Genomic DNA, 55,807 nt, shown 5'->3' on the forward strand with positions numbered 1-55,807 from the left:
CGCCGTGGACCCACCTGATCCCATGCCGAACTCAGAAGTGAAACGCGGTAGCGCCGATGGTAGTGTGGCATTCGCCATGCGAGAGTAGGACACTGTCAGGCACCTATTTAGAAGAGGCCTCCCATGCGGGAGGCCTTTTTGCTTTCTGCGCATGAATCGCCTCACCTTGTTTCGTCTCTTTCTCATCCCCCTCCATCCGGTTAAGCTGATCCCCCTGTCACCGAGGCTCTGAGCCCCGGTTCTCTGACCTCATTTCGGATGAGGTGACTCTGATGGAGGTTGTCTGTGCGTCTGGATCCCTTTACATGTCTGCTCATCCTGGTGGTGAGTCTGGCCTCTTTCTTCCCCTGTGAAGGTCAGCTGGCCCTCTGGTTTGCCACCCTCACCAAGCTGGCGGTGGCGTTGTTGTTCTTCATGCATGGCGCCAAGTTGTCACGGCAGAACCTCATCGCCGGGCTGGGTCACTGGCGGTTGCATCTGGTGGTGATGGCCAGTACCTTCCTGCTGTTTCCGCTACTGGGGCTGTTGCTTACCCCCCTGGTCCCCCAGTGGCTGAGCCCGGCCATCTACCTCGGTTTTCTTTATCTCTGTGCGCTGCCAGCAACGGTGCAATCGGCGATTGCCTTCACCTCGATGGCGGGGGGCAATGTCTCGGCCGCTGTGTGCAGTGCCTCGGCGTCCAGCATACTTGGCATCTTCCTCTCCCCAATTTTGGTGGGCCTGATGATCGATGTGCAAGGCGCGGAGGTGGACACCTGGCACTCCATCCAGTCCATCATGGTGCAGTTGATGTTACCGTTCGTGGTAGGTCATCTCTCTCGACCACTGATCGCTTCTTGGATCGACTCCCACCGACCACTGATCGGCAATCTGGATCAAAGTTCCATCCTCCTGGTGGTCTATACGGCCTTCAGCGAGGCTGTGGTGCAGGGTATCTGGCATCAGGTAGGTTGGTATGACTTAGGCAGCATAGTGCTGCTGAGCTGCCTCTTGCTGGCCCTGATACTGGCCTGGAACGTCTGGATCAGTCGTCGGCTTGGTTTTTGCCGAGCTGATGAGATCACCATTGTGTTTTGCGGTTCCAAAAAGAGTCTGGCAAACGGCGTGCCCATGGCCAATGTGCTGTTCCCAGCCGTCAGTGTCGGAGTCATGGTGTTGCCACTGATGATCTTCCACCAGATCCAGCTGATGGTGTGCGCCGTGCTGGCGCGTCGCTACCGAGAGGGTAGTGGTGCTCATGCCGCACTGGCCGATGGCCGCGAGTGACTAGAAAGCAAGCCCCGCTCGAGCGGGGCTTTTGTTATCCGGATGTGAGCTAAGGGGGGATCAGCGCTTGCGCCAGATGGTGAGCTGGGCAAGGGTGTGCTGATGTTTACGGGCCGTCTCGCGAATGACGAAGGGAATATCGCGTGGTTCGCATAGCTCTTCAAACTCCGCGGCCAGCAAGCGTTGCAGTGCTTGATGGGTGCTGAGTGCTTCACCATTCTCACGCACACCACCTAGCCAGTTGGCCTTGGGGGTGTACTCCTCGAGCCAGGTGTAAGGGCTGGTGAGCATCAGCAGACCGCCGGAACGCAATCTGGGTGAGATGTCGCGCAGGAAGCGGGCAGGCTCACGCAGCCGATCGATAAGGTTGGAGGCGAGCACCAGATCGTAGTGATCGTATTTTGGTTTGAGGTTGCAGGCATCCCCCTGGCTGAAGTGGATGCGCGCGGCCTGGGCGGGGCCGAGATCATGTTCGGTGAGACGCGCCTCGCAATATTGCACCAGATCTCCCTCCTGGGACAGGGCGTAACGAAAGCTGTCCTGCTTGGCAAGGGAGAGGGCGACATCGATGAAGCGGGCCGAGTAATCCACTCCATCCACATGTTGGAAGTGGCGGGCCAGCTCGAAACTGGCGCGGCCGGTGGCGCAGCCTATGTCGAGCGCCCTCTGGCGGTTGTTGCACAGTTCGCTGGCGATATCGGCCAGGGTCTTGGCGTAGTTGGCCACGCCAAAATGGCTGGGACCGTACTGGAAATCCAGATATTGGGCCACTAGGGCATCGGTTTCGTAAGGGTTCACTATGACGGGTTCCTGATAGCGGGAGACCAGATAGCGGAAACCCGCATGCTGGAAGAAGTGGCGACGAAAGGCATAGCGAGCCGATTTGAGCGCCTCGTTGCCGGTAGAGATCCAGCTTCCCCCCTTGATCAGCGTGTGCTTGCCGTCGAAGGTGGGGGTGGAGAAATCATCGTAGAGAGGGTGAACCTGGAATCCCTCGAAGCCGTCGATGGCGGTACCTGTCCACTGCCAGACGTTGCCGACCAGATCGCAGAACTCACCCTGGGGGAACATATCGACCGGACAGGGGGAGGCGAAACCGGCCAGATTGATATTGCCAGGGGCCCGATGCCAATCGGGTTGATCCCCAGCCAGTTGCTCCCGGAGCCGTGCCCATTGCGCCTCGCTCGGCAGCTGGATGGGCAGCCCGGTCTTGGCCGATTTCCAGCGACAGAAGGCGGCAGCCTCCAGCTGGTTGACCTCTACCGGCCAGTCCCAGGGCATGGCAACCACTTCGGTCATCAGCCGCAGTTGCAGCTGATCGGGGCTTGCCAGTTCGCCGAGCCAGAAGCTGGGCATCTGGGCCCCGGCGTATTGGCGCCAGCCCCAACCCTCCTGATCCCACCAGGTTTGCGTCTGATAACCGCCATCCTGCACGAAGGCAAGGTATTCGCCATTGCTCACCAGCAGGCGGCTGGCCTGGAAGGCCTCGATGTCGAGGCTGCGAGTGCCATATTCGTTGTCCCAGCCATAGGTATCATCGCGCTTGCCTAGCGTTATCTGGCCCCCGGTTATCGGCAACAAGCTGTTGTCTGGCACCTCGCTCAGGCGGTGGCGCGCTCGTTGGCAAGTGGGCCAATAGGGCTGGCTGCGTACCCAGTCCAGTGGCAGCTGGCGGATCAATACGCTCGAGGTTTCGAGGTGGATGCGCTCATGCTCTATGCCCATGAGGATCACCCAGGCCGGGCTCTGCCAGTCGATGGGCAGAGTGATGGGCATCTGATTGATGACGTCGATGACCCGGGCGCGCACCTTGCCACGATAGCTGCGCAGCGCCTCCACCCTGGGCCAGTCATAGTGAGTCTCGTCAAGATCGTCCCAGCTCATTTCGTCGACGCCGATGGCGACCATGGCCTCTATGTCGGCGTCGATACGCCTCTCGATGAGGCGGGCGGCCAGCAGCTTGTTGATGAAGAAGGCGGCCGTGTGGCCGTAATAGAAGATCAGCGGATGGCGCAGGGAGATGGCCTTGCTGAACCAGGCTCGGGGGTCGGCCAGGCAATCGAACAGGCTGTCATAGAGATCGAAGGTCTGACAAAAATAAGTGAGAATTTCACGGCGTTTGACCTCCGGATCCTGACCGGTCAGCAACAGGGTGCGGGTCGGCTCGGGCAGCTCCGTGGTGGTCACGCTAAGAGTGGCTGGGATCACGCTCTGACTCCTTGTCTGAATTCTGGTTATCGAAAGAGAGCTATATACGCATCAGATGTCAGTTATGGGTCAATAGACCCGACTCACGGCGAAAAACGTGCATTTGGCCCTTGAGCATAGCCAATGACGAGGCGGGCTTGCTGCTTGGCAATATGGGATTGGGGCTGGTCCCAGCGGCCCTTAACCCCTTAACCCCTTAACCCCTTAACCCCTTGGGCCCGCTTAACTTAGCTCAATTGAGTTCGGTGGGATCTATGTCCAGGCTCCAGCGCACCTTCTTGGTTTCGGTCCAGCCATCCAGCTCCTTCACCGCCCAATCCAGCAGCTGGGCCAGCGGGGCCCGGTTCGGCCCCTGCACCAGCAGCTGCATGCGGAACTTGCCCGCCTTGCGCTCCATGAAGCCGCTGATGGGGCCCAGCACCTGCACATGGGGATAGCGGGCACTGCGCAGGGTATCGGCGAGGCGAGCGAGGAACAGCTGCACCTCGTCCCGGCCGGTGGCCTCGGCCCGGAACAGCCCCTGATAGCTGAACGGCGGCAACCCCAGCAGGCGGCGCTCCTTGAGCGCCGTGTCGGCGAAGTGGCCGTAACCGTTCTGGGTCAAGTCCTGCAGCAGGGCGTGCTCGGGATGGTGGCTCTGCAACACCACCAGCCCGGGCTTGCTGGCGCGACCGGCCCGGCCCGCCACCTGGGTGTAGAGCTGGGCCAGCTTCTCGGCGGCGCGAAAATCGGCGGAAAACAGGGCGCCATCCACATCCAGCAGACCCACCAGGGTTACGTCCGGGAAGTGGTGGCCCTTGGCCAGCATCTGGGTGCCGATCAGGATCTTGTACTTGCCCGCCTTGATGTCGCCGAGATGGGTCTCCAGCTCGCCTTTGCGGCGGGTGTTGTCTCTGTCGATGCGCACCACAGGGTATTGAGGGAAAACGGTGGTGAGCAACTGCTCAAGCTGTTCTGTGCCGACCCCTGAACCGATCAGCTCGTTGCTGCCACACTCCGGGCAGCTATGAGGCAGCGGGCGCACGCTGTCGCAGTGGTGGCAGTGCAGCCGCCGTCCGGCCTGATGCCAGGTGTACCAGGCATCGCAACGCTCGCAGGCGGCGCTCCAGCCGCACTGGTGGCAGATCAGCGACGGGGCATAGCCGCGGCGGTTGAGAAACAGCATCACCTGGTTGCCAGCCACCAGATGCGACCCCATCAGCTGCTCCAGCTGGGGGGAGAGCCCGGCCTGCAACCGCACGCTCTTGATGTCGAGGATCACCTGGCGGGCGGTCTGGGCGTTGCCAGCGCGCCGGGTCAGGCTGAGGTGGTGGTATTTGCCGGTGCGGGCATTGTGCAGCGTCTCGAGCGACGGCGTGGCCGAGCCGAGCAGTATGGGAATGCCGGCGCGATGGGCCCGCATCACCGCCAAATCCCGGGCGTGGTAGCGAAAACCGTCCTGCTGCTTGAAGGAGCCGTCGTGCTCCTCGTCGATGATGATGATGCCGAGGTTCTTGAACGGGGTGAACACCGCGGAGCGGGTGCCGATCAAGATGGCGGCGCCACCGTCGCGGCAGGCGAGCCAGGCGTCGAGCCGCTCCCTGTCGTTCATGGCGGAGTTCATCGCCACCACCGGCACCTGGAAGCGGCGCCGGAAGCGATTGATGGTCTGGGGGGTGAGGCCGATTTCGGGCACCATCACCAGCGCCTGTTTGCCCGCCTTGAGCAGGGGCTCGAGGATGCTCAAGTAGACCTCGGTCTTGCCGGATCCCGTGATGCCATCGAGCAGGAAGGCGCCGAACTGATCGCTCTGACTGGTGATGGCGGAGACCGCCAGCGCCTGCTCGCCGTTGAGGCGCAGCCCCTCCCCCGCCTCGAAGCGACTCGCCCAGTCGCCCTCATGGCTCGGCTCCAGGCTGCGTCTCTCCAGCAAGCCCTTCTTCTCCAGGGCGGTGAGCGCCGCACTCTGGATCTCTTCGAGTTTGAGGGCGGAAGGGGTCTGGGGACCCTTGCGCAACAGGGCCAGGGCTTGCTGCTGCTTAGGCGCGCGCTTGAGCTCGTTGAGATCGACTGCCATCCCGGCTTCGGTGGCAAACCAGAACTCCAGCTCGCGGTAGGCGGCAGGCTCTCCCTTGCGCACCAGCACCGGCAAGGCGTGGGGCAGCACCTCGCCCAGGGGATGCTGGTAGTAGTTGGCACTCCAGGCCATCAGCGCCAGTATGTCCGGGCCCAGCACCGGCTCGCTGTCCAGCACCCGTTTTATCGGTTTGAGCTTGGCGCGGGGCACCTGACTCTCGGTCGGGTGATCCACCACCAGACCGACCAGGGTCTGGGGGCCGAAGGGGATCTCGACCCGGCAACCGGGCGCAGGCAGGGGCAGGGGGGAGAGATAGTCGAAATGACGGCGAAGAGGAACCGGCACTGCGACACGAACCAGATCAAGCGTTTGCGATGAATCCACCAAGGGTTGCCTATTTTTTCTGCGAAGCCACTTGCCTGCTATCAGGCATTTCCTATATTATTCGCAGCCTTTGAAACTGTGTTCAACAATCGTGTGGTGTCCGACAAGAGATCGGATGGCGACACGGCCTGATAATTGAGGTTGTCCATGAAAGCTAATATCCATCCTGAGTACGTCGCCATCACCTGCAAATGTTCTTGCGGTAACGTCATCAACACCTTCTCTACTCTGGGCAAAGATCTGAGCCTGGACGTATGTTCCGCCTGCCACCCGTTCTATACCGGCAAGCAGAAAGAAGTTTCTAGCGGCGGCCGCGTAGACAAGTTCAACAAGCGTTTCGGTGGTCTGACTGCCAAGAAGTAATCTTACTTCTGAAGAATCCTGAAAAGGGCGCCCATCGGGCGCCTTTTTTGTTGCCCGGCGTTCTGTATTGGCCCGGATTGCCCTATGGTGAGGGGCGGATCATGGCAAGGGCCATGACGGGGCGGGTTGAGATCTAAGGAGCGTCGGGATGAGAAGTTGTCTGGTGATGGGGGCGGCCGGTTATATCGGATCTCATTTAGTGCCCTATTTGCAGGAGGCGGGGCACAGGGTGATCGCCGGGGCCCGTCGCCCCTGTCGCCTGCCTGCCGGGGTTGAGTTCCGCCTGGCCGATGTGCTCAAGCCCGATAGCCTGCCTGAGGCCCTGGCCGGGGTGGATACCGTCTTCTATCTGGTGCATGCCATGGGGGCCGGTGCCAACTTCCATCGCCTCGAGCAGCAGGGGGTGAAGAATTTTGCCGCCGCCGCCCATGCCGCCGGGGTGCGCCGCATCATCTATCTGGGCGCCATCCAGCCCGAACAGTGCAACAGTCGCCACCTCAACTCCCGCCGCCACTGCGGCGAGCTGTTTCGTGCCTCCGGGGTACCGACGGTGGAGCTGCGTTCCGGCATCATCATAGGGCCCGGTTCGGCGGCGTTCGAGGTGATGCGGGATCTGGTGTTCAACCTGCCGCTCATGGTCACGCCGAAGTGGGTGCGCTCCCGCACCCCGCCCATCGCCCTCTCCAACCTGCTCCACTACCTCGGTGGTCTGGTGGAGGCCGAAGGGGTCGATGGCGAGGTGCTCAACGCCGTGGGCCCGGAGCTGCTCAGCTACCAGCAGCAGTTGCAGCGCTTCGCCGCCCATATCGGCAAACGCTGCCCCATCATTCCCATTCCCTTGCTGACCCCGCGGCTCTCCGCCTGGTGGCTGCAGTTTGCCACCTCGGTGCCCCAACCGGTGGCCAAGGCCCTGGTCGGTGGCCTCAAGCACGACATCCCGGCCGATGATGGCCCCCTGCGAGCCCTGTTGCCCCAGACCTTGCTCAGCTTCGATGAGGCGCTGGCCGAGAGTCTGGCGCTGGAGCAGAGGCTGGGTGCCGAGCAGCAAGGGGAGGAGACGCCCCTGGGACTGCGCTGGCGCCATCCCGAGTACGGCTTCTATGACAGGGTGGCCAGCGGCACCGCTCTCTCTCTGGCACCTCCTGAGGCGCTCTGGCAGGTGCTGCAAGGGCTGGGTGGGGAGCAGCGTTACTTCTACATGAATAGCCTTTGGGCCATTCGGGAGTGGATGGATGCGGCCATCGGCGGCCCGGCCCTGACCCGTGGGCGCACCAACCCGGACCGTTTCGTGAAGGGAGACATGCTCGACTCCTGGCAGATCATCGGCGTGGAAGAGGGGCGCAGGCTGGCGTTGCTGTTCAACATGAAAGCGCCCGGGGTGGGGCGGCTCGAATTTTCTATCACCCCCGAACCCTCCGGCTTGACCCGGCTGACGGTTGCGGCCCACTGGCACCCTCAGGGGGCATGGGGGCTGGCTTACTGGCTCGCCATGCTGCCCTTCCATTTGTTTATTTTCCAGGGGATGACGGAGGCGCTGGCGCGCCAGGCAGAAGAGTTGGTCGGCATTCCCGTGATGGACTGAAACCACATCTACGACTAAATGGGTAGTTATGGCCAGCATGGATTGCTGTTGAGTATGGGCTTAACAGCAATTTGGCGATATTTTCTGCTGGGAAAGCCCCGCTCTTTTCTTTATGATCCCAGCCCCTCGCCCAGGGCGAGTCACGCTTTCTCCCTTAATTCATCCATTGCCTCGGGGTTCCCATGTCCGATCTGCGTCAGCAAGCGCTCGATTATCACGCTCAACCAGTTCCCGGCAAGATTGCCATCGCCCTCACCAAACCGGCCGAGACGGCGCGGGATCTGGCGCTGGCCTACAGCCCTGGCGTGGCCGAGCCGGTGCGCGAGATAGCCGCGAATCCGGATGATGCCTATCGTTACACCGGCAAGGGCAACCTGGTTGCCGTCATCTCCAACGGCACCGCCATCCTGGGGTTGGGCAATCTGGGGCCGCTGGCTTCCAAGCCGGTGATGGAGGGCAAGGCCTTGCTGTTCAAGCGCTTCGCCGGCATCGACGCCATCGACATCGAGGTCAAGCACGAGACCAGCGCGCAGTTCATCGACACTGTGGCGGCCATCGCCGACACCTTCGGTGGCATCAATCTGGAAGACATCAAGGCTCCCGAGTGCTTCGAGATAGAGCAGGCGCTGATCGCCCGTTGCGACATCCCCGTGTTCCACGATGACCAGCATGGCACCGCCATCGTCACTGCTGCCGGCCTGCTCAACGCCCTGGACATTCAGGGCAAGCGCCTGCCTGAGAGCCGCATCGTCTGCATGGGTGCGGGCGCGGCAGCCACCGCCTGCATGGACTTGCTGATCACCTGCGGCGCCCAGCCACAGAACATCTTCATGCTCGACCGCCAGGGGGTGATCCACGCAGGTCGCACCGATCTCAACCAGTACAAGCAGCGCTTCGCCAACGACACGCCGCTGCGCACCCTGATGGAGGCGATCGAGGGGGCAGATGTGTTCGTCGGCGTCTCCGGCCCGGATGTGCTGCCGGCCGAGGCGGTTGCCCTGATGGCACCGCGCCCGGTGATCTTCGCCTGCTCCAACCCGGATCCCGAGATCAAGCCAGCCCTGGCCCACGGGGTGCGCGATGACCTCATCATGGGCACGGGCCGTTCCGACTATCCGAACCAGATCAACAATGTGCTCTGTTTCCCCTTCATCTTCCGCGGTGCCCTGGACGTGCGTGCCAGCCGCATCAACGATGCCATGAAGGTGGCTGCGGTAGAGGCGCTCCGCGCCCTGGCCAAGGAGCCGGTACCGGCCGAGGTGCTGACCGCCGCCGGGGTGAGTGCGCTCAGCTTTGGCAAGGATTACGTCATTCCCAAGCCGATGGATGCCCGCCTGCTGCCCAAGGTGGCCCGTGCCGTGGCCCTGGCCGCGGTAGCCTCCGGGGTAGCCCGCATTGCGCTGCCGGTTGACTACATGCTGGATTGAGCCCAGGTTGTCAGGTTGGAAATAACAGGAGGGGCCCCGTGATGGGGCCCCTTCTCGTTTAAGGTAACGCCGAACCGTGGCGATCAGGCCTTGGGTGCCGCCGCAGCGGGTTTGACCTTGGCAGGGGCGACGGCGGTGTGAGCCGCCTTGTGATGCTTTTTCACCACCTTGGTCTGGGTCGCGTGAGGGGCGGCGGCCTTGGTCGGGGTGGCAGCCATGGTGAAGCCGGAGGTCAGGGCGAAGAGAGCAGCCAGGCTCAGGGGGATCAGCTTTTTCATATTCCAGTTCCTCGTTCGGGTTGATGACATGGAGCGTTTCTCCATGACGTCATCCTAAGGCTGTTGCCGATCCGCTTCAGTGAGTGGCTGGTGACGGTTTGTATCCAAATGTACCGGCAGCCTGAGGCAGAAGCGGGCCCCCGTCTCGGCGGGCAGCAACTGCACCTCGCCGCCATGGTGGCGGGCGATGCTGCGCACTATGGCGAGCCCTAAGCCCGCGCCGCCGGTGCGCCTGTCCCGGCTGCGATCCAGCCGCACGAACGGCTCGAAGATCTGGGGCGCCAGGGCAGAGTCTATGCCGGGGCCGTCGTCGCTCACCTCCAGCAGATAGTGATCCTGCTGCCGTTCCATGCCCAGGGTCACCCGGCTGGTGGCGTGGCGCAGGGCGTTGCCGATGAGGTTCTCCAGCGCTCTGTCCAACAGGCGGATGTCGCCGCGCCAGGGCAGGGGATGGGCGGGAAGCTGGAGGGTGAGTCGTCTGTCCGGCCGCAGTGCCTGCCAGTCAACGAGGCGGCTCTGTGCCCAGTCGCCCAGCTCGACCTCGCTGCATTGCAGGGGCAGCTCGGGCCTATCGAGCCGCGCATAGGTGAGCATCTCCTCGATGAGGGCATCCAGCGCGCCGAGGTCGCGCTCCAGCCCCTGCTGCTCTGCGTCATCCGGTTGTGGATCCAGCATGGCGAGCCGGTAACGGAGCCTGACCAGCGGGGTGCGCAGCTCATGGGCGATGGCATCGGTCAGCTGTTTGCGACTGGCCAGCATGGCTTGCAGCTGTTCGGCCATGTTATCGAAGGTCCGACCGACCTGGCCCAGGCTGCTGCCTGGGGCCAAGCCGGTGCGGCTGGAGAGATCCCCGGCGCCCACCCGGCGTGCGCTCTCTTCCAGGCGTTGCAGGCCGCGCCAGTGGGGACGCAGCCAGAGCAGGATCGGCAGGCCGAGGGAGAGGCCGATGAGCAGCAACAGGCCGATATCGACCCAGTGCAGTTCGTGCAGGTAGGAGAGGTAGGGCACCGGGCCGACGATCAGGGCCTGGTCGGTACCGGGGATGCGTTGCAAGAAGGTGTCATCCTCCTCGACGATGACAATGTTGCCTGCTGCCAGGAAGGCTTGATCCTCGTTGGCGAGCGGCTGCCTGGTGAGGGCGCCTGTCTGCAACGGCAGGGCGAGCTGACGGCTCTGCTCCGTCATGCGGGCGGGCCAGTGCTCTGGAGGCAAGCGAGCCAGTTCACCGGTGAGCAGACCGAGGCTGCCTTGCATCATCCGCTCCAGATAGCGGTTACCGGCCCGCTCGGCACTGACCTGGTAGACCAGGCCGATCAGCAGGATGGCCAGGGTGAAACAGCCGATCAGCAGCAGGTAGAACTGGATAAACAGGCGGCGCATGGGGGCTCTCCTCTTGCCTGGATTGCGTCTGGGCGCCCCCCTCATCCCCAACCCTTCTCCCGCAAGGGGAGAAGGGAGCAGAGAGCATCAAGGTCATTCGGTAACTGCTTATTCCCAGGCCTGGGGGACTAGCAGATAGCCCTTCTGGCGTACCGTCTTGATCCGGGTCGGATTGTGAGGGTCATCCCCCAGCTTGCGACGCAGGCGCGAGATGGCGACATCCATGCTGCGGTCCTGGCCGTCATAGTCGCGACTGCGCAGGTTGCGAAACAGCGCCTCCCGCCCCAGGATTTGGCCCGCATGGCAGGCCAGCTCCCACAAGAGATCGAAGTCGCTGGTGGAGAGCGGGATGCTGTTGCCATCGAGGCGCACGTCCCGCCCCGGGCCGTCGATGCGCAGGCGACCGAATTGCAGGCGCTGGGGCGGCGTGATGAAGGCGGCCGATTGCGGCACCTGCCCCTGCTGGCGGAACTGGACTCGCAGCCGGGCCAGCAGCACGGGGGGCGGCGTGGTCTTGAGGATGTAGTCGTTGGCCCCGAGCTCCAGACTGAGGATCTGGTTCATGTCGCTGTCCAGCGAAGTGAGCATGACGATGGGGCCAGGGAAGCGTGGCCGCAGATCCCGGCACAGGGAGAGACCATCCAACCCTGGCAGCATGATGTCGAGCAGCACCAGATCCGGCTGCTCGGCCAGGGCTCTGGCCAGCGCCAGGTCGCCCCGGGTTTCCAGCAGGACGTCGATATCGTGGCGGCCGAGCCAGCTGCTGATGAGCTGGCCTATCTCGGGATCATCTTCGACAAACAGAACGCGTGGCATGGCGGCGTGCTCCCCGGCTATGGCGCGAATGCGCTTGTCGCCAGCATAACGGCTGCGCCAGCGCTCTGCACCGGGATAACTAATCAAAACAGGGCCCGCGGGCCCTGTTGTCATTCTGCCTGTCGAGGGGGATCGATGTGTCCCCTGTGGCATCAGCCCGCCTTGCGACGCAGGTAGATGCCCGCTTCCATATGATGGGTCCAGGGGAACTGATCAAACAGGGCGAGCCGGGCCACCTCGTGGGTCTCTCCCAGGGCCTGCATATTGTCGATCAGGGTATCCGGATTGCACGAGATGTAGAGGATGTTGTCGTACTCCTGCACCAGCTTGACCGTGGCCTCATCCAGCCCGGCGCGGGGGGGATCGACGAAGATGGTGTTGCACTGGTAGGCGGCGAGATCTATGCCCTCCAGGCGATTGAACGTCCGTTCGCCACGCATCGCCATGGTGAACTCCTCGGCGGACATGCGCAGTATGATGAGGTTGTCCACGCCGTTGGCGGCGATGTTGAACTGGGCAGAGGCCACGCTCGGTTTGGCGATCTCGGTGGCCAGCACCTTGCGGAAATTCTGGGCCAGGGCGATGGAGAAGTTGCCGTTGCCGCAATAGAGCTCCAGCAAGTCCCCCTCGCTGCCCCGGGTCACGTCCTGGGCCCAGCCCAGCATCAGCTGGTTAATCTCGGCGTTGGGCTGGGTGAAGCTGTTCTCCACCTGCTGGTAGATGAGCTCCCGGCCCTGCACCTTCAGGGTCTCGACCACGAACTCTTCCCCCAGGCAGATCTTCTGCTTGTGGGCCCGACCTATGATGCGCACGTCAAAACCCTGCTCCTGCAAGCTGGCACGCAGCACCTCGGCGGCAACCTGCCACTGGTCGTCGAGGCGACGATGATAGAGCAGGCTGATGCAGAGCTGGCCGGAGAGGGTGGAGAGGTAGTCTATCTGGAACAGCTTGAAGCGCAGCGCCTTGACCGGGCGCAGGCCCTCGAGCAGGGGCTGCATCACCTGGTTGATCAGGGCGCTGGCGGCCGGGAACTGATCGACCCGGATGCGCTCGCGACTCTCCTGATCGAACATCACATGGTAGAGGTCATCCTCTTCATGCCAGAGGCGAAACTCGGCTCGCATCCGATAGTGCTCGGCCGGGGAGGCGTAGACCTCGAGGGCAGGAGGATTGAAGCCGGCAAACAGGGCCTGCAGGCGCTGGGCCTTGGCCGCTAACTGGGCCTGATAAGCAGCCGGGGTTCGCTCGGATTGGGTCATGACATACCTCGAGATGCGGCCGATGGGGCCGGGCAGAAAGCGGTGGGCGGCACAGGGCCACCCAAAGGGGCATGATTTTAAAAGTCAGCCGCAGATTGTCCAGTTTTTTATGGTCAATAAGTAGCCGGTCAGTTTATTCCGCAGGATGAAGATGGGGAGCGCTGCGGGGAGTGCGACCTTATGGTCGCTAAATCCCCCCTCTTTGCCTGCTCGATGGCAGGAGGGATCCGCAGAGGAGGGCGAGATCATTTTTGTGGTCAAGAAGCGCTCATCCTGGCCGATAAGCTGCTAACGGGGATTGTATGAGGAAGTCATGATGCAGATGGATGGCATGGGGGCGGGTCAGCCCAGACGGATGAGTGGCGAGGTGCGCACCGATGAGGCGCGCCATGGCAAGGCCGGGGAGACACCGGGCAAGGCGTTGGTCAATGCTCCTGCGAGCGACGCCAGCAACAGGCTCAGTGATGACGAGGTGATCCTGAACCGGGCACCGCGCTGGGCGCAGGGACTGGTGCAGCAGGCGTTGCAGTTCCATCTTCAGGTCAACGGCAAGGGCTATCAGGCACCCAGGGTCGAGCCAGCCGCCGAGATCACCCCGGAGACCCTGTTCGACTTCCAGGCGGTGGCCGACAACGTGCTGCACTTCGTGACCGGCCGACTCGGCGCGGCGCGGGCCGATGGCAAGTCCGACGAGGCCCTTGCGGACATGATGGCCCAGGCCCGCAAGGGGGTGAACATGGGCTTTGCCGATGCTCGCCAGCAGCTGGGTGACAAGGCGACCGACAACGAAGATATCAAGACCGGCATCGATCAGAGCTACAAGCTGATCCAGGACGGGCTGGATCAGTTCGAGCAAGCGTTCTTCGGGGAAGTGTCAAATGTCGATCTGAAGGCGGCCGAGATGGCCGATCGCCAGCAGGGCACCCTGGAGATAGAGACCCGGGGTGGGGACAGGGTGATGCTGCGCTTCAACGACAGCTGGCAGCTCAAGTCCCAGGAGCAGGGCAATGCCAGCCAGTTCAGCCTCAAGTTGAGTCAGAACTTCAGCTTCTCCCTCGAAGGGGATCTGGGGGATGCCGAGCTCGCTGCCATCGGCGATCTGGTCAAGGGACTCGACTCCCTGGCGGACCATTTCTTCAACGGCAAGCTGGGTCAGAGTCTGGATCCGGCCCAGCTGCCCGGGCTGGATGACGGCCAGCTGGTGGCCTACTCCCTGCGTCTCAAGCAGTCGAGCCGCCTCAGCCAGAGTTATCAGGGCAGCAGTGCCCTGCAGCAGAGTCTGGCTCCCCTGGCGGACTATCTGCCCAGGCTGGCGGGCTGGCAGCAACAGGCCGATGCCCTGTTGCCGGAGAGTCAGCAGCAGGCGCTGACGCCGACCGTGCTGGCGGCGCGCGGGGACGATGCCAGCCAGGAGGCCAGCTTCATCGACACCAACCAGCGTCTGCTCAACGCCTATCGACTATTGGGCACCGCCTGAGGTTTTGATGAGAGAGCAGGGCGCGCCGGTTTGCCTGGGGCGCGCCGGGCTGGCACACTGCGACTTTTCCCGTGAGTGAGAATGCCATGGACCAGCAGTCAGAATCCAACCCGGCCCAGGATGAGCCGGGTGCGGCCCCTTCAGAGCGGCAACCTGTGCAGCAATCCGCGCGCCAACGCAGCCACAAGCGCCCGAAAGACATCCGCGAGCTCTGCTACCCCTTCATCTACGAGACCCAGTTCCAGTGCGACTACGAGATAGCGACCGATGAACTCTGCTGTCAGGTCGGTGGGGTCATGGCCATGCTGCCCGGGGAGCGCAACGAGGGAGAGGCCGCCGTGTTTGCGGATCTCGACCAGCTGCAGCGGCTTATCTACAACCTCAACGGCTCGGTACGCGGTCGGCTCGGCATCTTCGAGGAGGACATGGCCTGGCTCAAGGCGCGTTACGATTTCTACAACGAGGCCAGCCGTGGCCGGGTGATCGGCTTCGTGCTGCCCCGCGGCCCCCAGCCGATCCCGGCCCTGCATCTGTGCCGCTGTGCCAGCAAGAAGGTGGTGCGCCTGCTGGTGCGCCTCGAAGAGAGCGGTGTCTCGTACGATCCCATCTTGCCGCGCTTCGCCAACCTGCTCGCCAACTTCTTCTTCGTGCTGACCGTCTTCCTCAAGCAGGAGTGGCAGGTCCCCGAGGTGAGCTACGTCAGCATCAACTACTGAGCCCCATGTCACCCCACAAAAAAAACCGGAGCCCAGGCTCCGGTTTTTGTATGGTCCATGTCCGGGCCTGGCCCCGTCGAACTGACTAGCTGGAGAGCAGCACCCGGGCAGAATTGGCCGGTATGGTCAGGTGCAGCTGGCCCTGTATCACCTCGAACTTGTCGCCGTTGAAGGCGTCGGTGAAGCGGCTGGCGGGGCTGGCTGTCTGCCACAGGGGCAGGCGGATGGTACGCGGCTCGCTCGGGTGGCGGTTGCAGGCCACCACCACCTGATCGCTTTGCAGGGTGCGGGCGAACACATAGCTGTGGGCGCCCGCATACAGGGTCTGGATGTCGCCCCGACGCAGGGAGGGACGCTGACGGCGGATCTGGGTCAGGCGGCGGTAGTGCTCATGCAGCACATGATCCCAGGTCGTGCTGTCCCAGGGGAAGCAGCGGCGGCAGTCGGGGTCATTGCCGCCGGAGAGGCCCACTTCGTCGCCGTAGTAGATGCTGGGCGTGCCAATGTAGGTGAGCAATAAGGTGGCGGCCAGCATCATCCGTGCTCTGTCTTCACCGAGCAGGTAGAGGAAGCGGGCGGTGTCATGGCTGTCCAGCAGGTTGAACTGGGCGAGCTGGTTCTTGAAGGGGACATGGGCCCGGGCCAGTTTGAGCCAGGTGTCCAGCTCGGCGGCGCTGATCTTGATGGGGTGATAGGCGATATCCTGCCCGGCCAGGAAGGCGCGGATCGGGTGGGCGAAGCCGTAGTAGTTCATGGCGCCGTCCTCCTGATCCCCCTGCAGCCACTGGCTCGCCTCGAAGAAGTGCTCGCCAAGCACATAGGCGTCGGGATTCTCCTGCTTGAGGGTATGGCGGATGGCGCGGACATGGCCGGGGTTGCCCTCGGCGGTGCCGCGCTCCCCCAGCATGTGGATGACGTCGAAGCGCCAGCCATCTATCTGGTAGGGCGGCCGCATCCAATGGCGCAAGATGGCGTCTTCGGCGCGATAGACGGCGTCCTGCACCTGCTCGCTGGCAAAATCCAGCTTGGGCAGGCTGCGGATCCCCTTCCAGCTCACATAGTCCCCCTCCTGATCGAAGGTATAGAACTTGCGAAACGCCGAGTCCGGATTACCCATGGCCCCCTGGGGCGGGCAGAACCAGGGGTGCTGGGTCGAGGTGTGGTTGACCACGGCGTCCAGGATGATGCGCATGCCCCGCTGGCGCAGGTTGCGGGTCAGTTCGGCCAGCCGTTCGTTGCTGCCCAGATGGGGGTCGACCCTGTAGTAGTCCTGGGTGTCGTACTTGTGATTGCTCGGCGAGGCGAAGATGGGGTTGAGATAGAGCGCCGTCACCCCGAGGGAGTGCAGGTAGTGCAGCTTGGCGTCTATTCCCGCCAGGTCGCCGCCATAGAACTCGCAGCTGGCGGTGCCTTCACCCTGCTGGCTGACCGGCTCGCCCCAGGCCTTGCTGATCACCGCCTTGCCGCCGTACTCATACTCGTGATGACGCACGCTCAAGGCGGGATCGCCGTTGCAGAACCGGTCGGGAAAAATCTGGTAGAACACCTGATCCTGCACCCAGGTTGGCGGCTGGTGGCGGCTGTTGTAGCGAAAATGCTGCTCGCGGGGCGGCACTGAAGGGCTTGTCCCGGCGCCGTGCAGCCACCACTGGCCCTCGTCGGTCAGGCACTTGAAGCAGTAGAGCTGCAGATCCTGTCCCTGCGCCAGAGGCAGTCTGACCTGCCATATTTTCAACCTGTCCCGGCTCGCAACCTGAGCCATGGGCAGCAGGTACTCCTCGTTATCCGGCTCGTGGCGCAGCCAGACCTCGCGAATGGGGGCGGTTTGCTCGCAGAACAGGGTCAGCAGCAGGGAATCGGGCCCTTCCTGAAACCAGGGGGCCGCCTGAGGGTGAAACAGAAACGGGATATCTTGGGTCATAGGCTCACTGGGTCAGGAGTTCGGCGAGGGCGTTGCCCTGCTCATGGAGCGTCTCAAGCTGCGCCGCCAACTGGCTGATATCCAGCCCCAGGGGCTTGGCCAGCGGGGTCGGGAAGCGGGCAATGATGGTCTGGGCCGGGACGCCGGCATGCCAGGCGAAGGAGACAAATACCGCCAGCCGGATCAGCAGGGCATCGCGGCTGACCGGTTGATGGGCAAGGGGGTCGAGTTGCTGGTCGATGGCGACCACGAAGGCGGGCGCCAGCTGCCAGCGCCGGGCCAGCTCGGCGCCGAGCTGGGCATAGTCGTAGCCGAGCATCTCGCGCTGGGCATCGACCCGGCTGCTGCCCTGTTGCACCGCCAGATGGATAAGCTCCGCCTCTTCGGGCAGGGCACTCTGGATCAGCAGCTCCCCAATGTTGTGGATGAGGGCGCAGGTGAAGGCGGTTTCGGGATCCATCTCCTTGGCTTGCTGGGCCAGGATGCGGGCTATGGTGGCGACCTGAAAGGTCTCGGTCCAGAAGCGGTGCTTGTCGAAGCTGGGGGGGGCCTTGAAGCTGCCAATGATGCTGGACGCCACGACCAGGGAGCGCAAGCGGTTGAAGCCGAGCCGGATCACGGCCTGCTCGATGGAGGTGACCTCTTTGCCCCGGCACAGGGCGGCGGAGTTGGCGAGGCGAAGTACCTTGACGCTGATCACCTGGTCCATGGCGATCTTGGCGGCTATCTTGTCGATCTGGGCATTTTCATCCCCGAAGCTCTGCATCAGTTCGTGAAGCAGCTGGGGTATGGTGGGCAGTTGTTTAATCTTGTCAAACAGGTGATCCATCGACATGGGGGCCGCCTCCGTTGCGTGCACTGCCCATATTGTGCCACATACAGCGGCCTTGTTCCTGATGCGCTGTCCATTATTGCGTGACAGAGCGGCCGTGGCCGTGCTCCTGTTTGTGGTGGCCTTGGGTGGCGGAGCCCGGGTTTAGTAGACCCAGTCGCGCAACGTGTATTCCAGACGATGCTGTTTTCCCTGCAGGATCAGCCGCTGGGTGTCACCCTCCAGGGTCGCGCCCTGTTGCAGGGTGTCGAGCACGGCCTGCTCTATGGTGTCGAGGGGGGCCAGGCAGGCCATGCTGGTGCTGCCGAGGTTGGTGACCTTCAGCCGATCGCCCTTGAGGCGACCCTGACCGAAGTAGCGGTTGCAACCGGCGATGCCGTTGACGGTGAAGTGTTCGCCTATCTCGAGATCCGGCCTGTTGCGGGCAGGTACTGTGATGGGTTGGTCATCCAGCTTGTCCAGCACCCAGTGGTGGTGCATGAGATCCTGGCGGCTCAGTTGGGGGGCCGAGCTGCAACCGCCGAGCAGGAGCAGGGCGAGCACCAGCAGCAAAAATCTGTACATGGGAGGGCTCCGGTAATAAGTGCCCTAAGGATAGCGTCAGGGAGAGGGTGGGGGCAGGGGCGCAGGGCGCTCCCCCGACCGCTTCTGTCGCCCCGAGATGACCTGGGAGCCTCCCATGACTGAATGGGTGCCGATAGCGGCCAAGCCAGACGCCACTGCCCGGAAATAGATGCGGCGACCCTGAGGTCGCCGCTTTTTTGCCGCTATGGGCCTGAACTCCAGCTGGGTCAAGAGCCAAACAGCCGCTCGGCGTAACGGGCCAGGCCGGAGGCGACCGAGCCGAAGTCATCGCCGCCATCTACCGGGATAGCGGGCAGCTTGGCGTTGATGTAGGTCTTGATGAGGGGAGAGCGGGCGCTGCCGCCAGTGACGAAGACGCGATCCGGCATGACCCCGGCGGCGGCAATGGCTTCGTCCATCAACTCCCCTATCTTCTCCAGCAGAGGGGCGGCCGCCGCGGCCAGCTGATCCCGGGTCAGTTCGGCGTGCAAATCCCGCTCCAGCTCGGTGAGTGGCTGCTGGCAGTGTGTCTGATCCGAGAGGCTGATCTTGCCCTGCTCGGCGCGCCAGACCAGCTGGTGGCTGAGTTTGTGGGCCCGCAGTCGCGTGAGGCGTCCCAGCTTGCTATCCGGCTGGCTGTCGAGCTGCAGCTCTTGCAGGGAGCGCGCCGTCTCCAGGCTGTAGAAGCGGCTCTGGGCGCTGACGTCATTGATGGCGGCGGCATCCCAGAACAGCGGATGGGGCAGCGGCTTGCCGGTCTTGAGGGTCTCATGCATGCCGAGCAGGGGCATCATGCCCTCGACGGTGAGGCGGATATCGAAGTCGTTGCCGCCGATGCGCTGACCGCTGTGGCCGAGCAGATCGCTGCTGCGATCCAGCCGGTCTCGATAGCCGGGGCCCATGCGCAGCATGGAACAGTCGGTGGTACCACCGCCGATATCCACCACCAGCACCACGGCATCCTCGCTGAGGCGAGCCTCGAATTCGAAGCCGGCGGCCACGGGTTCATAGAGAAACTCCACCTGCTCGAAGCCCGCCAGTCTGGCGGCCTCGCTGAGGATGGCGATGGCCTGGCGGTTGCTCTCCTCCCCTGCCAGCCCCTGGAAGTTGACCGGGCGACCGATCACGGCGCTGCGCACCGGCTGGCCGAGCTGCTGCTCCGCCTCTTGGCGCACGTGCAGCATCATGGCGCAGACGATGTCTTCAAACAGCGCTATCTGTGGCGGTTTGAGGCCGTAGGCGCCGAGGAAGGACTTGGGCGACTTGATGTAGTAACCCTCATCCGGGGCTTCCAGATAGCGCTCCAGGGCTGCGCCACCGAAGCTGAGTTCGTCGATCAGCCCCTCGTCCCGCATCTGGCGGCGTACCGACTGGGCACGCTGCACCACAGGGCCACGCAGCTTGAGGTAGCTTTGTTGCTGCGTCGGAGATAGCCCTTCGGCGAGCAGACCGGCGATGGCATCCCGGTGCGGAGCGTGCAGGGTAGAGGGCAGGTAGTGGGAGGCGCCGAGGGACAATAGTCTGGGGCTGCCTTGCTCCATCACGGCGACGGCGCAGTTGGATGTGCCGTAATCGAATCCGATAATCATGGGCGGCGGGCTCCTGTCTAAAAAGGGGCCGGACAGCCTAACGAATTGCGCCGACTCTCACAAGTCGGCGCTGGATATTAGAAAGAGTGGTGCTCGCCTGCCAGAGGCGATCCGGGCTGAGGCATCGACCTCGTTGTCGCTGCGGCCCTGGCTCTCGATGGCCTGGATGTTGCCGAGGGTGGTGTCGGCCCTGAGGGACGTGCCGGGGCGGCTTGCCTCAGGCATCAACCTCGTTGGGGCAGCTCCCGCTCTGTGCTATGGCCTGGATGTGGCTGAGGGTGGTGTCGGCCCTGAGGGACGTGCCGGGGCTGCTTGCCTCAGGCATCGACCTCGTTGGGGCAGCTCCCGCTCTGTGCTATGGCCTGGATGTTGCCGAGAGTGGTGTCGGCGATGGCGTGCAGGGCTTCGCGGGTCAGGAAGGCCTGGTGGCCGGTAAACAGCACGTTGTGGCAGGCGGAGAGGCGGCGGAACACGTCATCGGTGATCACCTCGTTGGACTTGTCTTCGAAGAAGAGATCCTCTTCCTCCTCATAGACGTCCAGCCCCAGGGCGCCGATGCGGGAGGTCTTGAGGGCCTCGATGGCGGCATTGGAGTCGAGCAGGCCGCCCCGGCTGGTGTTGATGATCATCACCCCGTCCTTCATCTTGGCGAAGGCCTCCTTGTTCAGCAGGTGGTAGTTCTCCTTGAACAGCGGGCAGTGCAGGCTGATGACGTCGGACTGGCGCAGCAGGGTATCGACATCCACGTACTCGGCGCCCAGATCGATGGCGGCCTGATTGGGATAGGGATCGCTGACCAGCAGACGCATGCCGAAGCCCTTGAGGATGCGCAGGGTGGCGATGCCGATCTTGCCGGTGCCTATGATGCCGGCGGTGCGGCCGTGCATGTTGAAGCCGACCAGGCCTTCCAGGGAGAAGTTGGCGTCGCGGGTGCGCTGGTAGGCCTTATGGATGCGGCGGTTGAGGGTCATCATCAGGCCGACGGCGTGCTCGGCGACCGCCTCGGGGGAGTAGGCTGGCACCCGCACCACTTTCAGTCCCAGCTCCTTGGCGGCGACCAGATCCACGTTGTTGTAACCGGCGCAGCGCAGGGCGATCACCTGGGTGCCGTTGGCGGCCAACTCGGTCAGCACCTCCCGGTCGGCGTCATCGTTGACGAACAGGCAGACCACGGGGAAACCATGGGCAAGGCGCGCCGTCTTGGTTTCCAGCCGCACATCGAAGAACTCCAGCTCGAAGCCATACTGGCTGTTGGCCTGGTGGAAGTGTTCCTTGTCGTAACTCTTGGTACTGAACAGGGCGACGCGCATTGTTGAATCTCCAACTTGGGTTATGTGGTTAATTTACAACAAGGAGGCGAGCGCGGCACCTGAAACCGCTGCCGACTCACCAGGTGACGAGAGCTTGGGGTTGTCTTGATGAAAACCAACCAGACTGCTGGGGTCGCGCCGCCTCGGAAATCGGCCACGCTGATTTACTCCAGCTCCACCTGTGGGCGGAAGGTCATCTCGTGCATCACCACATCGTCTGGCAGTGAGAGCAGTTGCACCAGGGTGCGTGCCACACTGGCGGGCTGCATGTATTGCGGCCTGGCCTGGGCACGAAAGCCGGTATCTGTGCCCCCCGGGTAGAGGGTGGTGACCTTGATGCCATGGGGTTGGGCCTCCTTCATCATCACCTGACTCAAGCCAGCGAAACCCTGCTTCATGGCGGTGTAGACCCCCATGGTTTCACTGCTGCGCTTGGCGACCGTGCTCACCACGTTGATGAGATAACCCTGGCCGCGGGGCTGCATCGACTTGAGCGCCTCCCGTGCCAGCAGATACGGGGCGCGCAGGTTGATGGCGTATTGCTGGTCAAACTCCTCCAGGGTGGTGTCCACCAGGGGGGCCTTGCGGCTATTCATGCCGGCGTTGTTGATCAGCACGTCTATGGGGCCAAGGGCCTGCTCGGCGCTGGCGTAGAGGGCGAGCAGGGCGACCGGATCGGCGAGATCCGCCGTCTCCCCCAGGCAGCCGGTCTCCCGCTTGAGGCGGGTCAGGGCCTCCTGGTTGCGTCCGGTGGCAAAGACCCGGTAACCCTGCCGGGTCAACTCTTCCACCAGGGCATAGCCTATGCCGCTGGTGGCGCCTGTTACCAATACGGTCTGGTACATCTGCAACTCCACATTCTGTGCAACGATCGGGTTTGGCGCCCGGGGATCACCCGGGCAGCGGCACGCTATCCCCAGGGCATGATGGGCACGGCGCTGACCGCGCTCTTGTAGGAGCCGTCAATCAGCTTGGTGCTGTAGGTGAGATAGACCAGGCTGCCCCGCTTCTTGTCGAAGAAGCGCACCACTTTTTGCTCCTTGAACACCAGCGAGGTGTTGACGTCGAACACCTCCTCCCCCTGTTTCAGCTGGTCCGGTACGGCAATGGGGCCGGTCTGATGGCAAGAGAGGGAGGCGTGGGAGGGATCCTCGGCCAGACCCAGTCCGCCCTTGACGCCCCCCGTCTTGGGACGAGCCAGATAGCAGGTGACGCCGGCAATGTCAGGGTCATCGAAGGCCTCGATCACTATCTTGTGATTGGGTCCGAGCAGCTTGAAGGCGGTGCTCACCTCGCCGACCGTATCGGCCTTGCCATGGGCCAGGGCGGGGAGCAGCAGGACGGCGGTGAGCAGAGTGTTCAGGAAACGCATGGGTCTCTCCATATCGGCATCAATAACGGATGGGCAGCGGTCGTTACTGACCCTGGCTGGGGGGATAGTCCCAATACTGGGCCGGAATGCTGCGCAGCAAGGGGGTCATGTCCGGGTTGGCCAGCTTGATGGTGGTGCGACCGGCCAGATTGGCGCTGGCCAGGGCGGTGCGAATGGCCGGGTTCTCCCGGAAAAAGCGCATGAAGCTGCCATCGGCGTAGGCGGATTCCAGCCCCCGGGTGAGGGCCTTGGCCAGTTTGGGGTATTGAGGACTGACGAAGAAGAACTCGGCGAAGGGGTAGCGGATCAGCAGGTGCTGCTCTACTACCAGATTTGGATATTGGCTCGCCAATTCCCGCTGTTCGGCGAAGATCTCCACAATATTGCGCGGGAAGAAGTCGAGTCGACCGCCGTCATTCATCAGGCGGAATAGATTGGTGAAGCGGGTCATGTAGGTGGGGATGCCTGCCGCCTGATAGATCTTGTTGTCGGACCAGCCGATGCCTTGGGCGGCTCTCATCTTCTTGAGCTGCTCCAACGTCTCTATCTGGCTGAACTTCTCCTGATCCTTCTCATGGATGAAGGAGAGTCTCAACCCCTCCAGGCCGCGAAACAGCGGCACAGGCACCGCCAACAGGGCAGACTCCAGGGCGCTGGAGGTGCCCATCCAGAACAGATTGATGGTTTTGCCGGTTTTGAGCTGCTGTTGCAGGGTGAACTGGTTCAAGTCGACATCGACCTGCTCTATCTTGAATGCTTGCCCCGAGTGGCGCAGGGCCAGATCCAGCAGCTTGAGCTGATAGTCACTGTCCAGGTGGTTGACGGGACGCTTGGGGATCTTGACCACGAGATCTTGCGCCTGAGCCAGCAAGGGCAGGCACAGACACAGGGTGATGAGCCATTTCACTGTCTGCTCTCCTGAAGAGTCTGGGAAACTGTCCGGAGTCTAACAGAATAAAGTGCTATCGCCTCGTGTGGAGCGCTCGCTCGCAGGTTGGTGACGGGTGACGGGTGACGGATGGCAAGGAGAGGAAACAACCCGGCCCCGGTGCATGACCTGGGCCGGGCATATATCAAGCGACGCGGCGGAATACGTGAGTGTCGTTGAATTCCTTGGTGCTCTGGCATTCGACGCAGTAACGGGATTCCGGGCGGGCCTGCAGGCGCTTGAGAGAGATCTCGTCGCCGCAGGACTCGCAGTAGCCGAAGTCGCCCTCGTTGATGCGACGGATGGCTGCCCTCAGCTTGCGCAGGTGCAACTTGTCGTGCTCGATACGGTTGAGCTCCAGGCGGCGGGCCTCTTCGATGCTGGCCCGGTCAATTTCATCAGCCATCTCGTTGGTATCGGTGGCGATGGCCTGGCTGGCCTGGGAGTTGAGGCGCTCTTCGAGTTCTGCAATTTGCGCCTCCATCTGTCCCTTGTAGTAGGCCAGTTGGTCTTTTGTCATGAAATCACACATAAGGTTTACCAGTCAGTTACTAACCCAATTTTCCGTAGTTATGGGGGCGGTCTGCGCGCAGTCCAAGCCCTGTGTCCTCGATTTACCACTGATCCTGATGAAAAGCGTGCAAATCAGGGCGGGCCTTGTACCAAAAAAACGGCAGCAAGCAAAGCTCGGTGAGCGAAGAGTGTGCGCCTTTGCAAATAATCGGTGGGGAGAAGACGGGTTCTGACTGAGCACGAGTCGCTACGACGATCCTTGTCGGCACGGGGTGGCGCCTGAGGTTTTCTTCCTGTGAGTGTTTAGTATTTCGCATCGAACTGGTCATTATCCAGACGGTTATTTATTGTTTTTTAAACAGACCTGCTTGACAGACGCCATAACGGCGGGCTTTTATGGAGTCGGAGATTACATATCTGCAACAGGGGTGTTCCATATATTAGACACCCCTGCCAATGACAACCGTCAAGTCGGGGTTTAACATGGACAGTATCAAGGGTTGGATGGATGCCAACCGAATCACGGAAGTGGAATGCCTGATACCGGATTTCACCGGCAACGCCCGGGGAAAGATCATTCCGGCCAGCAAGTTTCTGCGTGAGGGTGGCATGCGCCTGCCCGAAGTTATTTTCATCCAGACAGTGACCGGGGATTACCCGGATGACGACAGCATGATAGACCCGCTGGAGCGGGACATGCATCTCTTCCCCGATCCCAACACCATACGTTTCGTGCCCTGGGCGCTGGAACCCACCGCCCAGGTGATCCACGACTGTTTCGACACCAGCGGCAACCTGATCGACATAGCGCCACGCTCCGTATTGCGCCGGGTGCTCTCCTGCTTCGACAAGCAGGGCTGGAAACCCGTGGTCGCGCCCGAACTGGAGTTCTATCTGGTCAAGCGCAACGAAGATCCTGACTACCCCCTGGTGCCGCCCATCGGCCGCAATGGCCGCCCGGAGACGGCTCGCCAGTCATTCAGTATCGATGCGGTCAACGAGTTCGATCCCATCTTCGAGGACATGTACGACTACTGCGAGGCCCAGAATCTGGAGGTCGATACCCTGGTCCACGAGTCCGGTGCCGCCCAGATGGAGATCAACTTCCTCCATGGGGATGCCATCGAGCTGGCCGATCAGGTGTTCCTGTTCAAGCGCACCATGCGTGAGGCCGCGCACCGTCACGGCATCTACGCCACCTTCATGGCCAAGCCGATGAGCGACGAGCCGGGGTCGGCCATGCACATCCACCAGAGCCTGGTCGATAGCGAAGGGCGCAACCTGTTTGGCACTGAGAATGGCGGCAACACCGAATTGTTCCTGCACTTCATCGCCGGCTTGCAGAAATACACGCCGGCAGTAACAGCGCTGCTGGCACCGAACGTCAACTCCTACCGCCGTCTGACGTTCGGTGAGAGTGCGCCACGCAACGTGCAGTGGGGGGTGGAGAACCGCACCTGCGGCCTGCGCGTGCCTTATTCCGAGACCAGTGGCCGTCGGGTTGAGAACCGTTTCGCCGGCGCTGACGCCAACCCTTATCTGGCGCTGGCCGCGACCCTGGCCTGTGGCTATCTCGGCATGCAGGAGAAGCTCATGCCCCTGCCCGAGATGAAGAGCAGCGCCTACGACCTGCCCTATAGCCTGCCACGTACTCTGGAGGAGGCTCTGAGCCACCTGGAACAGTGTGAACCCATCAAGGAGATGCTGGGTGAGCGCTTTGTTGAGGCCTTCGTGGCGGTCAAGCGCAAGGAGTACGAGACCTACTTCGGGGTGATCAGTCGTTGGGAGCGTGAGTTCCTGCTGCTGAACGTCTAGCCCCACATCAGGGGAGGCCGACAGGGTCTCCCCCGCTCATATCGAAGGAACCGAGGAGCAATTCATGTCGAATACCAAAGCGTGGCAGCAACAAGACGCCAGCCACCATCTGCACCCCTTTACCCATTTCCAGGCCCTGAACCAGAAGGGCAGCCGCATCATCACCGGGGCGCAAGGGGTCTATCTCGAAGACTCTGAGGGGCACAAGATCCTCGATGGCATGGCGGGTCTCTGGTGCGTCAACATGGGCTATGGCCGTCAGGAGCTGGTGGACGCGGCCACCCGGCAGATGCAGCAGTTGCCCTATTACAACCTCTTCTTCCAGACCAGCCACCCGCCAGCGGTGCAGCTTGCCACCCTGTTGGCCGAGGTGACGCCGGCCCACCTCAATCGTGTCTTCTTCACCGGCTCAGGTTCTGAGTGCAACGACACCGTGCTGCGCATGGTGCGCCACTATTGGGCGAGCCTGGGGCAACCGGACAAGCAGGTGATCATCAGCCGTCATAACGCCTATCACGGCTCCACCGTGGCCGGTGCCAGCCTGGGCGGCATGTCGGGCATGCATGCCCAGGGCGGTTTGCCGATCCCGGGCATAGTGCATATCGATCAGCCCTATCACTTCGGTGAGGGTCAGGGCATGACGCCCCATGAATTCGGCCTGGCCCGGGCCCGTCAGCTGGAAGAGAAGATCCTGGCGCTGGGGGTGGAGAAGGTGGCGGCCTTCATCGGCGAACCCATTCAGGGCGCTGGTGGCGTCATCATTCCCCCTGACAGCTACTGGCCCGAGATCCAGCGCATCTGCGACAAGTACGGCATCTTGCTCATCGCCGACGAGGTGATCTGCGGCTTCGGTCGGACCGGACACTGGTTTGCCAGTGAGGACTTTGGCATCAAACCCGATCTCATGTGTCTGGCCAAGGGCATCACCTCCGGCTATCTGCCCATGGGGGCCGTCATGGTCGGCGACAGGGTCGCCAAGGTATTGATCGAGCAGGGCGGTGAGTTCAATCATGGCTTCACCTACTCGGGCCATCCGGTCGCCTGCGCCGTGGCCATTGCCAACATCCAGCTTATGCAAAGTGAAAGCATAGTTAAGCGGGTACATGATAATATCGGCCCCTATTTGCAGCGTCGCTGGCGCGAACTGGCCGATCATCCCATCGTCGGGGAAACCCGGGGCAAGGGCTTGGTGGCTGCGCTGGAAATAGTGCAGGACAAGGGGACAAATGCCCGCTTCCCGGCCTCGGCCAATGCGGGCATGACGTGCCGGGAGTTCTGCTTTAACAATGGCTTGGTGATGAGGGCTGTCGGCGATACCATGATCATATCGCCCCCCTTGGTGATCACCGAGGAACAGGTTGATGAATTGGTCAATTTGGCCAGGCGCAGTTTAGATCTGACGGCAGAGAGGCTGGCAGGTTAATCGAGCCCTGGCCCGATTGCCGTGCGCATACATTTGCTTAGGAGACAAGGATGATGTCTTTCAAAACAGGAATGCTGGCCGCCTCCATGGCGCTGGGTCTGTTCAGTGCCGGTGCCATGGCCGATGACAAGGTGCTGCATGTCTATAACTGGAGCGACTACATAGGGCCCACCACCCTGGAAGACTTCCAGAAAGAGACGGGCATCAAGGTCGTCTATGACGTGTTTGACAGTAATGAAGTGCTGGAAGCCAAGCTGCTGGCAGGGAGCTCCGGCTACGACGTGGTCGTGCCGTCCAACCCTTTCCTGGCCAAGCAGATCAAGGCGGGCGTATTCCAGAAGCTGGATAAGACCAAGTTGCCGAACTGGCAGAATCTGGACACCTCCTTGCTCAAGGCGCTGGAGCCGAGCGACCCGGGTAATCTGTACTCGATCCCCTATCTGTGGGGCACCATCGGCTACGCCTACAACATCGACAAGGTGAAGGCGGCCCTGGGGACGGATGCGCCAGTCGATTCCTGGGATCTGGTGTTCAAGCCAGAGAACATGGCCAAGCTGAAAGAGTGTGGCGTCTCCTTCCTGGATTCACCGACCGAGATGCTGCCGGCTGCCCTGAAATACCTGGGCTTCAAGCCAGACAGCCAGGATCCGAAAGAGCTGAAGAAGGCCGAGGAGCTGTTCCTCTCCATTCGCCCTTATACCGCCTATTTCCACTCCTCCAAGTACATCTCGGATCTGGCCAACGGCAATATCTGTGTGGCCGTCGGCTACTCGGGTGACCTGCAGCAATCCAAGTCCCGGGCGATCGAAGCCAAGAATGGCGTCAATCTGACCTATGTCATCCCGAAAGAGGGGGCAGGCAGCTTCTTTGACATGCTGGCCATCCCGGCCGATGCCAAGAACGTCGAGTCCGCCCATGTGTTCCTCAACTACCTGATGAAGCCCGAGGTGATCGCCAAGATCTCCGACGCGGTCAGCTATCCGAGCGGCAACAAGGCCTCAGTGCCGCTGGTGTCCGCCGAGATCCGCAACGATCCGGGTATCTATCCGAGCGACGAGACCCTGGCGAAGATCTACACCTTCCCGGATCTTCCCGCCAAGGTGCAGCGTGTCATGACCCGCAGCTGGACCAAGATAAAGTCCGGCAAATAACCGCAATACCCCTCCCGGTCTGCCGTTTGGCCGGGAGGGTTCCCACGCAAGGTGGGCAGACGACCGTATGGATGCGGAACCTCTCTTCCAAGGACATAAAGGAGTTAAGACGTGCACATTTCCAAGATAATGACGATGACCCTGACACTGGGGTTGGCAAACGCAGCACTGGCGCAGCCGGTGGTGCATTTTTACAACTGGTCTGACTATATCGGTGAGACCACCCTCAGTGATTTCCAGAAGGCGACAGGCATCGAGACCGTCTATGACGTGTTTGATTCCAACGAAACCCTGGAAGGCAAACTGCTGACAGGGCGCACCGGTTACGATCTGGTGGTGCCGTCCAACAATTTCCTCGCCAAACAGATAAAGGCCGGTGCTTTCCAGAAACTGGACAAGTCCCTGCTGCCCAATATGGTCAATCTGGAACCGACTCTGATGCATCAGCTTGAGAAGGCGGATCCGGGTCACCTCTATGCGATCCCTTATCTGTGGGGCACCAATGGCATTGGTTATAACGTTGACAAGGTGAAGCAGGCGCTGGGGGTCGACAAGATAGACTCCTGGGGGATGCTCTTCGAGCCGGAAAACATCAAGAAGCTGACCCATTGCGGGGTGGCTTTCCTCGATTCTGCCGATGAGATGATCCCGGCCGTGCTCAATTACCTTGGCAAGGATCCCAACAGTCACGATCCCGCCGACATCAAGCTGGCGGAACAGAAGCTGCTGGCGGTACGCCCCTACGTCACCTACTTCCACTCTTCCAAGTACATCTCCGATCTCGCCAACGGCAACATCTGTGTCGCCGCCGGTTTCTCGGGGGATGTGTTGCAGGCGGCCGCGCGGGCCGAGGAAGCAGGCAAGGGCATCAATATCGCCTACAGCATTCCCAAGGAGGGCGGCAACCTCTGGTTCGACATGCTGGCGATCCCCACCGATGCCAGCAATGTGAAAGAGGCCCATGCCCTGATCAATTATCTGCTTACCCCGGAGGCGATAGCCAAGGTGAGCGATTATGTGGGCTACGCCAACCCCAATGCCAAGGCGGGACCCTTCATGGATGAGAGCGTCCGTGACAACCCGTCTGTGTACCCCCCCCAGGATGTGCTGAAGCGGCTCTATGTGCAGGAGGCACATCCCCGCACAGTACAGCGCCTGATGACCCGGAGTTGGACCAAAATCAAGTCCGGGACCTAACCTTGGCGCCCGCTTGGGCGCCAGTTGTTTTTATGGATTGACCCTCCGGTCACTATTTCAAGTCGGGAGTGAGTGGTAATGGCAATAGCCTCCAGCGCCTATAAGAAAGCCCTCGAGGGCAGCCAGCAACCCAAAGAGGTGCTGGTAAAAATAGACAGGATCAGCAAGCAGTTCGATGAGACCCTGGCGGTCGACAACGTCTCGCTGACCATCAACAAGGGCGAGATATTTGCCCTGCTTGGCGGCTCCGGCTCGGGGAAATCCACCCTGTTGCGGATGCTGGCAGGCTTCGAGCGTCCGAGTGAGGGACGGCTCTTCCTCGATGGGGTCGACATCACCGACATGCCGCCCTATGAGCGTCCGATCAACATGATGTTCCAGTCCTATGCCCTGTTCCCGCACATGTCGGTGGCCCAGAACATCGCCTTCGGCCTCAAACAGGACGGTCTGGCCAAGGCCGAGATCGACGCCCGGGTGGAGGAGATGCTCAAGCTGGTGCAGATGAGTCAGTATGCCAAGCGCAAACCCCATCAGCTCTCAGGTGGTCAGCGCCAGCGGGTTGCCCTGGCCCGTTCCCTGGCCAAGCGCCCCAAGCTGTTGCTGCTCGATGAGCCCATGGGGGCACTGGACAAGAAGTTGCGTTCGCAGATGCAGCTCGAGCTGGTGGAGATCATCGAGCGGGTCGGGGTGACCTGCGTCATGGTGACCCATGATCAGGAAGAGGCCATGACCATGGCCGAGCGTATCGCCATCATGCACCTGGGCTGCATCGAGCAGATTGGCAGCCCGAAAGACATCTACGAGACCCCGGTCAGTCGGCAGGTGTGTGAGTTCATCGGCAACGTCAATCTGTTCGATGGCTTGCTGGTGGCGGATGAGCAGGACCACGCCATCATCGCCTGTGCGGATCTGGAGCAGCCCATCTATGTGGGGCACGGCATCAGTTCCCGCGCCGAGAACAAGAAGGTCTCCTACGCCTTGCGTCCGGAGAAGCTGCTGATGAGCACTCAGAAACCGAGTGAGCTGGAGCATCCCGACTTCAACTGGACCACAGGACAGGTGTACGACATCGCCTATCTGGGCGGCCACTCCGTTTATCACATCCAGCTGCCCTCGGGCAAAATTGTGCAGGCCTTCATCGCCAATGCCGAACGTCACGGCAAGCGGCCGACCTGGGATGACCAGGTGTTCCTCTACTGGGAAGATGACAGCGGCGTGGTATTGCAATCATGACCCCACTGAGACGACTCAAGCGGTTGGGGGGCCGCCAGCTGGTGATCGGCATCCCCTTCTTCTGGCTGTTCCTCTTCTTCCTGCTGCCCTTCATCATTGTGGTGAAGATAAGCTTCGCCGAAGCGGACGTGGCCATTCCTCCCTACACAGACGTGGTGAGCTGGGCCGATGATCAGCTGACCATATTGCTGAATCTGGGCAACTATGTGCTGCTCGGCGATGATGATCTCTATCTGGCGGCCTATCTGGGCTCCCTCAAGATGGCGTTCTTCAGCACCCTGATCTGCCTGCTGATCGGCTACCCCATGGCCTATGCCATCGCCCGGGCCAGCAAGGAGAATCAGACGGTACTGCTGCTGCTGATCATGATGCCGACCTGGACGGCCATCCTGATCCGGGTGTATGCCTGGATGGGCATTCTCAGCAACAATGGCCTGCTCAATGGCTTCTTGCTGAACATGGGGCTCATCAGTGAGCCTATCCAGATCCTCAATACCAACCTGGCGGTCTATATAGGCGTGGTTTACTCCTATCTGCCGTTCATGATTTTGCCGCTCTATGCCAACCTGGTGAAGCATGACATGAGCCTGCTGGAAGCCGCGGCCGATCTGGGGTCGAGCGACACCAACAGCTTCTGGAAGATCACGGTACCGCTCTCCAAGAACGGCATCATCGCTGGCTGCATGCTGGTGTTCATTCCGGTGGTGGGTGAGTTCGTCATCCCCGAACTGCTCGGCGGTCCCGAGACCCTGATGATAGGCAAGGTGATGTGGCAGGAGTTCTTCAACAACCGCGACTGGCCCGTCGCCTCGGCCCTGGCTGTGGTCATGCTGGTGGTGTTGATCATCCCCATCATTTTGTTCAACCGTAACCAGGCCAAAGAGCTGGAGGGCAAGGCATGAAGCGCATCAATTTTCCCAGCCTGATGCTGGTACTCGGCTTGCTGTTTATCTACCTGCCCATGGTCATCATGGTGATCTACTCCTTCAACGCCTCCAAGTTGGTGACGGTCTGGGGGGGCTGGTCCCTGAAGTGGTATTTTGGGCTGCTCGAAAATACCCAGCTGATGACGGCCGTGATGCGTTCTCTCGAGATCGCCTTCTACACTGCCATCGCCGCGGTAGCATTGGGCACCCTGGCAGCCTTCGTGCTGACCCGGATCGCCAATTTCAAGGGACGCACCCTGTTTGGCGGCATGGTCACGGCACCCCTGGTCATGCCTGAAGTGATCACGGGCCTGTCATTGCTGTTGCTGTTCGTGGCCATGGCGCAGCTGGTGGGCTGGCCCGCCGAGCGGGGCATGGTGACTATCTGGATCGCCCACACCACCTTCTGTACCGCCTATGTGGCCGTGGTGGTGTCGGCACGGTTGAGAGAGCTGGATCTCTCCATCGAGGAGGCGGCCATGGATCTGGGGGCCAAGCCCTGGAAGGTGTTCTTCCTGATCACCATCCCCATGATCGCCCCCTCGCTGGCCGCCGGTGGCATGATGTCATTCGCCCTGTCGCTGGATGACCTGGTGCTCGCCAGCTTCGTCTCCGGGCCTGGCTCAACTACCCTGCCGATGGAGGTATTCTCCGCGGTGCGTCTGGGGGTCAAGCCGGAGATCAACGCGGTGGCGAGCCTGATATTGCTCTCCGTTTCCATCTTCACCTTCGCCAGCTGGTTCCTGATGGCCCGTGCCGAGAAGCGGCGCCGGGCGGAAATCTCCCAGATGCTGCAGATGCAGTCGGTAACCTGAGTCTGATAACATCCGCATTCTCTCGTCAATCAGGAGGATGAGAATGCGGATTTCCCTCTTCACTGGATCTGGTGCCGAACTGGCCCCCGGTCTGGTCAGCGCCATTCACAAGTCAGTCGTCACTGATGCCATCTTCTGCTCCTTTCAGGGGCTGAGCGGAGACGAGCAGACCGAGACTCGCCATCATGGCGGCATAGAGCGCGCCCTGCACTACTACCCCGCGGAACATTATGCCTGGTGGCAGACCTGGCAACAGGCCATGGCACTGCCCGAGCCCGGGACTCCCTGGCAGCCGGCGGCCTTTGGTGAAAACCTCTCCGGGCTCGGCCTGACCGAAACCGCTGCTTGCATCGGTGATGTTTATCGGCTCGGTGAGGCACTCATCCAGATCAGCCAGCCGCGCTCCCCCTGCTTCAAGCTCAATCTGCGCTTTGGTTATGCCCAGGTCTCCCAGGTAATGCAGCTCAGTGGCCGCTGTGGCTGGCTGCTGCGGGTGTTGGAGGAGGGGGTGATAGCGCCGGATGCCGAGCTGATCCTGGTGGATAGCCCCTATCCTGCCTTAAGCGTGAAACGTTGTGCCGACATCCTCTTCAATCAGGTGCGCAATGAAGATGATCTGCTGCTGCTCACCGAGACCCCGGCCCTGTCGCCGGGTTGGCGGCAGCATGCGGCGCACTGGTTGGAACACGGCACTGTCGCGGACTGGAGCCGTCGTCTGATGGGGCCGGCAGCTTTTCGCCCGGTGGTATGAAGATGGGCAAAGGCGATGGCTCAGGTGACTGGGCTGTCCCGACTGGGCGGGATTTTCGACGCTTGGCGCCGATCGCCCAAGAGTTGAACTAACCACGGCTTTTTTAGGCGTTAACTGAAAAAAGACTTGTGCCTTGTGCGGGCATTAGGTAAATTCTCGCCCCGCAGACATCGGTGTGTAGCGCAGCTTGGTAGCGCACTTCGTTCGGGACGAAGGGGTCGGAGGTTCGAATCCTCTCACACCGACCATTTTTAGAAAAGGCCGCTCAATAGAGCGGCCTTTTCGCATTCTGACATCCAGCAGTTTTCCGTTCGGGTCATGGCATTGCGCCAGTTGCCCCACTGAGAGTGGTGCTGCATTCAGCCGTGGGTGGCGCGCACAAAAAGTCGGGCCACCGCTTGGTGGCCCTGGGTGAGACCTGTGGTAGATCCCGTGATCTTTCAGATTTTCACTAGTTTGCTATGGGTCTTGTCTATGGTGCCCTCCTTGCGCGCCAGGCGCTCACTCAGATATGCCAGTGGCTGTGCTGCAACGCCTTGAAGCTGTGTTGTGGTTGCAGAGCCGCGTGTTTGGGATACTCGCTGATGAAGTGTTCAATGCCTTCCATCAGCCTCATCCGCAACGAAGAAACGGGCTCGTGCCAGGCTTGCAGACAGAGGTGACCAGGGATCAGCAAGGCTTGGTATTGCTCCTTGAGATCGACGGGCCAAGGCTTTATACCGGAACTGGGATGCAGTAAATAGTGAGCGGCAGGGGCGCGGGCATAAATGAACTGAACGTTGGCCAAATCGCGTTGGCAAAGCGTTTGACTGCCGATATGGCAAGTCAGATAGCGTCCTGTGTTCAGATCCAGAAAGTGACCACGTTGCCGACAGGGGACTATGCGGTACCAGGGCAGTTGAGCATCCGGGGCATAGCCCTGAAGCTCCTGTTCCAGCCAGTGGCGACACTCGGGTGTCTGCACCTCATTGCACATGGATTCAAGTTGCTGCAACAAGACACTGGGTGATGCAACTGCCAGACTCGCACTCATCTCCTTCTCCCTTCTGCATGACAATCCCGACTTCCAGTATGGACCCGATGACGATGAGGGGGAGGGGAATCTAATGATTAAAAATGGATTAGCATCGCTGTTTTTATGCAATCGAGGCGTTTAACCAACCAGATAGGTACCGGTGCCGAAGGCGATATGAGTCCCCTCTTCGTTGTGCAGCTCCATGCGGGCAACCGCCACCTTGCTGCCGGATCGAATGATGTGGGCGGTGGCAATGAACTCGGTGCCCCGACCGGGGCGCAGGTAGTCGACTCGCAGGTCTATGGTGCCGAGACGGGAGAAGCGCTCCTTGAGGTAGTTAGGGGAAAAATCCTCCAGCTCGTCGAGGCAGGAGGCGGCCACTATCATGCCCCCCGCCACATCGAGCAGGCTGGCGGTGACACCCCCGTGCAATATGTTGTGGAAGGGGTTGCCGACCAGTTTCCCCTCCATGCCGATCCGCAGCTCGACCCGCTCGAAGTCATAGTGGGTCACCCGGATGCCCAGCAGCTGGTTGAATGGCATCTGCTCGGCGAACAGTGTGGCAATGCCACTTAGCGCCATCTTTTTCATCATCTCTTTCATCTATCCATCCCTGCACAAGCCGAGTAAAAACTCCAGTCAGTCTGCAACAAGACATTAACATCCGCAATGGCAGGTTTATTGTGGGGGCCCGCTGCTTTAGAATGGCGCCCCCAGAGGAGAGACCATGACCGCCATCGCCGATACCCTGCCCGATTCTCCGCCAGAGACTCCCCTCAGCCTGTTGCAGGCGGTATTCGGCTACCAGCAATTCAGGCCTGGCCAACAGGAGATCATCGACCAGATCATCGCGGGGCGTGACGGTCTGGTGCTCAAGCCCACCGGCGGTGGAAAATCCCTCTGTTACCAGATCCCGGCGCTGCTGCGACCCGGGCTGGGGGTGGTCGTCTCTCCCCTCATCTCCCTGATGAAGGATCAGGTCGATAGCCTGAGAGCGAACGGGGTGGCGGCTGCCTACATCAACTCGGCGCTGAGCCGGGAAGAGCTGATCCAGCACTTTGCCGCCATGCGCCGGGGCGAGATCAAGATTGTCTATGTCTCCCCCGAGCGGTTGCTGCAGCACGAATTCATGGACCGTCTGGCCGAGCAACCCCTGGGCCTGTTCGCCATCGACGAGGCTCACTGCGTCTCCCAGTGGGGGCATGATTTTCGCCCGGAGTATGCAGCCCTTGGCCGACTCAAGCAGTGGTTTCCCCATGTCCCCGTCGTGGCGCTCACCGCCACCGCCGATGAGGCGACCCGGCGCGACATACTGCATCGCCTCGAGTTGCAGGATCCCTTCGTTCATACCGCCAGCTTTGATAGACCCAACATCCGCTACAGCCTGGTGGAGAAGTTCAAGGCGGCGGAGCAGCTACTGCGTTACGTCCAGGGCCAGAAGGGCAACTGCGGCATTGTGTACTGCTCCAGTCGCAACCGGGTGGAGGAGGTGGCCGAGCGCCTGGTGCGTCACGGCAGCAAGGCGGCCCCCTATCATGCCGGCCTGCCCCTGGAACAGCGCCAGCGCACCCAGGAAGACTTCCTCAAGGATGACGTCGAGATAGTGGTGGCGACGGTGGCATTCGGCATGGGTATCGACAAGCCCAATGTGCGTTTCGTGGTGCACTACGACGTGCCCAAGAACATCGAATCTTATTATCAGGAGACGGGCCGGGCCGGGCGCGATGGCACGCCAGCCGAGGCGCTGCTGCTCTATGATCCCGCCGACATTGGCCGGGTACGGCGCCTGCTCGACAACATCGAGAATCCCCAGCAGTTGCAGGTGGAGCAGTACAAGCTCAACGTGATGGCCGCCTTTGCCGAGGCCCAGACTTGCCGCCGTCAGGTGCTGCTCAACTATTTCAGCGAGTACAACGACAAGCCGTGTGGCAACTGCGACATCTGCCTGGATCCTCCCCAGAGCTACGATGGCAGCGAGGATGCCCAGAAGGCGCTCTCCTGCGTCTGGCGAGTGGGTCAGGCCTTCGGGGTAGGCTATGTGGTGGAGGTGCTCAGAGGGTCGCTCAACCAGCGCATCAAGGATCATGGTCATGACAAGCTGTCGACCTATGGCATCGGCAAGGATCAGAGCCACGAATACTGGATGAGCGTCATTCGCCAGCTGATCCACAAGGGGCTGCTGACTCAGAACATCACCCGCAACCTGGTGTTGCAGCTGACCGAGGCGGCTCGCCCCGTACTGCGCGGCGAGGTCAAGCTGGCGCTGGCTGTGCCACGGTTGCAGCCCATCTCCAGCCGCAAGGAGAAGCGCAATGGTCTGCTCGACAGCGCCAACTACGACAAGCGGCTCTTCAAGGAGCTGCGTGGCCTGCGCAAGCAGATCGCCGAACAGGAGGAGGTGCCGCCCTACGTGGTGTTCAACGATGCCACCTTGGTAGAGATGGCCCAGCTCATGCCGATGACCGAGATGGAGCTGCTGGCGGTCAATGGGGTCGGTCAGCGCAAGCTGGAACGCTTCGGCGAGGCCTTTATGGATCTGATCATCGACTACTGCCGGCGCTAGGAACGACCTTGGTGGAGATTGGGTCAGCGGCGATGCCGATGACCGAGATGGAGCTGCTGGCGGTCAATGGGGTCGGTCAGCGCAAGCTGGAACGCTTCGGTGAGGCCTTTATGGATCTGATCATCGACTACTGCCGGCGCTAGGGTCGATTAGCGCAGCGTAATCGACCGCAAAAGTGCCGGGTCTGATTGATGTAGCGGCAGGGATGAGGCGCCCGTCTACCGGGCGCACAAGGTCACTTCAAGCTGGCGTAGTAGGCGGCGAGGTTGTCGATATCCGCATCGCTGAGCATGGCCATGAAGGGTGCCATCAAGGGTTCCTTGCGATCGCCATAGCGAAACGCCTCCATCTGTTTGGCGAGATAAGCTGCGTTCTGACCCGCCAGATGCGGGTAGCTGGCGACACTGGCCTTGCCATCGATGCCATGGCAGGCGGCGCACACCACCGCCTTCGCCTTGCCCGCCTCGACATCGGCCGCCTTGGCCTGATGTCCCCATACCAGTGCCAGCAGGGGCAGGGCATATAGCCATTTGTGCATCTTCTTCTCCTTGAGCTGAAATTGGATCATCGCCCGTTGGCCGGATTGGGCCGACGGCGGTATAACAGAGTGACACGAGCATACGCAGGGACGAATCGCACCACCATGAAGCTTATCAATACTTTTGCCACCGAATTGCCCTGGGCCTGCGAGCCGGTAACACCCCAGCCCCTGGCCAATCCTCGTCTGCTGCACCTCAATCGCCCCCTGCTCGCCGAACTGGGGTTGGCGGGGGTGACGGATGCCGACTGGCTCGCCTGCTGCGGTCAGGCCAAGCCCTTGCCGGGCATGGAGCCGGTGGCCCAGGTCTATGCTGGCCATCAATTCGGCGGCTACAGTGCGCGCCTCGGTGATGGCCGCGCCCTGTTGCTCGGCCAGCAGCAGACCCCGGACGGTGAGCTTTGGGACCTGCATCTTAAGGGCGCTGGCAAGACCCCCTTCTCCCGCTTCGGAGACGGGCGCGCCGTATTGCGTTCCAGCATCCGCGAGTACCTGGCCTCCGAGGCGCTGCATGCCCTCGGCATCCCCACTACCCGCGCCCTGGTACTGGTCGGCAGTGACGAGCCCGTCTATCGCGAGACGGTGGAGACGGGGGCGACGGTACTGCGCACCGCTCCCTGCCATATCCGCTTCGGCCAGTTTGAATACTTCGCCTGGAGCGGCCAGGGGGAGAAGATCCCGGCTCTCATCGATTACCTGCTGCGCCACCATTTCCCTGAGCTTGAGAACGGCGCCGAGTTGTTTGCGGAGGTGGTGCGTCGTACCGCGCGGCTCATCGCCAAGTGGCAAGCCGTTGGCTTCACCCACGGGGTGATGAACACGGACAACATGTCCATCCTGGGGCTGACTCTGGATTACGGTCCATACGGCTTCATCGATGGCTACGAGCCCGACTTTGTCTGCAATCACACCGACAGTGGCGGCCGTTATGCCCTGAGCCAGCAGCCTGCCGTGGGTTACTGGAACCTGCAGAAACTGGCCCAGGCCCTGGCGGATCATGTGGACGGCGAGGCCATGGCCGCGGCACTGGGTCAGTATGAACATCATCTGATGCTGCACTACTCCGAGCTGATGCGCGGCAAGCTGGGGCTGACGCAGTGGGAGGAGGAGGATCCCGCCCTGTTCCGCCAGATGTTCCAGCAGCTGGCGGCGGACGGGGTTGATTACCACCTCTTCCTGCGCCGTCTGGCGCTCGTCGAGCCGAGCGGCCCCTGGCCTGCGTCCCTGCTTGCCCTGCTGCCCGATGCCGCACTCTGGCAAGGTTGGCTGACAAGCTATCGTGAGCGTCTCGCCCGGGAGGGGGAGGAGAGCGGGTCGCGTCGCGCGCGCATGAATCAGCTCAATCCCAAATATGTGCTGCGCAATGCCCTGGCCCAGCAGGTGATAGAGGCGGCAGAGCGGGGGGATATGACCCCCTTCGAGCGCCTTTATGCTGCGTTGCAGCATCCCTATGCCGAGCAGAGCGAATTCGAAGATCTCGCCACGCCGCACCCCAGTTGGTATCAGGGGGAGGCGCTCTCATGCAGCAGCTGAATCAGTGCCCAAGCCGACAACTCAACCGGGTAGGAGACCATGGATGGGGACGTCTATGTCATTGAGCTGGCAGTTGGTGGGCATGGATGAGGCGAGCGGCGCCCTGCTGCTGACCCATCCTGATCTCGATTGGGACAACTTTCCGGCGCTGGCAATCAGTCTGCTGGATGAGTGGGAGCTGGCGCTGCTACAGCAAGATAGCGGCGCCGATCGCCACAGTTGGCAACTGACGTTTGAAGAGAGCCGCATTTGGCTGCACTTCGAGCATCATAGCGGCTGCTGGCTCAGCGCCGATGACGAGGAGGGGCGTGCAACCCTGCGCTGGCTGAGCCGACGGTACAAGGATTGAACTATGGCGCGGGGGGCGTATAATGCCGCCCCTCGATCACTGCCGTATTAGTGCCATGGTGGCGCTATGGGTTCCCTAACCCCATTAACCAAAAAGGTCACAATATGAATCTGACCCCTGCTCAGCACCAGACGGCGCTGACGCGACTCGCGTTGTTCCACATCCTGATCATCGCCAGCAGCAACTACCTGGTGCAATTGCCGATCACCATTTTCGGCTTTCACACCACCTGGGGAGCCTTCAGCTTTCCATTCATCTTCCTTGCCACTGATCTGACTGTCCGAGTCTTCGGCGCCGGTCTGGCGCGCAAGATAATCCAGCGAGTCATGCTGCCAGCCTTGCTGGTCTCTTATGTGCTGTCCGTGCTCTTCTTCGAGGGCAGTTATCAGGGCATCGCCAATCTGGCGACCTTCAATCTGTTCGTGGCCCGGATTGCCCTGGCCAGCTTCATGGCGTATCTGATCGGTCAGTTCATGGACGTGATAGTGTTCAACCGCCTGCGGCTGCTCAAGGCCTGGTGGGTGGCACCGGCGGCATCGACTCTGATCGGCAATCTGGTCGATACCCTTGCCTTCTTCAGCATCGCCTTCTGGCGCAGTGATGATCCCTTCATGGCGGAGCACTGGGTCGAGATAGCGACCGTGGACTATGTATTCAAGCTGCTGATAAGCCTGGGTTTGTTCGTACCACTCTATGGCGTCTTGCTGCGCTACCTCAGCCGCAAGCTGGTGGGGGATCCCAATCCTGCTGCCCTGCAGGGCGAGGCGCGCAATGCCTGAGTTCCCGGCTTGTCAGCAGAGATGATCCAGTTGGCCACCCCAGGGTGGTCAATTTTTTTGCACATTTTTTGAAATATCGGCAAATAACAGTTGCCAAGTTAAATGAGAATGATTATTGTTAACTTGCGTTCCGGGATAGGCCCCATCAGTTCCAACATGGTGACTTCTTGTGAAAGCACGACATTGCTCACATTGCTTCCAGTTATAGGGCCAGTTCTTCTGGCCCTCTTTTTTTGTCTGTTTTCCCCGATTTTCTAGCCATTTCCCCCGAATTTTCCCATAAAAAATGGGAGCCAAGGCCCCCATTCTGCAAACATGGATCAGCTTATTCGATATCCAGCGGATCCGGGGAGAGAATGACCCCGGTGGTATCGGCATAGAGGTGATCGTCCGGCAGGAAGGTGACCCCCCCGAAGTTGACCGGCAGATCCGTTTCTCCCACATCCTTGCTGTCGGCGCCGACTGGAATGGCGGCCAGGGCCTGAATACCGAGATCCAGATCCTCCAGCACATCGACCTCGCGCACGCAGCCGTAGCAGACGATCCCTTCCCACTCATTCTGGGCCGCCGTAGTGGCGATCTCGCCGTCGATCAACGCCCTGCGCATGGAGCCGCCGCCATCGACCAGCAATACCCGGCCTATGCCGTTCTCTTTGACGATTTCACGGATCAGACCGTTGGATTCGAAGCATTTGACAGTGGTAATGACACCACCGAAGGAGGCGCGTCCGCCGAAGGAGCAGAGCATGGGTTCGAGCACATCGACCATGTCCTGATAGATGTCGCACAGTTCTGAAGTATTGTATTCCATTGAGTCAGTCCACCGCTGGAAACAGGTGGATCCAGTATAGGGACTGGGCCCGGCATTTCAATGAATATTCCTTGAACAACAAGTGACTGGCGGCTTCCATCGCGCCATCTGCGTCGCGATGTTCAGCATAGAACGCGGCCACGGGAGCCGCGTTTTTTATGACGCGAATCGAGGTGGCTAATCCTCAGGCCGAGGCCTTTTCCTCAGACGCCGACTGTCCGAACCAGGCGAGCTTGTCCGCCAGGGTGACGACCGAGCCGACCATGATGAGGGCCGGGCTCTCGACGCCGATGGCCAGCTCCGGCAGCTGGTCGAGGGTGCCGCGGATGACCCGCTGGCTCGGCTGGGTGCCGCGCTCGATCAGCGCCACCGGGGTGTCGCCCCCCTTGCCGTGAGCCAGCAACTGCTCGCGGATCACGGCGCAGGATGAAAGCCCCATATAGAACACCAGGGTCTGCCTATCCCGGGCCAGCAGAGGCCAGTCGAGATCCTGGGCGCCGCCCTTGCCGTGGGCGGTGACGAAGCGCACGCTCTGGGCGTGGTCGCGGTGGGTCAGCGGAATGCCCGCGTAGGCGGCGCAGCCGCTCGCCGCCGTGATCCCCGGCACCACCTGGAAGCCCACGCCGCTGCCGACTAGCGTCTCCAGCTCCTCGCCGCCGCGGCCGAAGATGAAGGGATCGCCACCCTTCAGCCGCACCACCCGCTGCCCCTTCCTGGCCTCATCCAGCAGCAGCTGGTTGATACCCTCCTGGGGCACACAGTGGTTGCCCGCCTGCTTGCCGACGAAGATGCGTTTGGCATCGCGGCGCACCAGCGCCATCACTTCATCCGATACCAGTCGGTCATAGACCACCACGTCCGCCTGCTGCATCTGACGCAGGGCGTGCAGGGTGAGCAGACCGGGATCGCCGGGACCGGCGCCGACCAGTATCACTTCACCCTTGGTGGCGGCATCCTCGGCAAACAGGCCATCAGCGAGCTGATTGGCTGCCGCCTTGTCGCCGCGGGCCAGCGCCTGGCCAAGCCGGTCGGCACCGAGCAGCCGCTCCCAGAACTGGCGTCGCTCCCCCATGCTAGGGAAGCGGGCCTTGACCCTGTCTCTCAGGCCGCCGGCAAAGGTCGCCACCGCGCCGAGGTGCTGAGGTAATAGCGCCTCGAGCTTCTCGCGCAGCAAACGGGCCAGCACCGGGGCCTTGCCACCGGAGGAGATGGCCACCATCAGCGGTGATCTGTCGATGATCGACGGCATGATGAAGCTGGAGCGCTTGGGATCGTCCACCACGTTGGCAAAGATTCCCGCCTGGTTCGCACTCTGATAGACCAGGGCGTTGACCTCGCGCCGTTCGGTTGCGGCCACCACCAACCACTTGCCCGCCAGCTGCGCCGGCTCGAACTCGGTGGCCAGCCAGTCGATGGTCCCGCCGGCGGTCAGCCCCGCCAGCTCGGGGTCGAGCGCGGGGGAGACCACCGTCAGTCGGGCGCCGGCGTCCAGCAGCAGGCGCGCCTTGCGCTCCGCCACCTCACCGCCGCCAACCAGCAGCACGGGTTTGTTGTCGAGTCGGCAAAAGATGGGCAAGTAGTCCATGGGGCCTCCGGATCAGGCGGTTTGGGTCTGGCTGGCGGTGGCGGCGTCGGTCACGGGGACGGGACGCTCCGCCTTGGGGGTGGCATACCAGTAACCGAGGCCCATGAAGAGCGCGCCGGAGACTGTGTTGCCGAGGGTGACCCACAACAGGTTGTGGCCTATGCCACCCAGGGTGTAGGCCTCGGAGTGGGCGCCGAACCAGGAGAGGGCGAACAGGGTCATGTTGGCGATCGAGTGCTCATAACCGGAGGCGATGAAGGCCAGCAGGCACCACCAGATGGCGATGAACTTGGCCGCGCCCTCGGTGCGCAGCGCCATCCAGATGGCGAGGCAGACCAGCCAGTTGCAGAGCACCCCCTTCATGAACAGGGTCAGGGCCGGCGCCTGGGTCTTGGCCAGCGCCACCTTGTGGGCCAGGCTGCCCGCGTCCGGCAACAGGCTGCCGCCGTAGGAGTAGATCAGCGCCACTGCTATGGAGCCGAGCAGGTTGCCGGCCCAGGTCTGGGGCAGGATGCGCAGCAGATCGCCCATGGAGATCTTGCCAGTCTTCACCCCGAAGGTGAGGAACATGGTGTGGCCGGTGAACAGCTCGGAGCCGGCGATGATCACCAGGGTCAGGGCGATGCCGAAGGTGGCCCCCATCACCAGCGGACGGATGCTGGGATCCACCAGATTGCCCAGGGTGAAGATGAGGATGATGCCAAGGCCCACATAGGCCCCGGCCATGGCGGAGCTGAGCCAGAAGCCGAGCTTGTCACTGCGCTCGAAGCGGTTGATGCGGGCCGCGTTGGCGGCGCACTTGTTGATGGTGTCGGTATACATCTTTGTTTCCTTCAAGAGGACCGCCCGCGGGCAGCCCTGATATTCATAGTGTTAGACGGCGACCCAGACCTGCTGGTCACGCACTCTGACGGGGACGTCGCACTGCACCGACATGGATTTGGGGGGTTGTCGACATCAGACGACGACCCAGACTTGCTGATCGCGCACTTCAACGGCATAGGCCGCAATCGACATGGCGGCATTTTCGAGACAGTGGCCGTCGCTCAGGCGAAAGTGCTGCTTCTTGAGCGGGCTGGCGACCCAGAGCTCACCCTCGTGTTCACCTACGATGCCGCGCGACAGCACGTTGGCGGCGAAGAAGGGATCCCGGTTGTCGATGGCGAACACCTCGGCCGCCTCGCTCGGGCGGAACAGCGCGATCTGGCGACCTTCAATGAGTGCGCAGACACCGGTTCCCGGCAGGATGTCGTTGAGTGGGCAGGCGAATTTCATGATTGAACCTCCACATCGAGCGAAACAGGCATATTCTGGCGCCCTTCCAGCAGGGCGCAGACGCCGGTGCCAGGGAGTATGTCGTTGAGTTGGCAGGCTAATTTCATCATTTGGTCTCCACCTCGATCTGGTAGACGGGGATGCGCTCGGCCGGAGTGGCGGGTCTGTGCTGGTCGCGCTCGCTGACGAACTGCACGTCCGGATCGCGCTTGTCGCTGTTGATGAAGTGGCTGAAGCGTTTGAGGGCTTCCTCTTCATTGAGGGTGCGGGACCATTCGCATTCGTAGCTGTCGATCAGCACCTGGATGTCGTGCTCCAGGGTGGCATTCAGTCCCAGCTTGTCGTCGACTATCACCTCGCGCAGGTAGTCGACGCCCCCTTCCAGGTTGCCGAGCCAGACAGAGGTGCGCTGCAGTTTGTCGGCGCTGGTGACGTAGAACATCATAAAGCGGTCGATCAGCTTGATCAGGGTCTCGCGGTCGAGGTCAGACGCAAGCAGGTCGGCGTGGCGCGGTTTCATGCCGCCGTTGCCGCCCACATAGAGGTTCCAGCCCGCGTCCGTGGCTATGATGCCGACGTCCTTGCCCTGGGCTTCCGCACATTCGCGGGTACAGCCGGAGACCCCGAACTTCATCTTGTGCGGGGTGCGGATGCCCTTGTAGCGGTTCTCGAGGAAGACCCCGAGGCCGACGCTGTCCTGCACGCCGAAGCGGCACCAGGTGCTGCCGACGCAGGTCTTGGCCATGCGCAGCGCCTTGGCGTAGGCCTGACCGGTTTCGAAGCCCGCGGCCAGCAATTTGCGCCAGATGGCGGGCAGGTCATCCTTCTGGGCACCGAACAGGCCGATGCGCTGGGCGCCAGTGATCTTGGTGTAGAGCTGGTAGTCGCGGGCCACTTCGGCCACCGCCAGCAAGCCTTCCGGGGTCACTTCACCACCGGCCATGCGTGGGATGACGGAGTAGCTGCCGTCTTTTTGCATGTTGCCGAGGAAGATGTCGTTGGTGTCCTGCAGCTGGGTATTGCGCGGGCTCAGCACATAGCCGTTCCAGCAGGAGGCGAGGATGGAGCCGACCGTCGGTTTGCACACCTCGCAGCCATAGCCCTGACCATGCTTGGCCAGCAGCTCGTCGAAGCTCTTGATCCCTTCCACCTTGACTAGGTGGAACAGCTCCTGGCGTGAGTGGGGGAAGTGGGCGCAGAGGTGGTTGTTGACCTCTATGCCCTGCTTCACCAGCTCGGCGTTGAGCACCTGGCTGATGAGCGGCACGCAGCCGCCACAGCCGGTACCGGCCTTGGTGTGCTGCTTGATGGCGGCGAGCGTGGTGTGACCCTCGGCCACCGCCTGGGCGATGTCGCCCTTGGAGACGTCGAAGCAGGAGCAGATCTGGGCGGTCGAAGGCAGGGCATCCACCCCCAGGGTCGGCTTGGCACCGGCGTAGGCGGGCAGGATCAGGGTATCCGGGTGGCTCGGCAGCGGCATGGCGTTGAGCATCAGCTGCAGCAGGTTGCCGTAATCTTCCACATCACCCACCAGCACGGCGCCGAGCAGGCGGCTGTTGTCTTCGCTCACCACTATCTTCTTGTAGACGCCGGCCTGGTCATCCTGGAACACATAGCTGTGGCTGCCCGGGGTGCGGCCGTGAGCATCACCGATGGAGCCGACGGAGACGCCGAGCAGCTTGAGCTTGGCGCTCATGTCCGCCCCTTCGAAGCGGCTGTCGCCGCCGAGCAGATGGTCGACGGTGACCTGGGCCATCTTGTAGCCCGGTGCCACCAGCCCGAAGAAGCGGCCCTGCCAGGCGGCGCATTCGCCGATGGCGTAGATGTCGGGATCTGAGGTGAGGCAGTGATCGTCGATGAGCACGCCGCCGCGCTCCGCTATGGCCAGTTCGCTATAACGGCCCAGGGTGTCCTGTGGGCGTATGCCGGTGGAGAAGACCACCACATCCACGTCAAGGGCGCTACCGTCGGTGAAGGCGAGGCGGTGCTTGGCCTCCTTGCCGCCATGCATCAGGATCTCGCTGGTGCTCTTGCTGGTGTGTACCTGCACCCCCATGGATTCGATCTTGCGGCGCAGCAGCTGGCCGCCCTGGCCGTCGAGCTGCTCCGCCATCAATACCGGGGCAAACTCCACCACATGGGTCTCGAGGCCCAGCGCCTTGAGGGCACCGGCCGCCTCCAGGCCAAGCAGGCCGCCCCCGATCACAACACCACTCTTGCCGCTCTTGGCGGCGCTGCGGATGGCTTTCAGATCTTCGATGGTGCGATAGACGAAGCACTCGTGGTGCTGACTGCCCTGGATGGGCGGCACCCAGGGGTAGGAGCCGGTGGCCAGCACCAGCTTGTCGTAGCCGACCACAGTGCCCTTGTTGGAGTGCACTTCGCGGGCCGCCCTGTCGATTTTTTTCACCGCCTCGCCGAGCAGCAGACGGATGCCGTGCTTCTGGTAGAAACCGGGTTTGACGAGGGAGAGATCTTCGCTGGTGTGGTGGGAGAAGTAGGAGGAGAGATGGACACGATCGTAGGCGGGACGCGGTTCTGCACCGAAGACGGTGATCTCGAACCGGTCCGGATCGGCCTGCTCGATCAACTCTTCGATGAAGCGGTGCCCCACCATGCCGTTGCCGATGACGGCCAGCCTGACTTTGCTCATGAGTGCCTCTGATTTGGAGTTATAAAACGTCATATCTGAGCCAAGGCTAACCAGTGAGCAGTGGTGGGCTATTGATGCAAATCAAGTGTCTATTTATATATCTCCTAAGGGGTAAGTTGGTGAAATAGAAAGCTATGCATAAATAGGTATACCAGTAGTGCATTCTGGACTTCGGCTGTCATGAGGCCAGGAGGTGCAAGAGGAGCTGGCCCGCCTGGTCAGGCATCATGAAAAAAACACCTCGGCAGAGGTGCTTTCACTGTGTGGCATCTGGTTGGTGCGCCTGGCTATGACGGCGCAGATCACTGCTCTTTCGGATTGGCCTGATAGGGGGCGCGGGCGCAGGTTTCGCGGATGAGGGTGCGCAGCCAGCGGTGGGCCGGATCGGCGTCCAGCCGAGGATGCCAGAGCAGGGCCAGGGTGATTTTGGGCAAGGGGAAGGGCAGGGGCAGGGTCACCAGATCGGCGTGCAGGGCGGCGCAGTGCAGGGCGGGCACCGTGGCCACCAGATCGCTGCCCCGCACCAGCGCCAGCGCAGTGGCAAATCCCGGCACCAGGGTGGTGATGGTGCGCTCCAGCTTGAAGACGGCGAGCGCCTCATCGACGGGGCCGTGCTCCTGAGCGCGCCGTGACACCATGATGTGGCGGGCGTCGGCATAGCGGGCGGCGGTCAGTGGGCCTTCGCACAGGGGGTGACCGGGACGCACCACGGCGACGAAGCGATCCTGAAACAGCGCCTGGGTGTGCAGCTCGGGCGCCGTGTTGGCCCCGATCACACCGGTCTCGAAATCCAGCTCACCGCCGCGCAGGGCGTGGCTCTCCTTGTCGGGCTTGGTCATGAAATGCAGCCGCACCCCGGGCGCCTCGGTGGCGAGCCGTGCCAGCAGGGCCGCCCCGACACTCTCCACGAAACCGTCGCTGGCCCTCAGCCGGAAGGTGCGCACCAGGCTGGCCGGATCCACCTCCTGCTGGGGGCGCAGCACGGCTTCGGCCTCCTGCACCAGCTGGCTGACCCGTTCGCGCAGGGCCAGGGCGCGGGGGGTGGGCACCAGCCCCCGGCCCGCGCGTACCAGCAGGGGATCCCCGGTGGTCGCGCGCAGCCGGGCCAGGGCCCGGCTCATGGCGGAGGGGCTGAGTTTCAGCCGTCTGGCTGCGCCGGCCACGCTGCCCTCATCGAGCAGCGCTTCCAGGGTTAGCAGCAGATTGAAATCGGGTGTGCTCATGATCTTGCCTCGCCGAGCCGTCAGGGTGACCGCCTCATGGCGGTGCCTCTCGCCTCATCATACGCGAGGATCCGGCTCTTCATATGACGTGTCGTGCAGCTATAAGTTGCAAGCCGTGCGTCTTCCGCTGCTTTATCCCTCCGGCTAGCCTTGTCGATATCCTCAGCTGCCGAGACTCTGCCCATGCCCCATTCCATCGCTCCTCCCTCATCCGCTACTCGCCGTGCAGGCTTGCTGGCACTCGGCCTCGCCACCCTGCTGCCCATGCTGGCGGGGAGCATGGCCAACATGGTACTGCCCGCCCTGGGGCAGGTGTTTGCCGTCCCCTTTGCCAGCGTGCAGTGGGTGCTGGTGGCCTACCTGCTGGGGATCACCTGCCTGACAGTGGTGGCCGGGCGGCTTGGGGACAGGTTTGGCCGGCGGCGTTTGCTGCTCTGGGGCATGGTCCTGTTCTCATTGGCGTCCCTGCTGTGCGCCCTGGCACCCACCATAGGTTGGCTGATTGCGGCGCGCGTCCTGCAAGGAGCCGGTGCTGCCTGCATGCTCTCTCTGGCGCTGGCCATGGTGGGCCAGCTGGTGCCACCAGCGCGCCGTGGCTGGAGCATGGGACTGCTCGGTACCCTGTCGGCATGCGGTACAGCCCTTGGCCCCTCGTTCGGCGGCCTGTTGATCGACGGGTTGGGCTGGCAGGCTCCCTTTCTGCTGCTGGTACCCCTCAGCCTGCTGGCGCTGGGCTGTGCCCGGCTCGGTCTGCCCCGGGACGGCTCCTCGCCACAGAAGGAGAGGATGAACCTCGCTAGCCTGTCGCTGCTGGTGGCGGCCCTGCTCTGCTACGGGCTGGCGCTGACCTCGGGAGGGACTTTGGCGCTGGGGTTGTGGGCGGGGGCCTTGCTTGTCACTACGCTGTTCATTCGCCGCGAGCGCCTCGACTCCTCCCCCCTGTTGCCACTGGTGCTGCTGGCCACTCCCCGGCTCAGGGGGGGCTTGCTCGCCAGTGCGCTGGTGGCCAGCGTCATGGTGCTGACCCTGCTCATAGGCCCCTTTTACCTGCGCGGTGTGTTTGACCTCGATATGGCGACGGTCGGGCTCATGATCTCGGGGGGGCCCCTGCTGGCCGCCTTGACGGGCATGCCTGCCGGCTGGCTGGTAGACAGGCTGGGTGCGCGGCAGGTGGTCCGGCTGGGGCTGGCAGTCATGGGGACAGCGGCCCTCGGCTTGGCCGGGGCGGCGGGGCAGTTCGGCACGCTCGGCTATCTGCTGCCCATACTGCTGCTGACCGTCGGTTATGCATTGTTCCAGACCGCCAACAACAGTGCCGTGGTGGGGGAGGCGAGTGAGCAGACCCGGGGCGCCGTGGCCGGTCTGCTGACCCTGTCGCGCAATCTGGGCCAGTTGACCGGGGTGGCCGGGCTCGGCGGCCTGTTCGCCGCCCTGGTGGGAGAGCAGGGCCTGAATATGGCCAGCGAGCTGGTGTTCGGCACCCAGGCCCTCTTTGCCCTGAGCGCCCTGCTGATTGGCCTGGCGCTATGGCTGGTGGGGCGCCGCCGGGAGGAGACGCTGGCGGTGGTGTGAGGATCATGGGACACAAAAAAACGCCTCCGCGAAGGGAGGCGTTTGTCTAACGGGAGGGGGCGAGCTTACAGAATGTAGCGGCTCAGATCCTCATCTTCGATCAGGGCCCCGAGGTGAGCATTGACGTAGTCGGCATTGATGACGAAGGTCTCGCCGGACTTCTCGGAGGCATCATAGGAGATGTCTTCCATCAGACGCTCCATCACGGTGTGCAGACGGCGGGCACCTATGTTCTCGGTGCGTTCGTTGACCTGCCATGCCGCTTCGGCCAGACGGCGAATACCATCCTGAGTGAACTCGATCTTGACCCCTTCGGTGGCCATCAGGGCTTGATATTGATCGGTCAGGGAGGCGTTCGGTTCGGTCAGGATGCGCTCGAAGTCACCCGTGGTCAGCGCGGTCAGCTCAACCCGGATCGGCAGACGGCCCTGCAGCTCGGGGATGAGATCGGAGGGGCGCGCCACCTGGAAGGCGCCGGAGGCGACAAACAGGATATGGTCAGTCTTCACCATGCCGTGCTTGGTGTTGACGGTGCAACCCTCGACCAGGGGCAGCAGATCCCGCTGTACCCCCTCGCGGGAGACGTCGGGACCTGAGGATTCACCACGCTTGCAGATCTTGTCTATCTCGTCGAGGAAGACGATGCCGTTGTTCTCGACCGCATGGATCGCTTTTTGCTTCAGCTCTTCCGGGTTGACCAGACGAGCGGCCTCCTCTTCGATCAGGGCCTTCATGGCCTCCTTGACCTTGAGTTTGCGCTTCTTCTTCTGACCCTGGCCCAGGTTCTGGAACAGCCCCTGCAGCTGGTTGGTCATCTCCTCCATGCCGGGAGGAGCCATGATCTCGACGCCCATCTGCTGGGCGGCCAAGTCCAGCTCTATCTCCTTGTCATCCAGCTGACCTTCCCGCAGTTTCTTGCGGAAGATCTGGCGGCTGTTGGAGTTGTCGGCCTTCTCCTCTTCACCCCAGCTGTTGCGGGGGTTGGGCAGCAGGGCGTCGAGGATGCGCTCTTCGGCGGCTTCCTCGGCGCGGTATTTGTTCTTCTCCATCTCGGATTCACGGATGAGCTTGATGGCCACATCGGTGAGATCGCGGATGATGCTGTCCACTTCCTTGCCGACATAGCCGACTTCGGTGAACTTGGTCGCTTCCACCTTGATGAAGGGGGCGTTGGCCAGCTTGGCGAGACGACGGGCGATTTCGGTCTTGCCGACCCCGGTCGGGCCTATCATCAGAATATTTTTCGGGGTCACTTCATGACGCATCTCCTCAGAGAGCTGCATGCGGCGCCAGCGGTTGCGCAGGGCGACGGCCACCGCACGCTTGGCATCGGCCTGGCCGATGATGTGTCTGTCCAGCTCGTGGACGATTTCTCTCGGGGTCATCTCGGACATGATGAAATTCCTGTATCCGGGGCGGGCAGGGCCCACCCCGTGCAAAATGGGTCGCTTTACTCAGGCATGGCTAGTGGCGCGTTATTTAGCGGCATAGTCCAGCACTTCGATGGTGTGGTTGCCATTGGTAAAGACGCAGATGTCGCCCGCAATCTTGAGGGACTTCTCGACGATGGATTTGGCATCCAGCTCGGTATTTTCCAGCAGGGCGGTGGCCGCAGACTGGGCGAAGTTGCCGCCCGAGCCGATGGCGATCAGATCATGCTCCGGCTGCACCACGTCACCGTTGCCGGTGATGATGAAGGATTTGTGCTCGTCGGCGACCGCCAGCAGGGCCTCGAGGCGGCGCAGGGCACGGTCGGTACGCCAATCTTTGGCCAGGGCCACGGCGGCGCGCTCCAGATTGCCCTGATGAGCCTGCAGTTTGGCTTCAAAGCGCTCAAGCAGGGTAAAGGCGTCGGCGGTACCACCGGCGAAACCCGCCAGCACCTTGCCGTTATAGAGACGATGGACCTTGCGGGCGTTGCCCTTCATGACGGTGTTGCCCAGGGATACCTGGCCATCCCCTCCGATCACGACTTGGCCGTTGCGGCGGACTGAAACTATGGTCGTCACTTTACTTACCTCACTTGAGCCGGTTCACGGCCATGACTGTGCATGAAAATAGAGATGGGGTTGCCGATCCGGCTTTTCAACCCTCATTCCATTTCGAGAGTGGGCCGACGTTTGGCAGGGGATAGGGCTGTCTGTGATGGAGGGTGGCCGTCAGGGCGGGTAAAAAACGGATAAAAAAACGCGGCGCCGTGTTGCCACGGCGCCGCGTTTTTTATGGTGGGTCGTCAGCCCTTCTTGGGGATGCAGCCGCTGATGCCGGCACCTTGCAGCTTGCGGTTGGCCGCATCGGCCGCCGCCTTGCCGGTGAAGGGGCCCACCATCACCTTGTAGATGGCGCCGTTGGCGGTATTGATGTTCTGCAAGCTGGCACTCAGGCCGGCGGAGAAGGCAATACGCGCCTTGAGAGACTCTGCGGAATCCTGCGAACGCAGGGCCGCACACTGCATCATGTAACGGCCGCCATCGGTCGAGGCCGTCTGGGCCGCTTTGGCTTTCTGGGCCTGATCCTGGGCCAGCTCGGCACGCAGCTCACGCTCCATGCGCTCCCGTTCGGCCTTGCGGTCGATGGCCTGCTCCTGGGCGCTGGCCACAGGGGCGCCGACCGGCTTGGGCTGATAGGGCTGCACTTGGCCTATGGGGGTACCAGGCTGGGGTATGCTGGTCTCCACCGGCTTGGGCAGCTTCTCGGGTTGCAGGGTCAGGGTCTCTGCCGGGGCAGGTGGCAGCACGCCAGGTTGGGGCGGCGGCTCCACTATGTCGACCTGCTTGTTCTCGAGTCGTTCGATATAGCTCCACTTCTCCTGGGGGAGAGCATGGCCATCGGACTTGGGTTTATTGGCGCGCACCTGCTCCTCGATGGTCGGGCCATCGGCGGCCTTGCCATTGATGAGGTAGAGGAAGGCACCAAAGCCGACCACCAGCGCCCCCGCCAGCAGGACGGGGATCAGTGGAAAGCGGCGGCGAGGTGGCGCCTTCTTGGTATTGCGACCACCGGCTCGTCTCCTTGAGCCACTCCCCACATAATCCCGTGTCGCCATGAATTACATGCGCTCCAGGGTGTGGATGCCCAGTACGCCCAGGCCCAGCTTGAGCACCTTGGCGGTGGCGGCACAGAGCAGCAGACGGCTCTGACGTGCCTCCGGCTCTACCCCGTCCTTGTTGATGGGGCAGGCTTCATAGAAGGTCATGAAGTTGCCGGACAACTCGTACAGGTAAGTACAGAGCAGGTGAGGCATGCCACGCTCGGCCACGCCGTTGACCGCATCGGAGAACTGGATCAGCTTCTGAGCCAGGGTCAGCTCGGCATCCTCGTTGAGCGAGATGTTGCCGCTGAGGCTGCTCACATCGACACCGGCCTTGCGGAAGATGGACTGGATGCGGGTGTAGGCGTACTGCAGGTAAGGGGCGGTGTTGCCCTCAAACGACAGCATCAAGTCCCAGTCGAAGATGTAGTCGGTGGTGCGGTTCTTGGAGAGATCCGCATATTTGACCGCACCGATGGCGATGGCGTGCACCACCTCGGCTTTCTCTTCGGCGCTGAGGTCGCTGTTGCGGTTCTCCAGCAGGGCGGCAGCGCGCTCCTCGGCTTCGTTGAGCAGATCGACCAGCTTGACGGTGCCGCCGGAGCGGGTCTTGTAAGGGCGACCATCCTTGCCCAGCATCATGCCGAAGGCGTGGTGCTCGAGGGGCACGGATGCCGGCACATAACCCGCCTTGCGGGTGATGGTCCAGGCCTGCATCAGGTGCTGGTGTTGACGGGAGTCGATGAAGTACATCACCCGATCGGCCTTGAGGGTCTCGTAGCGGTACTTGGCGCAGGCGATGTCGGTGGTGGTGTAGAGGAAGCCGCCATCGCTCTTCTGGATGATGACGCCCATGGGCTCGCCATCCTTGTTCTTGAACTCGTCGAGGAACACCACGGTAGCGCCTTCGCTCTCGACCGCCAGTCCCTGGGCTTTCAGGTCGGCCACTATGCCGGGCAGCATGTCGTTGTACATGGACTCGCCCATGATGTCCTTGTTGGTCAGCAAGACATTGAGGCGGTCGTAGTTGCGCTGGTTCTGGGCCATGGTCAGGTCGACCAGCTTCTTCCACATGGTGCGGCAGTACTCATCGCCCCCCTGCAGCTTGACCACATAGTTGCGGGCGCGCTCGGCGAAGGCCTGGTCTTCGTCATACAGGCGCTTGGCCTGGGTGTAGAAGGCTTCGAGATCCTTGAGCTCCATGTCGCTGGCGTGCTCGTTTTCCATCTTCTCCAGATAGGCGATCAGCATGCCGAACTGGGTGCCCCAGTCACCGATGTGGTTGGCGCGGATCACCTTGTGACCCAGGAACTCCAGGGCGCGGGCCGCCACGTCACCGAGTACGGTGGAGCGAATGTGGTGTACCGCCATCTCTTTGGCCACGTTGGGGGCAGAGTAATCCACCACCACGGTTTGCGGGGTCGGCAGCTTCACGTTGGCGTTGGCACAGGCCACCATGGCATCGACCTGCCCGGTCAGCCACTGCTGATTGAAGAAGAAGTTGATGAAGCCGGGACCGGCAATCTCGACCTTGGCGATCAGGTCAGAGGCGGGCAAGTGTTCTATGATGGCGGCGGCCAGCTCACGGGGGTTCTTGCCGGCCGGTTTGGCGAGCAGCATGGCCAGGTTGGTAGCCAGGTCACCATGAGCCTTATCCTTGCATCGATCTACCAGCACTCGGGCTTCCAGCTCCGCTGGCAGCAGGCCTGCGGATTTGAGGTTGGCTACCGTCTGTTCAAGTAGATGATGAATATGCTCTTTCATGACTGACCACCGAGGTTATGCGTCGAAATATGACTGATATATAAGGGCGTGAATTTTACCCGCATCGGGCCGAGAAAACTATAGGGATGACCCTCCACCCCTGAGGCGGCGGATATTTCACTGCTTGGTGCGCAGATTTGCAGAATATTGCGTTGTTGTCTGCGGCTTATCCATTTCTACTGCATATTGAAGCAGCTTGTCCAGGCTATTTTCCCCTAATAGTAATAGGGGTTTTTATTCCTACTCGGTCTGAATGATCTGACCACTTTGGGGTGTCGTATCAGGAGAAGGCACACGAAATAGGATGCAAACATGAAACTGGCGCTCTTTCCCCTCTCCGCTCATTTGCTGCCCGGTGGCATCATGCCGCTGCGCATCTTCGAGCCCAGATACCAGCGGATGATCGCCGAGGCGGGGGATGCCGGCTTTGGGCTCTGCATGTGGGATAGCCGCCAGGGGGATGAGTTGCGCAACATGTACCCCATCGCCACCCGGGTGCGCATCATCGACTTTGACATGCTACCGGACGGCCTGCTGGGCATCACGGTGCAAGGGGTGGAGCGATTGCGTATCCAGCGTCTCTGGCAGGAGCCGGACGGCCTGCGGGTCGGTGAGGTGGAGCAGTTGCCGCTCTGGCAGTGTGGCCGTCTGCCACGGGATCAGCGCAATCTGGCCCAGGCCCTGCGCGAGGTGTTCAGTGACTACCCCGAATATGCCGCCCTCTATCGCGAACCTGACTGGGACGATGCCTGCTGGGTCGCCCAGCGCTGGATAGAGGTACTGCCCATTCCCCCGGAACAGAAGCAGTGGCTGATGGCCTGCGAGGACTATCACCCCGCCCTCAGTTTGCTGAGCAACCTGCTGGTTGCCAGTCACTGATCGCGGCCTTGCCCATCACTTATCTCCCCCGTTGGTGCTTGCCCGATGCGAGGGCGCGTCCCCTCCTTGACCAGAAAGAGTCAGGCGTCGCTGATCCAGACGGAGTCTCTGGCCGTATTGACCTGCACGGTAGCAACCAGGGTAAGGGCTATGACATATACTGGCCAGTCACAACGGACTCACAGCAGGATCTCGCCCCAGATGGACACAGTCATAGGCGTTCCCGACCTGAAAACCCAGCTGATAAGGGTCGCCGAGTCTGCCGACAAGGTAGCCTTTGCCGCCCTGTTTCGTCACTTCGCGCCGCGTATTCGCAACTATGGTTTGCGCCATCTTGGCAGTGACGCCAATGCCATGGAACTGGTTCAGGAGACCATGCTGCTGGTCTGGCAGAAGGCACGGCTCTATCACCCTGAGAAAGGGGCGCCCAGCACCTGGATCTACACCGTCATGCGCAACCAATGCTTCGACATGTTGCGCCGCCGCCGTGCCAGTCGTGAAGATCTGTGCGCCGAAGAGATCTGGCCCCTGCTGGAGTTTGGGGCCGACTTGCCCCAGGGACCCGGTGGCGAGGATGCGGTGCTGACACGGCAGATGGCCCATTACGTCAGCGTGCTGCCTGAGCCGCAGCAGCAGGTAGTGCGTGGCATCTACCTGCAGGAACTCTCCCAGCAGGAGCTGGCCG

General features: G+C 61.9%; 51 protein-coding genes, 1 tRNA gene and 1 rRNA gene (1 of these 53 cut by a window edge). 24 read left to right on the plus strand and 29 right to left on the minus strand.

Features of this window, described 5'->3' with window-relative positions; all coding sequences use genetic code 11:
• Window positions 1-101, plus strand: a 5S ribosomal RNA gene (rrf, locus tag M2367_RS14150); the annotation flags it as partial.
• A gap of 184 nt (window positions 102-285) precedes the next feature.
• Entirely contained in the window at window positions 286-1,266 is a 981-nt protein-coding gene (locus M2367_RS14155; RefSeq protein ID WP_259237062.1) for a bile acid:sodium symporter family protein, read from the plus strand.
• 60 nt (window positions 1,267-1,326) lie between these two features.
• On the opposite strand, the gene ovoA is transcribed toward M2367_RS14155, so the two are convergent.
• Together ovoA and priA are read right to left on the minus strand one after the other, a co-directional pair.
• Complete coding sequence (gene ovoA / locus M2367_RS14160; protein ID WP_259237063.1) at window positions 1,327-3,474, minus strand: 5-histidylcysteine sulfoxide synthase; 2,148 nt, start codon at window positions 3,472-3,474, stop codon at window positions 1,327-1,329.
• Between the two features lie 232 nt (window positions 3,475-3,706).
• Window positions 3,707-5,914, minus strand: coding sequence for a primosomal protein N' (gene priA / locus M2367_RS14165; protein WP_259237064.1), 2,208 nt, complete (start codon window positions 5,912-5,914; stop codon window positions 3,707-3,709).
• Between the two features lie 147 nt (window positions 5,915-6,061).
• Between priA and rpmE the strand changes: the two genes are divergently transcribed.
• The 3 genes from rpmE (at window position 6,062) to M2367_RS14180 (ending at window position 9,286) form a co-directional block, all read left to right on the plus strand.
• Window positions 6,062-6,277 (plus strand): 50S ribosomal protein L31, encoded by a 216-nt coding sequence (rpmE, locus tag M2367_RS14170; protein ID WP_042042518.1) that lies wholly within the window; start codon window positions 6,062-6,064, stop codon window positions 6,275-6,277.
• Between the two features lie 148 nt (window positions 6,278-6,425).
• Complete coding sequence (locus M2367_RS14175; RefSeq protein WP_259237065.1) at window positions 6,426-7,859, plus strand: SDR family oxidoreductase; 1,434 nt, start codon at window positions 6,426-6,428, stop codon at window positions 7,857-7,859.
• 182 nt (window positions 7,860-8,041) lie between these two features.
• Window positions 8,042-9,286 carry a malic enzyme-like NAD(P)-binding protein gene (locus tag M2367_RS14180; RefSeq protein ID WP_259237066.1) on the plus strand — a complete coding sequence of 415 codons (1,245 nt, stop codon included), beginning with the start codon at window positions 8,042-8,044 and terminating at the stop codon, window positions 9,284-9,286.
• Window positions 9,287-9,369: 83 nt separating this feature from the next.
• Here the strand turns inward: M2367_RS14180 and M2367_RS14185 are convergent, their stop codons facing one another.
• The 4 genes from M2367_RS14185 to trmA form a co-directional block, all read right to left on the minus strand.
• The gene (locus M2367_RS14185) at window positions 9,370-9,564 is read right to left on the minus strand and encodes a hypothetical protein (RefSeq protein WP_224431534.1); all 195 of its coding nucleotides are present in this window, start codon (window positions 9,562-9,564) and stop codon (window positions 9,370-9,372) included.
• Window positions 9,565-9,618: 54 nt separating this feature from the next.
• Window positions 9,619-10,944, minus strand: a complete 1,326-nt coding sequence (rstB, locus tag M2367_RS14190; protein ID WP_259237067.1) for a two-component system sensor histidine kinase RstB — start codon at window positions 10,942-10,944, stop codon at window positions 9,619-9,621.
• A gap of 108 nt (window positions 10,945-11,052) precedes the next feature.
• Complete coding sequence (gene rstA / locus M2367_RS14195; protein WP_259237126.1) at window positions 11,053-11,760, minus strand: two-component system response regulator RstA; 708 nt, start codon at window positions 11,758-11,760, stop codon at window positions 11,053-11,055.
• A 152-nt stretch (window positions 11,761-11,912) separates the two neighbouring features.
• On the minus strand, window positions 11,913-13,019 hold the full coding sequence (gene trmA, locus M2367_RS14200) for a tRNA (uridine(54)-C5)-methyltransferase TrmA (RefSeq protein WP_259237068.1): 1,107 nt from the start codon (window positions 13,017-13,019) through the stop codon (window positions 11,913-11,915).
• Between the two features lie 316 nt (window positions 13,020-13,335).
• Between trmA and M2367_RS14205 the strand changes: the two genes are divergently transcribed.
• Window positions 13,336-14,496, plus strand: a complete 1,161-nt coding sequence (locus M2367_RS14205; protein ID WP_259237127.1) for a DUF5610 domain-containing protein — start codon at window positions 13,336-13,338, stop codon at window positions 14,494-14,496.
• An 86-nt stretch (window positions 14,497-14,582) separates the two neighbouring features.
• Window positions 14,583-15,212, plus strand: coding sequence for an ATP--cob(I)alamin adenosyltransferase (locus M2367_RS14210; protein ID WP_259237069.1), 630 nt, complete (start codon window positions 14,583-14,585; stop codon window positions 15,210-15,212).
• 85 nt (window positions 15,213-15,297) lie between these two features.
• Here the strand turns inward: M2367_RS14210 and malZ are convergent, their stop codons facing one another.
• The 10 genes from malZ to M2367_RS14260 form a co-directional block, all read right to left on the minus strand.
• On the minus strand, window positions 15,298-17,133 hold the full coding sequence (malZ, locus tag M2367_RS14215; RefSeq protein ID WP_259237070.1) for a maltodextrin glucosidase: 1,836 nt from the start codon (window positions 17,131-17,133) through the stop codon (window positions 15,298-15,300).
• Window positions 17,134-17,137: 4 nt separating this feature from the next.
• Window positions 17,138-17,968: an HDOD domain-containing protein gene (locus M2367_RS14220; protein WP_042042526.1), complete on the minus strand. Its 831-nt coding sequence runs from the start codon at window positions 17,966-17,968 to the stop codon at window positions 17,138-17,140.
• A gap of 141 nt (window positions 17,969-18,109) precedes the next feature.
• A complete protein-coding gene (locus tag M2367_RS14225) occupies window positions 18,110-18,529 on the minus strand; it encodes an META domain-containing protein (RefSeq protein ID WP_259237071.1) in 420 nt (139 codons plus the stop codon).
• A gap of 227 nt (window positions 18,530-18,756) precedes the next feature.
• Window positions 18,757-20,118 (minus strand): molecular chaperone, encoded by a 1,362-nt coding sequence (gene yegD / locus M2367_RS14230; protein ID WP_042042528.1) that lies wholly within the window; start codon window positions 20,116-20,118, stop codon window positions 18,757-18,759.
• 57 nt (window positions 20,119-20,175) lie between these two features.
• Entirely contained in the window at window positions 20,176-20,343 is a 168-nt protein-coding gene (locus M2367_RS14235) for a hypothetical protein (RefSeq protein ID WP_259237072.1), read from the minus strand.
• A 92-nt stretch (window positions 20,344-20,435) separates the two neighbouring features.
• Complete coding sequence (locus M2367_RS14240) at window positions 20,436-21,428, minus strand: 2-hydroxyacid dehydrogenase (RefSeq protein ID WP_259237073.1); 993 nt, start codon at window positions 21,426-21,428, stop codon at window positions 20,436-20,438.
• Window positions 21,429-21,592: 164 nt separating this feature from the next.
• Window positions 21,593-22,273 carry an SDR family oxidoreductase gene (locus tag M2367_RS14245; RefSeq protein WP_259237074.1) on the minus strand — a complete coding sequence of 227 codons (681 nt, stop codon included), beginning with the start codon at window positions 22,271-22,273 and terminating at the stop codon, window positions 21,593-21,595.
• 65 nt (window positions 22,274-22,338) lie between these two features.
• Window positions 22,339-22,800: a CreA family protein gene (locus M2367_RS14250; RefSeq protein ID WP_224431525.1), complete on the minus strand. Its 462-nt coding sequence runs from the start codon at window positions 22,798-22,800 to the stop codon at window positions 22,339-22,341.
• A 43-nt stretch (window positions 22,801-22,843) separates the two neighbouring features.
• Window positions 22,844-23,707: a hypothetical protein gene (locus M2367_RS14255; protein ID WP_259237075.1), complete on the minus strand. Its 864-nt coding sequence runs from the start codon at window positions 23,705-23,707 to the stop codon at window positions 22,844-22,846.
• Window positions 23,708-23,873: 166 nt separating this feature from the next.
• Window positions 23,874-24,260 carry a TraR/DksA C4-type zinc finger protein gene (locus M2367_RS14260; protein WP_005890616.1) on the minus strand — a complete coding sequence of 129 codons (387 nt, stop codon included), beginning with the start codon at window positions 24,258-24,260 and terminating at the stop codon, window positions 23,874-23,876.
• Between the two features lie 464 nt (window positions 24,261-24,724).
• Here M2367_RS14260 and M2367_RS14265 point away from each other — a divergent pair, with 464 nt between their 5' ends.
• The 9 genes from M2367_RS14265 (at window position 24,725) to M2367_RS14305 (ending at window position 33,800) form a co-directional block, all read left to right on the plus strand.
• The gene (locus M2367_RS14265) at window positions 24,725-26,056 is read left to right on the plus strand and encodes a glutamine synthetase family protein (RefSeq protein ID WP_259237076.1); all 1,332 of its coding nucleotides are present in this window, start codon (window positions 24,725-24,727) and stop codon (window positions 26,054-26,056) included.
• Window positions 26,057-26,120: 64 nt separating this feature from the next.
• Window positions 26,121-27,479 carry an aspartate aminotransferase family protein gene (locus M2367_RS14270; protein ID WP_259237077.1) on the plus strand — a complete coding sequence of 453 codons (1,359 nt, stop codon included), beginning with the start codon at window positions 26,121-26,123 and terminating at the stop codon, window positions 27,477-27,479.
• 53 nt (window positions 27,480-27,532) lie between these two features.
• Window positions 27,533-28,630 (plus strand): extracellular solute-binding protein, encoded by a 1,098-nt coding sequence (locus tag M2367_RS14275; RefSeq protein ID WP_084218214.1) that lies wholly within the window; start codon window positions 27,533-27,535, stop codon window positions 28,628-28,630.
• 135 nt (window positions 28,631-28,765) lie between these two features.
• Window positions 28,766-29,827: a polyamine ABC transporter substrate-binding protein gene (locus tag M2367_RS14280; protein ID WP_259237128.1), complete on the plus strand. Its 1,062-nt coding sequence runs from the start codon at window positions 28,766-28,768 to the stop codon at window positions 29,825-29,827.
• Between the two features lie 78 nt (window positions 29,828-29,905).
• A complete protein-coding gene (gene potA / locus M2367_RS14285; protein ID WP_042042539.1) occupies window positions 29,906-31,060 on the plus strand; it encodes a polyamine ABC transporter ATP-binding protein in 1,155 nt (384 codons plus the stop codon).
• Window positions 31,057-31,962 (plus strand): ABC transporter permease subunit, encoded by a 906-nt coding sequence (locus M2367_RS14290; RefSeq protein WP_042042541.1) that lies wholly within the window; start codon window positions 31,057-31,059, stop codon window positions 31,960-31,962. Before potA ends, M2367_RS14290 begins: the two co-directional genes overlap by 4 nt.
• Window positions 31,959-32,801, plus strand: coding sequence for an ABC transporter permease subunit (locus M2367_RS14295; protein WP_042042543.1), 843 nt, complete (start codon window positions 31,959-31,961; stop codon window positions 32,799-32,801). The genes M2367_RS14290 and M2367_RS14295 overlap by 4 nt, the downstream gene beginning before the upstream one ends.
• Before the next feature lie 43 nt (window positions 32,802-32,844).
• Window positions 32,845-33,552 (plus strand): MOSC domain-containing protein, encoded by a 708-nt coding sequence (locus M2367_RS14300; RefSeq protein ID WP_259237078.1) that lies wholly within the window; start codon window positions 32,845-32,847, stop codon window positions 33,550-33,552.
• A 171-nt stretch (window positions 33,553-33,723) separates the two neighbouring features.
• A tRNA-Pro gene (locus M2367_RS14305) sits at window positions 33,724-33,800 on the plus strand.
• Between the two features lie 257 nt (window positions 33,801-34,057).
• On the opposite strand, the gene M2367_RS14310 is transcribed toward M2367_RS14305, so the two are convergent.
• Both M2367_RS14310 and M2367_RS14315 read right to left on the minus strand, forming a co-directional pair.
• The gene (locus M2367_RS14310) at window positions 34,058-34,585 is read right to left on the minus strand and encodes a hypothetical protein (protein ID WP_259237079.1); all 528 of its coding nucleotides are present in this window, start codon (window positions 34,583-34,585) and stop codon (window positions 34,058-34,060) included.
• A gap of 120 nt (window positions 34,586-34,705) precedes the next feature.
• Window positions 34,706-35,170 (minus strand): thioesterase family protein, encoded by a 465-nt coding sequence (locus tag M2367_RS14315; protein WP_224431520.1) that lies wholly within the window; start codon window positions 35,168-35,170, stop codon window positions 34,706-34,708.
• A gap of 124 nt (window positions 35,171-35,294) precedes the next feature.
• On the opposite strand from M2367_RS14315, the gene recQ reads away from it, so the two are divergent.
• The gene (recQ, locus tag M2367_RS14320) at window positions 35,295-37,130 is read left to right on the plus strand and encodes an ATP-dependent DNA helicase RecQ (RefSeq protein ID WP_259237080.1); all 1,836 of its coding nucleotides are present in this window, start codon (window positions 35,295-35,297) and stop codon (window positions 37,128-37,130) included.
• Window positions 37,118-37,273, plus strand: a complete 156-nt coding sequence (locus tag M2367_RS14325) for an HRDC domain-containing protein (RefSeq protein ID WP_404972879.1) — start codon at window positions 37,118-37,120, stop codon at window positions 37,271-37,273. Before recQ ends, M2367_RS14325 begins: the two co-directional genes overlap by 13 nt.
• A gap of 92 nt (window positions 37,274-37,365) precedes the next feature.
• On the opposite strand, the gene M2367_RS14330 is transcribed toward M2367_RS14325, so the two are convergent.
• Entirely contained in the window at window positions 37,366-37,668 is a 303-nt protein-coding gene (locus tag M2367_RS14330) for a cytochrome c (RefSeq protein ID WP_259237082.1), read from the minus strand.
• Window positions 37,669-37,773: 105 nt separating this feature from the next.
• Here M2367_RS14330 and M2367_RS14335 point away from each other — a divergent pair, with 105 nt between their 5' ends.
• From M2367_RS14335 to M2367_RS14345, 3 genes are all read left to right on the plus strand, one after another.
• Window positions 37,774-39,201, plus strand: coding sequence for a YdiU family protein (locus M2367_RS14335; RefSeq protein WP_259237083.1), 1,428 nt, complete (start codon window positions 37,774-37,776; stop codon window positions 39,199-39,201).
• A gap of 43 nt (window positions 39,202-39,244) precedes the next feature.
• Window positions 39,245-39,550: a DUF3630 family protein gene (locus M2367_RS14340; RefSeq protein ID WP_259237084.1), complete on the plus strand. Its 306-nt coding sequence runs from the start codon at window positions 39,245-39,247 to the stop codon at window positions 39,548-39,550.
• A gap of 104 nt (window positions 39,551-39,654) precedes the next feature.
• Complete coding sequence (locus M2367_RS14345) at window positions 39,655-40,329, plus strand: 7-cyano-7-deazaguanine/7-aminomethyl-7-deazaguanine transporter (RefSeq protein ID WP_224431516.1); 675 nt, start codon at window positions 39,655-39,657, stop codon at window positions 40,327-40,329.
• Window positions 40,330-40,654: 325 nt separating this feature from the next.
• Here the strand turns inward: M2367_RS14345 and rraA are convergent, their stop codons facing one another.
• The 6 genes from rraA to M2367_RS14380 form a co-directional block, all read right to left on the minus strand.
• Window positions 40,655-41,140, minus strand: a complete 486-nt coding sequence (gene rraA / locus M2367_RS14350) for a ribonuclease E activity regulator RraA (protein ID WP_042042553.1) — start codon at window positions 41,138-41,140, stop codon at window positions 40,655-40,657.
• A gap of 184 nt (window positions 41,141-41,324) precedes the next feature.
• Entirely contained in the window at window positions 41,325-42,725 is a 1,401-nt protein-coding gene (gene cysG, locus M2367_RS14355; protein ID WP_259237085.1) for a siroheme synthase CysG, read from the minus strand.
• A gap of 12 nt (window positions 42,726-42,737) precedes the next feature.
• The gene (gene nirC, locus M2367_RS14360) at window positions 42,738-43,547 is read right to left on the minus strand and encodes a nitrite transporter NirC (protein ID WP_259237086.1); all 810 of its coding nucleotides are present in this window, start codon (window positions 43,545-43,547) and stop codon (window positions 42,738-42,740) included.
• Window positions 43,548-43,682: 135 nt separating this feature from the next.
• Window positions 43,683-44,000, minus strand: coding sequence for a nitrite reductase small subunit NirD (nirD, locus tag M2367_RS14365; RefSeq protein ID WP_259237087.1), 318 nt, complete (start codon window positions 43,998-44,000; stop codon window positions 43,683-43,685).
• A 106-nt stretch (window positions 44,001-44,106) separates the two neighbouring features.
• On the minus strand, window positions 44,107-46,653 hold the full coding sequence (nirB, locus tag M2367_RS14375; RefSeq protein WP_259237088.1) for a nitrite reductase large subunit NirB: 2,547 nt from the start codon (window positions 46,651-46,653) through the stop codon (window positions 44,107-44,109).
• A 302-nt stretch (window positions 46,654-46,955) separates the two neighbouring features.
• Entirely contained in the window at window positions 46,956-47,876 is a 921-nt protein-coding gene (locus M2367_RS14380) for a LysR family transcriptional regulator (RefSeq protein WP_042042561.1), read from the minus strand.
• 183 nt (window positions 47,877-48,059) lie between these two features.
• Between M2367_RS14380 and M2367_RS14385 the strand changes: the two genes are divergently transcribed.
• Complete coding sequence (locus tag M2367_RS14385) at window positions 48,060-49,448, plus strand: MFS transporter (protein WP_259237089.1); 1,389 nt, start codon at window positions 48,060-48,062, stop codon at window positions 49,446-49,448.
• A gap of 65 nt (window positions 49,449-49,513) precedes the next feature.
• On the opposite strand, the gene hslU is transcribed toward M2367_RS14385, so the two are convergent.
• The 4 genes from hslU to argS form a co-directional block, all read right to left on the minus strand.
• Complete coding sequence (gene hslU / locus M2367_RS14390; RefSeq protein ID WP_042042563.1) at window positions 49,514-50,842, minus strand: HslU--HslV peptidase ATPase subunit; 1,329 nt, start codon at window positions 50,840-50,842, stop codon at window positions 49,514-49,516.
• 81 nt (window positions 50,843-50,923) lie between these two features.
• Complete coding sequence (gene hslV, locus M2367_RS14395; RefSeq protein WP_042042565.1) at window positions 50,924-51,457, minus strand: ATP-dependent protease subunit HslV; 534 nt, start codon at window positions 51,455-51,457, stop codon at window positions 50,924-50,926.
• Window positions 51,458-51,681: 224 nt separating this feature from the next.
• A complete protein-coding gene (locus M2367_RS14400) occupies window positions 51,682-52,494 on the minus strand; it encodes an SPOR domain-containing protein (RefSeq protein WP_259237090.1) in 813 nt (270 codons plus the stop codon).
• Window positions 52,495-52,497: 3 nt separating this feature from the next.
• Window positions 52,498-54,243, minus strand: coding sequence for an arginine--tRNA ligase (gene argS, locus M2367_RS14405; protein WP_042042567.1), 1,746 nt, complete (start codon window positions 54,241-54,243; stop codon window positions 52,498-52,500).
• Between the two features lie 312 nt (window positions 54,244-54,555).
• Between argS and M2367_RS14410 the strand changes: the two genes are divergently transcribed.
• Together M2367_RS14410 and M2367_RS14415 are read left to right on the plus strand one after the other, a co-directional pair.
• A complete protein-coding gene (locus tag M2367_RS14410; RefSeq protein WP_259237091.1) occupies window positions 54,556-55,122 on the plus strand; it encodes an LON peptidase substrate-binding domain-containing protein in 567 nt (188 codons plus the stop codon).
• Window positions 55,123-55,323: 201 nt separating this feature from the next.
• Window positions 55,324-55,807 carry the 5' portion of a sigma-70 family RNA polymerase sigma factor gene (locus tag M2367_RS14415; protein ID WP_224431504.1) on the plus strand. It continues 92 nt past the right edge of the window, so 484 of the gene's 576 nt are visible here — the first part of the coding sequence; it begins with the start codon at window positions 55,324-55,326; its stop codon lies off the right edge, out of view.

The sequence above is a fragment of the Aeromonas sp. BIGb0445 genome, assembly GCF_024809075.1.
GTDB lineage: Bacteria > Pseudomonadota > Gammaproteobacteria > Enterobacterales > Aeromonadaceae > Aeromonas > Aeromonas rivuli.

What these genes read in the sequence shown, in the direction of transcription:
- M2367_RS14335 (WP_259237083.1), top strand. Translation starts at nt 37,774, where the DNA reads ATGAAGCTTATCAATACTTTTGCCACCGAATTGCCCTGGGCCTGCGAG.
- rstB (WP_259237067.1), bottom strand. Translation starts at nt 10,944, where the DNA reads ATGCGCCGCCTGTTTATCCAGTTCTACCTGCTGCTGATCGGCTGTTTC.
- M2367_RS14265 (WP_259237076.1), top strand. Translation starts at nt 24,725, where the DNA reads ATGGACAGTATCAAGGGTTGGATGGATGCCAACCGAATCACGGAAGTG.
- M2367_RS14410 (WP_259237091.1), top strand. Translation starts at nt 54,556, where the DNA reads ATGAAACTGGCGCTCTTTCCCCTCTCCGCTCATTTGCTGCCCGGTGGC.
- M2367_RS14210 (WP_259237069.1), top strand. Translation starts at nt 14,583, where the DNA reads ATGGACCAGCAGTCAGAATCCAACCCGGCCCAGGATGAGCCGGGTGCG.
- M2367_RS14235 (WP_259237072.1), bottom strand. Translation starts at nt 20,343, where the DNA reads ATGCCTGAGGCAAGCCGCCCCGGCACGTCCCTCAGGGCCGACACCACC.
- M2367_RS14380 (WP_042042561.1), bottom strand. Translation starts at nt 47,876, where the DNA reads ATGAGCACACCCGATTTCAATCTGCTGCTAACCCTGGAAGCGCTGCTC.
- yegD (WP_042042528.1), bottom strand. Translation starts at nt 20,118, where the DNA reads ATGATTATCGGATTCGATTACGGCACATCCAACTGCGCCGTCGCCGTG.
- M2367_RS14220 (WP_042042526.1), bottom strand. Translation starts at nt 17,968, where the DNA reads ATGTCGATGGATCACCTGTTTGACAAGATTAAACAACTGCCCACCATA.
- potA (WP_042042539.1), top strand. Translation starts at nt 29,906, where the DNA reads ATGGCAATAGCCTCCAGCGCCTATAAGAAAGCCCTCGAGGGCAGCCAG.
- M2367_RS14340 (WP_259237084.1), top strand. Translation starts at nt 39,245, where the DNA reads ATGGGGACGTCTATGTCATTGAGCTGGCAGTTGGTGGGCATGGATGAG.
- M2367_RS14185 (WP_224431534.1), bottom strand. Translation starts at nt 9,564, where the DNA reads ATGAAAAAGCTGATCCCCCTGAGCCTGGCTGCTCTCTTCGCCCTGACC.
- M2367_RS14250 (WP_224431525.1), bottom strand. Translation starts at nt 22,800, where the DNA reads ATGCGTTTCCTGAACACTCTGCTCACCGCCGTCCTGCTGCTCCCCGCC.
- rraA (WP_042042553.1), bottom strand. Translation starts at nt 41,140, where the DNA reads ATGGAATACAATACTTCAGAACTGTGCGACATCTATCAGGACATGGTC.
- M2367_RS14245 (WP_259237074.1), bottom strand. Translation starts at nt 22,273, where the DNA reads ATGTACCAGACCGTATTGGTAACAGGCGCCACCAGCGGCATAGGCTAT.
- M2367_RS14225 (WP_259237071.1), bottom strand. Translation starts at nt 18,529, where the DNA reads ATGTACAGATTTTTGCTGCTGGTGCTCGCCCTGCTCCTGCTCGGCGGT.
- M2367_RS14275 (WP_084218214.1), top strand. Translation starts at nt 27,533, where the DNA reads ATGTCTTTCAAAACAGGAATGCTGGCCGCCTCCATGGCGCTGGGTCTG.
- M2367_RS14300 (WP_259237078.1), top strand. Translation starts at nt 32,845, where the DNA reads ATGCGGATTTCCCTCTTCACTGGATCTGGTGCCGAACTGGCCCCCGGT.
- M2367_RS14330 (WP_259237082.1), bottom strand. Translation starts at nt 37,668, where the DNA reads ATGCACAAATGGCTATATGCCCTGCCCCTGCTGGCACTGGTATGGGGA.
- argS (WP_042042567.1), bottom strand. Translation starts at nt 54,243, where the DNA reads ATGAAAGAGCATATTCATCATCTACTTGAACAGACGGTAGCCAACCTC.
- M2367_RS14280 (WP_259237128.1), top strand. Translation starts at nt 28,766, where the DNA reads ATGACCCTGACACTGGGGTTGGCAAACGCAGCACTGGCGCAGCCGGTG.
- hslU (WP_042042563.1), bottom strand. Translation starts at nt 50,842, where the DNA reads ATGTCCGAGATGACCCCGAGAGAAATCGTCCACGAGCTGGACAGACAC.
- M2367_RS14175 (WP_259237065.1), top strand. Translation starts at nt 6,426, where the DNA reads ATGAGAAGTTGTCTGGTGATGGGGGCGGCCGGTTATATCGGATCTCAT.
- M2367_RS14315 (WP_224431520.1), bottom strand. Translation starts at nt 35,170, where the DNA reads ATGAAAGAGATGATGAAAAAGATGGCGCTAAGTGGCATTGCCACACTG.
- malZ (WP_259237070.1), bottom strand. Translation starts at nt 17,133, where the DNA reads ATGACCCAAGATATCCCGTTTCTGTTTCACCCTCAGGCGGCCCCCTGG.
- nirC (WP_259237086.1), bottom strand. Translation starts at nt 43,547, where the DNA reads ATGTATACCGACACCATCAACAAGTGCGCCGCCAACGCGGCCCGCATC.
- rstA (WP_259237126.1), bottom strand. Translation starts at nt 11,760, where the DNA reads ATGCCACGCGTTCTGTTTGTCGAAGATGATCCCGAGATAGGCCAGCTC.
- M2367_RS14180 (WP_259237066.1), top strand. Translation starts at nt 8,042, where the DNA reads ATGTCCGATCTGCGTCAGCAAGCGCTCGATTATCACGCTCAACCAGTT.
- M2367_RS14260 (WP_005890616.1), bottom strand. Translation starts at nt 24,260, where the DNA reads ATGTGTGATTTCATGACAAAAGACCAACTGGCCTACTACAAGGGACAG.
- M2367_RS14310 (WP_259237079.1), bottom strand. Translation starts at nt 34,585, where the DNA reads ATGAGTGCGAGTCTGGCAGTTGCATCACCCAGTGTCTTGTTGCAGCAA.
- rpmE (WP_042042518.1), top strand. Translation starts at nt 6,062, where the DNA reads ATGAAAGCTAATATCCATCCTGAGTACGTCGCCATCACCTGCAAATGT.
- nirD (WP_259237087.1), bottom strand. Translation starts at nt 44,000, where the DNA reads ATGAAATTCGCCTGCCCACTCAACGACATCCTGCCGGGAACCGGTGTC.
- trmA (WP_259237068.1), bottom strand. Translation starts at nt 13,019, where the DNA reads ATGACCCAATCCGAGCGAACCCCGGCTGCTTATCAGGCCCAGTTAGCG.
- M2367_RS14345 (WP_224431516.1), top strand. Translation starts at nt 39,655, where the DNA reads ATGAATCTGACCCCTGCTCAGCACCAGACGGCGCTGACGCGACTCGCG.
- M2367_RS14295 (WP_042042543.1), top strand. Translation starts at nt 31,959, where the DNA reads ATGAAGCGCATCAATTTTCCCAGCCTGATGCTGGTACTCGGCTTGCTG.
- M2367_RS14270 (WP_259237077.1), top strand. Translation starts at nt 26,121, where the DNA reads ATGTCGAATACCAAAGCGTGGCAGCAACAAGACGCCAGCCACCATCTG.
- recQ (WP_259237080.1), top strand. Translation starts at nt 35,295, where the DNA reads ATGACCGCCATCGCCGATACCCTGCCCGATTCTCCGCCAGAGACTCCC.
- M2367_RS14205 (WP_259237127.1), top strand. Translation starts at nt 13,336, where the DNA reads ATGCAGATGGATGGCATGGGGGCGGGTCAGCCCAGACGGATGAGTGGC.
- cysG (WP_259237085.1), bottom strand. Translation starts at nt 42,725, where the DNA reads ATGGACTACTTGCCCATCTTTTGCCGACTCGACAACAAACCCGTGCTG.
- M2367_RS14400 (WP_259237090.1), bottom strand. Translation starts at nt 52,494, where the DNA reads ATGGCGACACGGGATTATGTGGGGAGTGGCTCAAGGAGACGAGCCGGT.
- M2367_RS14290 (WP_042042541.1), top strand. Translation starts at nt 31,057, where the DNA reads ATGACCCCACTGAGACGACTCAAGCGGTTGGGGGGCCGCCAGCTGGTG.
- nirB (WP_259237088.1), bottom strand. Translation starts at nt 46,653, where the DNA reads ATGAGCAAAGTCAGGCTGGCCGTCATCGGCAACGGCATGGTGGGGCAC.
- M2367_RS14240 (WP_259237073.1), bottom strand. Translation starts at nt 21,428, where the DNA reads ATGCGCGTCGCCCTGTTCAGTACCAAGAGTTACGACAAGGAACACTTC.
- M2367_RS14385 (WP_259237089.1), top strand. Translation starts at nt 48,060, where the DNA reads ATGCCCCATTCCATCGCTCCTCCCTCATCCGCTACTCGCCGTGCAGGC.